The following is a 48,208-nucleotide window of genomic DNA, read 5'->3' as shown; positions in this document are numbered from 1 at the left end:
GCCAAAGGGTTCAATGGAGGGAAGAACAACCGCACCGATGAGTGCCGCCACATCCTGTGTGGCGGGACCGTCCCCGTCGCCGGGGTCAAGAACCGGCTTGCTCATAACACAAATTATACGTGTTCTGTTATTGTTTTCGGATATATATCCGAAGATTTATTCTAATTATTTTTTCTGACTTGCTTGTCCCTGATTCCCGTCGCACGGCCCCTGGACACGACCCCGGGGAGTGAACGCCGGACACCGCCGGGACGCGGCCCGGGGAGTGAACGCGGGGGCCGCACCCACGGTTGGTGCGCGAGCGTTCAGCGAAACCACCCCTACGCTGATACGGCGTCCGGCATTTCACCGCCAACGGTGATATGGCGTTCTGGAATAACGCGCCAAAGGTGATACGGCGTCGGTGCAGGGGCTTGGCGGACCCAACCACTCGTGGCTCAGGCGGCTGCCGTTAAGCGCAGGGTCAGGATTTGGAACGGACGCAGGGCCACGCCGATGCGTCCGTCCGCGAAGGTGAGCGATCCGGCGTCGTACGGCTGCTCAAGGAGGTTGTTCTCCACCACGGCAGCAACCGGAAAAGACGCCGAAAGCGTCACCGAGGCCCGGGCTCCGAGCGGCTCGTACAGGCGGACAATCACGTCGCCGCTGCGGTCATCGGCCAGCTTCACGGCCTCGATCAGTGCAGCGGAGGAATCCGTGCTGACGAGGGGTTCGACGGCTGCGCCATCAGCCCTCGTGCCTCGCCACGGCAGATTCAGCGCGTACCCGGCTTCCACGGCGTCCTGCACCTCGGCGCCCACGACGAGCCCGTAAGTGAAGAAATGCCGGCCCTGGTCCGTCTCCGGGTCGGGGAAACGCGGGCCGCGCAGCAGCGACAGCCGCACCGTGGTGAAGCTTGAGCCGTTGCTCCCGGGGTGGCGGGAAACGTCGTGCCCGTAGGTGGAATCGTTGACGACCGCTGCGCCGAATCCGGGCTCGCCCACATGCACCCAGCGGTGCGCGCACACCTCAAATCGGGCGTTGTCCCACGAGGTGTTCTCATGCGTGGCGCGTTGGATATGGCCGTACTGCGTCTCGAAACGCGCGTGGTCGGCATGCAGGTCGAGCGGGAAGGCGGCCTTGAGCAGTGTCTCCTGCTCGTGCCAGTCAACGTCGTTGTAGATGATGATGGTCTTCGAATCCGGGGCGATGCGTACGCGTTGGGATATATGCGAATTGCGGAATGATCGCTCGATGGTGATCTCCGCCTGGCTGTCCAGCAGCGTGGCCTCGAGCGAATCGAGCTCGCGGATGTCCGTAACGGTGTTCTTGTAAAACTCGTCAATGTCCCACGCGTCCCACATGTTGGGGAAGTCGGCGTGCAGCTGCAGCACGTTGGCGCCCTGCCCGGCCGGCACCAGCTCGCGGTTCGCGGCTACGTCCACGATCGAGCTGATCACGCCGTCCGCGCCGAAGCGGACGCTGATGAGCCCGTTATGCACGACGACGTCTGCACCGTCCCGCTCCACCGTCACCTCCGATGTGGCCGGTTCCGGGACGCCCGCAGTCAGCGGGGCGATGCCGCGGCGGGGGTACGGGGAGGCGTTGAAGAGCGTGAGGTTCGCGAAGTCGACCTCCGAGGCTGGCCCAACGGGATCAACGAACGGCGCCAAGGCCTCCATTGCTTCGAAGATGAGCGCGTTGAGGTCGGCGGCAATTTCCGCATACCGTTCGGCGGCCTCGCGGTGCACCCAGGCAATGGAGGAACCGGGCAGGATGTCGTGGAACTGGTGAAGCAGCACCAGCTTCCAGATCCGGTCCAGCTCGTCGTACGGGTAGTCGAGGAGGCCGCGCGCTGCTGCCGTGGTGCTCCACAGCTCGGCCTCGCGCAGCAGGTGTTCGCTGCGGCGGTTGCCCTGCTTGGTCAGCGCCTGTGACGTATAAGTCCCGCGGTGCAGCTCCAAGTAAAGTTCGCCCTTCCACACGGGGGCGTTGGGGTATTCGGCTTCCGCGGCCGTGAAGAATTCAGTGGGCGAGGCAATGGTGACCTGCGCTGATCCTTCCAGGTTTTTGGTGCGGCGCGCCCGGGCCAACATTTCGCGCGTGGGCCCGCCGCCGCCGTCGCCCCAGCCAAACGGCACCAGCGAATGCGTCGCCGCGCCCTTGTCGCGGAAGTTGCTCACGGCGTGCGCCAGCTCCTGGCCGGACAGTTGCGAATTGTAGGTGTCCACAGGCGGGAAGTGCGTGAAAAGGCGGGTGCCGTCAATGCCTTCCCAGTTGAAGGTGTGGTGCGGGAACTTGTTGACGGTGTTCCAGGAGATCTTTTGCGTCAGGAACCACTTGGCGCCGGCCAGCTTCACAATCTGCGGGAGGGCGCCCGAGTAGCCAAAGGAGTCCGGGAGCCACACCTCCTGGCACTGCACGCCGAAGTTTTCGCGGAAGAACCTTTGGCCGTACGTGAACTGGCGGGCCATGGCCTCGGAACCAACCATGTTGGTGTCCGATTCGACCCACATGCCGCCCACCGGGATGAAGCGCCCTTCCGCCACGGCCTCCTTGACCTTGGCATACACCTCGGGGCGCTGCTCCTTGAGCCACTCATACTGCTGTGCGGAGGACATGGCGTACTTCAGCTCGGGATGGCTGGCCAGCAGATCCACCACATTGGAGGTGGTGCGGGCCACCTTCCGGACGGTCTCGCGCACGGGCCACAGCCAGGCCGAGTCAATGTGGGCGTGGCCGACGGCGCTGAGCTGGTGGGCGCTGGCGTGGGCCGGCCGGGCCAACACGTCTTCCAGCTCGGCCCTGGCCGCGGCGGCGGTGCCGGGCACATCCGTCAGGGACACGGCGTCGAGCGCACGTTCCAGGGCGTACAGGATGTCCCAGCGCCGCGGGTTCCCCAGGTCCAGTTCGGCCGCCAGCTGGTCCAGCACCTCCAGGTCCTGCACCAGTTCCCAGACGGAGGTGTTGAAAATGTTGATGTCCGCCCGGGCCATGGTGTAGCGCGGCTCCGGCCCGGCCGTGGATTTTTCGCCGAGCGGGCTCGGCACAAACGGGTTGTCCGTAAACACAAAGGGGTTGGCTGCCGCTTCGACGAAGAGGTCGATCTCCTCCCCGCCGCGTGCCTCCTCCACCACGGGAACCCAGGTGTTCAGGGGGTTCAGGGCCTTCACGGCCGTGCCGTCCGGGCGGTACACGAGCCCCTCGGCCTGAAATCCCGGCCACGACTGGCTGAAGCCCAAGTCCACCACCAGCTCCACCGTGTGGCCCGCAGCCTCCGGCGGGACCGTGCCCCTGACATGGATCCAGCTGGTTCCCCAGGCCGGGCCCCACGCCTGGCCGACGGCAAACGGCGTGTAGGAGGCACCGCCGTCGTGCTGGACGGTTTCCTGGTTGGTGCCCGGCCCGGCAAGCCCCAGCGCAACCGAAGGGGCAACGGGTTCGCCCGCGCCGCCCTCCACATGCCACGCCGCCAGCGCCAGCTGTGCCACGGGAGTGTGAATGGCGGGCTTGATCCGTTCCGCCAGGACCCGCTTGAGGCGGTTCTCGATCACGGCGTGCTTGTCATGCATGCGCGGGTTACCTTCCGGGAGCTGCTCAGGGGTTCACGGACTCTCAGTCTAGTGTCGGGGGCCTCAGCTGGTCCCGTACGCTCCCGCGCGCATTGGCAGGGGCGAGGCAGTTGTTCCCTAGAGTGGAACCATGAACTTTGCCACCGATGAATTCGCCGCCGTCCGCGAGCTGTTTGACACCATGGTCGACGCCGACCCCGCCTACAGCGCCCAGCTGGCCGTGTACCGCGACGGCGAGAAGGTGGTGGACCTGGTGGGCGGCCCGGAATCGTCCGCAGATTCCCTCACGGGCGTGTTCTCCTGCTCCAAGGGCGTGGCGGCGCTGGCCTTCAGCCTGCTGGTGCAGGATGGCCTTATCGACGTCGACGCCGCCGTGGCCGCGTACTGGCCCGAGTTTGGTGGTAACGGCAAGGGCGGCATCCTGGTCCGCGAGCTGCTTTCACACCAGGCCGGTCTCGTGGGCGTGCAGGGTGGCTTCGCCATGGAGGAGTACAACGATCTCCCCGCCGTCGCGGACCGGCTCGCGAACATGGCGCCGATGTGGCGTCCCGGCAGCGGCACCTTTGGCTACCACGCCCTGACCATGGGTGTTTTCCTGGAGGAGCTGTGCCGCCGGGTCACGGGCGAGCGCCTGCAGGACGTGTACAACCGGCGCATCCGCGAGCCCTATGCCGCGGACATGTTCCTGGGGCTGCCCGAATCTGAGGAGCCGCGCTTCCGTCCGGTCCTCTTTGCGGACGCTCCGGCGCCGGATTTCCTGGACCCCCACTCCATCGCGGGAGTTTCCGGCAATGTGCAGGCCGGCGACCTGCTGGGACTGCCCAACATCCGCAGCGTCCGCGCCGCCGGCAGTTGCAGCGGCGCCGGCGTGGGGTCGGCCGACGGCCTGGCCCGCGTCTATGCCGGTGCCATCACGGGCCTGGACGGGCTGCCCGCGTACCTGTCGCCGGAGACCATCGCCACCATGTCCCAGGAGCAGGTCTGGGGCCTGGACAGGGTCTTTTGCGACGCCAGCGCCTTCGCCATCACGTTCATGAAGTCCCACCCGCGCAAGGACTTTGGCAGTGCGCAGGCCTTTGGGCACGACGGCGCCAACGCGGCCCTGGGCTACGCCGACCCCCTCTACGGGGTTGGCTTTGGCTACGTGCCGGCATGGAGCGAGGAAGGCGGAACGGCCGGGCGGGCCATGCAGCTCAGCGCCGCGGTGCGCAGGGCGGTGCTCGCTTCGCGCTGAGGGAGGTGTCGTTTTCTCGAACTTTAACGACGGCGGAGGTCCGCCAGCGCGGATTCAACGGCCCGGTGGAAGGTGGGGTAGGCATAGATCATGGTCGCCAGCGTGGCCACCGGCACGCGGGCGTGGACGGCCAGGGCCAGCATGGACAGAACCTCCCCGCCCTTGGGTCCCACGGCGGCGGCGCCTACCAGGGTGCCGCTGTCCGCGTCCTCAACGACCTTGATGAGGCCCTCGGCTTCGTGGATCCAGCCGCGCGTGGATTCGGCCAGGTTCGTGGACCCGGTCCGAACGTTCAGCCCGGCATCGCGGGCCTGTTGTTCCGTCAGTCCGACGGCGCCAATCTCCGGATCGGTGAAGGTCACCCGTGGCACGGCGTGGGATTCGGTGGTTCCCCTGTCCGGCCGCTGGAAGTGCTGCCCCAGGATTCGCCCGGCCACAATGTTTGCGTGGTACATGGACATGTGGGTGAAGGCCCCGGCCCCGGCCGCGTCGCCAATCAGATAAAGGCCGTCCGCCAGTTGCAGGTGGCCGTCCACGGCGGGAGGGTTCCTGCCATCCCAGACGATGCCCGCGGCGTCCAGGGCCAGGGTGCCGAGCGTTGAGGAACGGCCGGCGGCGACCAAAAGCCTTTCCGCAGTCAACCGCGAAACCCGCTTGCCGCCGTCGGCCTCGGTGCCCGGGGAACTGGACAGCTCCACCGTGAAGCCGTCGCCGGAATGCGCCACGGACATGATGGACGTGTTGGTGAGTACGTCGATGCCCTCGCCGCGGAACACCCCGGCCAGCAGTTCGGACGCCTCCGGCTCCTCGCGCGGAACCAGGCGCGGTCCCCTCGCCACGACGGTGACGTGGGTGCCAAACCGGGCAAAGGCCTGTGCCAGTTCGGCGCCGATGGGACCGCCTCCCATCACGATGAGCGACGCCGGGGCGGCTTCCGCCTGCAGGGCCTCCCGGTTGGTCCACAGCGGTGTGCCCGCCAGGCCGGGGACGTCCGGCACTGCCGGGTTGGTGCCGGGATTGAGCACGACGGCGAGGCGCGCCGAGTAGCTGGCCTCACCGCCGTCGTTCCTTGCGACCGTGACCTGCCGCGGGCCGGTGAGCCGCCCGGTTCCCCGGACCAGCACCCCGCCCTTGTCGGTGAAGCGCTTGGCGGCAACGGCGTCGTCCCAGTTGTCGGTGGCCTCCTCGCGGATGCGCCGGGCCACCAGGGAAAAGTCAGGCACAACATCGGCTTGGCCGGCGAGCCCGGGCACGCGGCGCGCCTCGGCCAGCGCGTTCCCCGCCCGGATCATCATTTTGGACGGGATGCAGCCAAAATAGGGGCACTCCCCGCCCACCAGGCGCGATTCGACGCCCACCACACTGAGCCCGGCCGCAGCCAGCTCCCCGGCGACCGCCTCGCCGCCGGGGCCCATGCCGACCACGACGACATCGACCGTTTCGGTTGTTCCGGGCTCAGTCATGGCAACTCCCTACTTCGTGATTCCCTTGTCCTTCAGCCAGGCAGCTGCGGCGTCCTTCGGATCCATCTTCTGGGCGCCGCTGACCTCGGTGTTCAAGGCGATCAGGTCATCGGTGGTGAGCAGGCCGGAGACCTTGTTCAGGGCTGCCTTGGCCGCGTCGCTGACCTTGGCCGTCTTGACCAGCGGCACCACCTGCTGCGCCAGCCAGTTGTTCTTCGGGTCGGTCAGCACCACCAGCTTGTTTTCCGGGATGGCCGGCGACGTGGTGAAGATGTCCGCCACCTGGACGTCGTTGTTGAGCAGCGCCTTGACGGTCAACGGTCCTCCGCCGTCGCTGATGGGGGTGAACTTGGCCGGCACGCAGTTGTACTTCGCCTTCAGCCCGGGCAGGCCGTACGGCCGCGTCTTGAATTCCGGCGGGGCGCCCAGCGTGAGCGTGCTGCACACCTTGGCGAGATCGTCGAGGGTTTTCAGCTTGTACTTTGCGGCGGTTTCCGCGGTCACCACCATGGAGTCCTTGTCCTCGGCCTTGGCGGCGTCGAGGATTGACAGCCCGGAGGGGAGTGCGGCGGGCAAATCCTTGAGCACCTCTTCGGGCGTGGCGGCGGTCGTCTTGGGATCGAGGTAGCCCAACAGGTTCCCGGTGTAGTCCGGAACGATGTCGATGGAGCCGTCCTCCACGGCCTTGACGTAGACCTCACGGGCGCCAATGTTCAGTTTGGTGGTGGCCGTGACCCCGGCGGCGGTTAGCGCGCCGGCATAGATTTCGGCCACCGTGGCGCTTTCCGGGAAGTTGGCGGAGCCCACCACCACGGCTCCGGAGCCTGCCGAGCCGCCGGTGCTGGCCGTGTCGGTGGCGAGCGGACTGCCGCCACAGGCCGTGGCCGCCAACAGGACAGACAGTCCGGCTGCTGCACCCAATAGGGACCGGCGGGCGGTTCGGGAAAAGTTCGTCATGGTGTTCCTCCTGTGGTGCGGGCAGCGAATGGTTCACTGCCTGATGCCAATTGTTCACTGCCGGGGGCAATGTCTGCCGGAATGTGACGGGAAACTTGTAAACCTGGGGAGACGGCAAAGCGCTGCAACAACGCCAGCAGCCCGTCGATGACGATGGCCAGGACAGCAATGACGACGGCCCCGCCCAGCACCTGACCGTAGTCTTGCACGGCCAGCCCGTCAATGATGAACCGGCCCAGGCCGCCGAGGCTGATGAAGGCCACGACGGCGACCGTAGCCACCACCTGCAGCACGGCTGACCTGAATCCGCCCAGCATCACGGCCAGGCCGTTGGGCACCTCCACCCGGAGCAAGACCTGCCATTCGGTCATGCCCATGCTGCGGGCGGAGTCCACAATGCCCGGTTCGACGGCGGAGATCCCGGCATAGGTGCCCGTCAGGATGGGCGGCACGGCCAGCAGCACCAGCGCCCAAATGGCCGGCATGAGTGACAGCGTAGACGTGGCCATCAGCGCAAACAGGGTCATGATGCCCAGTGTTGGGAGTGCCCGGAGCAGCCCGGAGAGGGATACCACCACGACGCGTCCCTTGCCGGTGTGCCCCACGTAGAGTCCGACGGGCACGGCTATGACGAGGGAAATCAGCAGGACCAGGCCGGAATAACCCAGGTGCTCAATGATGCGCGCCGGGATGCCCGCGGCCCCCTGCCAGTTGGCCGGGTCCTTAAGCCATTGCAGCCCCTGGCCGAACGGGTTGGATGCGGAATAGTTGGTCGCGGCCAGGCTCATGCGGCCACCTCCGCCGTCGTGGTTGGACGTGTCCGCAGCCATGGAGTGAGCAAGCGCTGTAGCAGGACCAGCACTACGTCCATGAGCATGGCCAGCACCAGCGTGCCCACAATGCCCACGAGAATTTCGGTGGGGAAATTGCGCTGCAGCCCGTCAGTGAAGAAGAAGCCGAGGCTGGGGATTCCCAGCAGGGCGCCCACCGTCACCAGGGAGATGTTGCTGACGGAGATGACGCGCAGCCCGGCAAACAGCACGGGTACCGAGAGTGGCAGGTCAACGGCCAGAAAGCGCTGGAAGGGCTTGTAGCCCATGGCTGTGGCTGCCTGGCGGACACCGTCGTCGACTGAGTTCAGGGCGTCCAGGGTGGACCGGACCAACAGGGCCACGGCGTAGATGGTCAGCGCCACGACGATGTTGGCAAAGTCCAGAATTTTGGTGCCAAGGATGCCGGGCAGGATCACAAACAACGCCAGCGACGGGATCGTGTACAGCAGCGAGCCCACGGAGAGGATGAACGCGCCCAAACCTTTGTTCAGCCGGGCCAGCTGTGCCAGCGGAATGGCAATGATGACGCTGAGCACCAGGGGCACCACCGCCTGCACCAGGTGCGATCCGGTGAGTGAGAGGACCTGCGGCACGTTGGCCAGGAACCACTCCATCAGCGTTGGGTTTCAGGATTGTGTTGGGAAACCCTGGCGGCGTCGATGGCGGCCAGCACCTCGGGCGCCTTGACCACCCCGGCGACCCTGCCGCCGTCGTCCACGGCAACGCCCAGACCGGACGGCGAGGACAGCGCGGCATCCAGGGCATTGCGCAGGGAGTCGCCGGCATGGAACAGGGAGCCGCCGGGCAGCAGTGGTTCGCTGCTGCCCGGCGCCAGCCAGCCCAGCGGCCGGTTGCCGGCGTCAACGGCCAGCGCCCATCCGGCGGCGGTGGTGACACCGTCATCCAACGTCACGGACGGTGCGGGGTGGACGGGAACGCCCGTCCCGGCATGGAAGGAAAGATGGCGGAAGCCGCGGTCCCGGCCCACAAACGAGGCCACGAAGTCGTCCACCGGGGCGCGCAGGATCTCCTCCGGAGCCGCATACTGCGCCACGCGCCCTCCGGTGGCAAACACGGCCACCTTGTCCCCGAGCAACGTGGCCTCGTCAATGTCGTGCGTGACGAAGACGATGGTCTTTGCGAGGTCCCGCTGGAGCCGCAACAGCTCCTGCTGCAGCTCGGCGCGCACCACGGGGTCCACGGCGCTGAACGGTTCGTCCATGAGCAGCACGGGCGGATCTGCCGCGAGGGCACGGGCCACACCCACCCGCTGTTGCTGGCCGCCGGAGAGCTGGTTGGGGTATCGCTTGCCCATCGCCGAGGAGAGGCCCACCGTGTCCAGGAGCTCGGCGGCGCGGGCGCGGGCTTTTACGCGCGGCACCCGGTTCAGCCGCAGCACGGTGGTGACGTTGTCCATGACGGTGCGGTGCGGGAGCAGCCCGGCAGACTGCATGACGTACCCCATGGAACGGCGCAGCGCGGGGGCGGCAATCGTGCTGACATTGCGCCCGCCCACCGTGATGGTGCCGGATGTGGGCTCCACCATGCGGTTGATCATGCGCAGCGAAGTGGTCTTCCCGCAGCCGGAGGGTCCCACAAAGACGGTAATTTTTCCGGCGTCGATGCCCAGGTTCAGGTTTTCAACGGCGGGCTGCCCGCCCTGGTAGCTTTTCACCACGTTGTGGAATTCAATCATGGCGGTGCCAGCCTGGCCGTGGGACGGACTGGCGGGGACGGTGCTGGTGTCGGCGCTTGGTGAAACATCCGGCACGACCATTTGCGGGTCCTCACTGTTGGTGACATTAACCTGCTGTCCTCGATCATAGACAGGGTGATTTTGCCGAGTAAAGCAGCCTTTGGGCTGGTGGGAGCGAAAGCGGCGGATTCACGGGGCCGGTTTCGCTTAGCGCTTACCGGGGAGGGCGTGGCGGCATAGGCTGGCCCCATGGACACTCAAGACCAGGATTTCAGCACCGAGGGCAGCTACGTCACGGGCAGTGAATACACGCGGGACACGAATTACATTGAAACGCGGATCACCCGCGACGGCGCGGACGGCTACCCCGTGGAACCCGGACGCTACCGGTTGGTCGTGGCGCGGGCGTGCCCGTGGGCGCACCGGTCCACCATCGTGCGCCGGCTGCTGGGGTTGGAGGACGCCATTTCGATCGGGGTGTGCGGGCCCACGCACGACGCCCGCTCATGGACCTTTGACCTGGATCCGGGTGGTGTTGACCCGGTGCTGGGCATCGAACGGCTGCAGGACGCGTACTTCAAGCGGACGCCCAACTATCCGCGCGGCATCACCGTCCCCGCCGTCGTGGACGTGCCCTCCGGTGCCGTGGTGACGAACAACTTCCCGCAGATCACGCTGGACTTCTCCACGGAATGGGGTGTCTTTCACCGGGAGGGCGCACCGGCGTTGTACCCGGAGGCGCTCCGGGAGGAGATCGACACCGTCAACAAGAGGGTGTTCACGGAGGTCAACAACGGTGTTTACCGCTGCGGCTTTGCGGGCAGCCAGGAAGCCTACGACGCCGCGTACGACCGGCTCTTCACGGCGCTGGACTGGCTGGAGGGGCGTCTCGCCACGCAGCGCTACCTGGTGGGGGACACCATCACCGAGGCGGACGTCAGGCTGTTCACCACCCTGGTCCGCTTTGATGCCGTCTACCACGGGCACTTCAAGTGCAACCGGAACAAGCTCGTTGAGATGCCTGCCCTGTGGGCGTATGCGCGGGATCTCTATCAGACTCCCGGCTTTGGCGACACTGTGAACTTTGAACAGATCAAGAAGCACTACTACGTGGTCCACGAGGACCTGAACCCCACGCAGATCGTCCCCAAGGGGCCGGACACGTCCGGCTGGCTGACCCCGCATGGCCGCGAAGTGCTGGGCGGGCGCCCGTTTGGCGACGGAACAGCGCCCACGCGTGACGTGGACGCGTAGGGGCAGGTGGCTGGCCGCAACAGCCACCACGCGGCCCGTTGACGCGTAGCTGGTGCAGGCGGCGGCCCGACGTTTTTCCGTCCGGCTTTCCGGTCCTCGGCCGCGGGCGGCCTCCGGGCCTCCCTGACACCGGTCTACAAAAACACCGGCTCCGCCGCCTCGAGAGTACAGCTCTGGCGGGTTGGCGGGTCCTGAACTTGCCCAAAGTACAGCTCTGGCGACCTCCACGGGTGGAAGGTCGCCAGTGCTGTACTTTCGCCGGGCTGGATCGACGGCGCTAGACGGTGATCTTCAGTCCAGTGTTCCAGTTGAAGGTTTCGAACGCAGGGTTGGCTTGCAGCGTCATGATCAGGAACTGAAAGCCTTCCAGTTCGCGTGAACGCTTCAGCGGGCCGGCCGCGATGGGGCGCATGCCGCCGTCGGACACCAGTGACGCCACGGCGGCGGTTGCCTCCGCGTTGTCGCCGGCAAGGAAAGCATCCAGCGTCTGGCCGCCGATTTCACCGGCCACCAGGGTGGCGGCAAAGGTCGTGTTGAAGGCTTTCACCACGTTGGCGGGCGTCAGGGCAGCGATTTCCTCCGCGGCCGAAGAGCCCGGGGCGACCACAAGGGAGTCAAAGGTCTCGAAGTTGACGGGGTTGGTGATGTCGATGATGGTCTTGCCGGCCAGGGCGTCGCCGTAGGTGGACACCACTTCCCTGGCCGCGTCGAAGGGCAGGGCCATGACCACAATGCCGCCGGAGGGTGACTGCCCCAGCTTGCCGGAGGTGGTGTTGGCGCCAAGTTCGGCTGCCAGTGCGGCGGCCTTTGCCTCGTCGCGGTTGAGGATTTCCACGGGCCGTCCTGCTGCGACGGCGCGGGCGGCAATGCCGCGGGCCATATTGCCGGAGCCAATGATGGTGATGGTGCTCATGGTGTTCCTACTTTCCCAAAAAGGAGTTATTGGAGATTTTTACTTGAAGCTACAACTAAAGATAAGTCTGATTAGTTGAAGTGTCAAGCAAATCATTGAGCAGTCGGCCCGAACATGGAACCGTGGAATGATGTCTCCCATGAGTGAATTGCGGCCCCGCTGGTTGAGCGAAGAGGAGCGTGCCGCGTGGCTGGCATTGCTGTCCACCACAACACTGCTGCCGGGCGCGCTGGAGGGGCCGCTGCAGCAGGCGGCGAAGCTGTCCCTTTTTGACTACAACGTGCTGGCCATGCTGTCCGAGGCGTCGAGCCGCACGCTGCCCATGAGCGAACTCGCGGCGCGGACCAGCGCCTCCCTGTCCCGGCTCTCGCATGTGGTGAAGAAACTCCAGGGCCGCGGGCTGGTGGAGCGGGCCACGCATGCCGACGATGCCCGGGTCACCGCGGCCACCATCACGGCGGTGGGTGCAGAGCTGATCCGGGACCTGGCGCCGCTGCACGTGGAAACCGTCAGGGGACTGGTATTTGACCAGTTGGACCGGCGGGACGTGGCCGATCTGGCCCGCATTGGCCGCAAGATCGTGCGCGGCATGGATGCCGGGCACTGGATCCTGCGCACGCCTGCTCCGTGACGCTTCAAGTCCAATACGTCACAATTGTGTTCCCTATTGGCAAAAAATTCCACTAGGGTAGGTAAGGCTTGCTTAACTTGGGCGGGCGCATACCGGCTTACCGTAAGGAACAATTGTGGAGATTTCGCGTCGACAGGGCCTGAAGTTCGGACTCCTGGCAACCGTGGCGGCAGCCGGCATGACCCTGGCGGGGTGCTCCACCGGAGCGGTTGGCGCGGGCGGCACAACAGGCGCAGGCACGGACAACACCACCACGGACACCTTTCCGGTGACGGTCAAGCACAAGTTTGGCGAAACCGTCATCAAGTCCGCACCGCGGCGCCCGGCCACGGTGTCCTGGGTCAATGCCGACGTGGCCATTGCGCTGGGCGTGATTCCGGTAGGCATGCCCAAGGACGACTGGGGCGGCAACGCGCAGGGCTCCACCCCGTGGAAGGACGCCGCGCTGCAAAAGGCGGGCGCCGCCGTCGGCAGTGAAAAGGGCCCGGCGCAGTATTCGGAAGTGGACGGCGTGAACTTCACCGAGGTTGCCAAGACCAACCCGGACATCATCCTCGCCGCCTACTCGGGCCTGACGCAGGAGGATTACGACAAACTCAGCAAAATCGCCCCCGTCATCGCCTACCCGGAAGCCCCGTACGCGACCTCCTGGCAGGATTCCACCACCATGATCGGCGCCGCGCTCGGCAGGTCCCAGACCGCCAAGGACCTCATCGCCGCAACGGAGAAGACCATCACCGGGCAGGCCGAGAAGTACCCGCAAATCAAGGGCAAGACGTACATTTACGGCAATCTGGAACCCGACAAGAGCGACGGCGTGAACGTCTACCTCTCGGCCGACAACCGCCCCAAGTTCCTCACCAGCATCGGCATGGTGCTGGCCCCTGTGGTCGTCGAGGCCGAAAAGGGCAAGACCGGATTCTTCATCCCCTGGTCCGCCGAGAAGGCCAACCAGCTCGCCTCGCAGGTGTTTGTCAGCTGGGTCCCGGACGCCAAGACGAAGGACGCGATCGTGAAGGACCCCCTGCTGGGCCAGATCCCGGCCGTCAAGAAGGGCGCGTTCGTGGCGGACACCGACAACACACTTACCCTGGCGATCTCCGCCTCCTCCCCACTGAGCCTGCCCTGGGCGCTGGATGCGTTCCTGCCGGAGCTCGGCGCCGCAGCCAGCAAGGCCTAAGGACAGTTCCGCATGGGTGCACCCGCCCTGAAAATCCCAGTTGGAGGTACGACGCCGGCACCCGCCGGCGCGTCGCTCCCGCCTGCCGCCGGGGTGCTTGGCGCGCAAGGCGTCGGGGTGCCTGCCGCCGGGGTGCCTGCCGCCGGGGCGCCTGCCGCCGGGGTGCGTGGGGCCGGGGCGCCTGCCGCGATGGAAACCGCCGGAGGCGGCCCCCGTGCAAGCACCTCGATATCGGTCAGGCGCCGGGTCATCTGGCTCGTGGTGCTGGCCGCCGTGCTGGCGGCGGCCGCGCTCGCCTCGTTGGCGGTAGGCGCCCGCAACGTGCCGCTGCCCACCGTGCTGGACGCGCTGTTCCATTTTGATCCGGGCAACGGCGACCACGCCGTTGTCGCTTCCCGCGTGGTGCGCACCGTGGCCGGCCTGGTGGTGGGTGCCTCCCTGGGCCTGGCTGGCACGTCCATGCAGGGCGTTGCCCGCAACCCCCTGGCCGATCCCGGCATCCTCGGCGTGAATGCGGGTGCGTCGCTGGCCGTGGTGGCGGGCATCTTCTTCCTGGGCGTCTCCAGCGTCTCTTCATACCTCTGGTTTGCGTTTGCCGGAAGCGCCGTGGCCGCCGTCGTGGTGTATGCCGTGGCTAGTCTGGGCCGCAGCGGGGCAACCCCCGTGAAACTGGCGTTGGCAGGGGCCGCCATGGCAGCCGGCATGGGCTCGCTCATGAGCGCCATGCTCGTGACCAGCCAGGATTCGCTGGACCTGTTCCGCACGTGGCAGGTGGGTGCGCTCGCTGGAAAATCGTGGGACTCGGTCGATGCCGTGCTGCCGTTTGTCATCGTGGGCACCGTGATTTTGCTCGCCACCGGGAAGCTGCTGAACACCCTGGCCCTGGGCGACGACACCGCCCGCGGGCTTGGCCACCGCCCGGGCCTGGGCCGCGCGGTCTCCGCCGTGGGGATTGTGCTGCTGTGCGGCTCGGCCACCGCACTCGCCGGACCCATCGGCTTCATTGGGCTGGTGGTTCCGCACCTGCTGCGCGCGCTGGTGGGGCCCGACTACCGCTGGCTGCTGCCGATGTCACTGCTGGCTGCCCCCGCCATCCTGTTGCTGGCCGATGTCGCGGGCCGCGTCATCCTGCTCCCCGGCGAGGTTCCGGCCGGCATCCTCGCGGCCATGATGGGGGCGCCCGTGTTCATTGCCGTGGTGCGCCGTGGAAGGCAGGCTGAACTGTGAGCGTCCTTGAAAAGACCGAGGTGCCTGTCAACCCGGGCGGCGCCTGGGTGCGCGAGCAGCGCAGGGGGCCGCGCCGCCGTCGTGCCTGGATTACGGGTGCACTGGCCGCACTGGTTGCGGGGCTGCTGGCAGTGAACATCCTGCTGGGCAGCTACACCGTCACCATCCCCGACTTCCTGGGCATGCTGGGCGGTGAAACCATCCCCGGCGCCAGTTTCATCGTCATGGAAAACAAGCTTCCGCAGGCGGTGCTCGGCTTGCTGGCCGGGGCGTCGTTTGGCGTGGCCGGGGCCATCTTCCAATCCATGCTGCGCAACCCGCTGGCCAGCCCGGACATCATTGGCATCAGCTACGGGGCCAGTGCCACGGCCGTTGCGGCCATTGTGCTTTTTGGCGTCGGCGGGACAGGGGTGTCCGTGGCAGCCATGGCAGGTGCGCTCGCGGTGGCGCTGTTGATCACCTGGCTGGCGCGCGGTCGCGGCGGAACCGGGCTGATCCTCATTGGCATCGGGGCCGCTGCTTTTATGCAGGCCGCCGTCACCTTCCTGCTGTCCCGCGCCGATATCAGCAACGCCCAGGACATCCTGGTTTGGCTGACGGGTTCGCTGAACTCGGCCGACTGGAACAAGGTGGCCATTTTGGCAGTGGCCCTGGCGGTGCTGCTGCCGTTCGCCGGGCTTGGCGCCCGTGATCTGCGCGGGCTGGCGCTGGGCGAGGACACCGCCGCCGGGTTGGGCTTCAACGTGCCGCGGGCGCGCCTCCTGCTGACAGTGCTGGGCGTGTTGCTGGCAGCTCTGCCCACCGCGGCGGCCGGACCCATCTCCTTTGTCGCGTTTCTGTCGGGGCCCATCGCCAAGCGGCTCAACGCCGGGGCACCGTCGCTTCCGCTGGCCGCTTTGGTGGGTGCCGCCATTGTGCTGGCCGGCAATTTCGCGGCCGTCAATGCCATTCCCGGCACGTCCCTGCCCGTGGGCGTGGTGACCGGTGCGCTCGGTGCGCCGTTCCTGCTGTGGCTGCTTATTTCTTCCAATCGCACCAACCAAGGAGGCTGACATGGTCCCGGAATCCGGCGCCACCCGCCTGACCGCCAGCAACCTCACCCTCGGCTACGCCGGGGCGCCGGTCGTGGACGGGCTCTCGCTGGAGCTGCCCGCCGGCAAGGTGAGCGTCATTGTTGGCGCCAACGCCAGCGGGAAGTCCACGCTCCTGCGCGGAATGGCCAGGCTGTTGAAGCCCGGTGGGGGCGCGGTTCACCTGGACGGCGCGGACATCCACAAGGTGCCCACCCGTGCGCTGGCCCGCAAGCTCGGCATCCTTCCGCAGACGCCCACCGCACCGGACGGCATCACCGTGGCCGACTTGGTGGGCCGCGGGCGCAGCCCCCACCAGGGCTGGTTCCGGCAGTGGACCAGGCACGACGACGACGCGGTCGCCGCCGCCCTGGCCGTCACCGGAACGGTGGAGCTGGCGTCGCGGAACATTGACGAGCTCTCCGGCGGGCAGCGCCAGCGCGTGTGGATCGCCATGGCGCTGGCGCAGGAAACCGACGTGCTGTTGCTCGACGAGCCCACCACCTACCTGGACCTGGCGCACCAGGTGGAGGTGCTGGACGTGGTGTCCGAGCTCAATGCCCGGCGCGGAACCACGGTGGCCATTGTGCTGCACGACCTCAACCTGGCGGCACGGTATGCGGACCACCTGGTCGCGATGAAGGACGGCCGGATCGTGGCCGAGGGGGAGCCGGGCGTCGTGTTGACGTCGCTGCTGGTGCGAGAGGTGTTTGGGCTGGAGTCGGTGGTGGTCCCCGATCCGGTGACGGGCACCCCGCTGGTGGTGCCGCTGGGCCGGCGGGCGGAATTTTTGGGATCGCGTGCTTTGGAAGGAGTACAGGCATGAGTGCACTAGTGGGAATTGCCCCGGCGGAGGCGCCAGCCGTCGAGGATCCGGTCAAGCCGATGCGGACCTTTGAACTGGCCGTCGCCGAGGTGCAGCAGCTGACGCCGCACTTCCGGCGCATTACGTTCACCGGCCCTGACCTGGAGCTGTTTGGCACCGGCGTGGACGGGGAGACCCTGGATCTGCGGATCAAGGTTCTCATCCCGCCGGCCGGGCGTCGGCTTCCGGAACTGCGGGCCGTGCGCGGCTCGCTGCAGGACGACTGGTATCAAAACTGGCGCTCGCTGGACGAATCCGTGCGCGGCGCCATGCGGACCTACACGGTCCGGGCCCTGCGCCCGGCAGTGCCGGCGTCGCCTGGCGCCCTCGGCACTCCTGCCAGCCCGGGGCGTGCGGCGGAACTGGACATCGACTTTGTGTTGCACCCCGACGGCGGCTCGGGCCCCGCGGGCCAATGGGCCGGTGCGGCAACCCAGGGCGATTCCCTGACGGTGATCGGTCCCTGCGCCCGCTGGGGAGACTGCCTGGGCATCGAGTTTGCCCCCGGCAGCGCCGAACGGGTGCTGCTGGTGGGCGACGAAACCGCCGTGCCGGCCATCGCGGCCATCCTGGAGTCGCTGCCTGCCCACGTCTCCGGGCACGCAGTGCTGGAGGTGCCGGCGTCGTCCGACTTCCTGGACATTTCCACCCGGGCCAACGTCGAGGTTCGCTGGCACGCCCGGAACCAGGCCGCCCACGGCGAACTCATGGACGCGGACGTCCGGAACGTCATTCTGCCGGCGGCATGCCTGCGGGGCGAGGAACCCGAAGAGGTGGACATTGACGGCTCGCTTCTCTGGGAGACGCCCGTCGCCACTTCTGGACACGGGCTCTACGCGTGGATCGCGGGCGAAGCGGCTGCCATCCGCGGACTGCGCCGGTACCTGGTGCGCGACGTCGGCATGGACCGTAATGCGGTGGCCTTTATGGGCTACTGGCGGATGGGGCAGGTGCTTGCGGCCTAGGTGCCGGGCGACTACAGACACACGCCGGGCCGGGGAGCATAATGATTTCCATCGCAGCACAACCAATCCCCACAAGGAGCCCCGACATGTCCGTTCAACTCAACCCCTACCTGAACTTTCGCGACAACGCCAAGGATGCCATGGAGTTTTACCACTCCGTGTTTGGCGGCAAGCTGGATCTAAGCACCTTCGCCGAATTCCACGCTTCCGAGGACCCTGCCGAGGCTGACAAGATCATGCACGGCCAGTTGACCGGGGACAATGGCGTGGTGCTCATGGGCGCCGACGTCCCCCAATCCATGGAAATCACCGCCAACTCCACCGTCTCGCTCTCCGGCGACGACGACGCCGTCCTGACCGGCTATTGGAACAAGCTCTCCGACGGCGGCACCGTTGCCGAGCAACTGGCCAAGGCTCCCTGGGGCGACACCTTCGGCATGTGCACCGACAAGTTCGGCGTTCCGTGGCTTGTCAATATCTCCGGGACGCCCCAGCAGTAGCCCGCGGCGCTGCCAAATCCGCCCTGCGGGAGCGTGCGCATAACACGCGCATTTTCTCCCTATGTGCCAGCCTTGAGTGAGAGAGCGTCGGTGGAAAGTACCCCGTAAGTGACGGAGGCTCCGTAAAAACACCCCCGGTTCTGCGGGAGCGTCGGTATTTTCCGCGGAGGGGCCGGCCTGGGCCCGCCGAGCGGTTACGGCCGTTCGCCGAGCTGGCCCAGGATTCTGGCCAGCTCGGCGCGGTCAGCCTCGGACAGCTGCGCGAAGTATTCATTGGACTTGTCCCGGCGTTCCGCCGTGATGTCGGCAAAAAGCTGCCAGCCGGCCGCCGTGGCCACCACCAGCGTGGCGCGACGGTCGGTGGGGTCGGGGTTGCGCCGCACCAGATCCTTGGACTCCAGCTGGTCCACCACCTCGGTGGCCGAACGGGGCGCAATCCGCAGCCGCTCGGCGAGGTCCTTCAAGCGCATCGCCTCCGTGGCCGCTACCGACTCCGGCGCACCCGGATCCGCCGTGCAAGGATCCGCAGCCCCAGCGGGTTGACCAAACGGCCGCCGGCGCAGAAGCGTCATGAGCGCCCGCCACTGGTGCGGCGTCAGCTCCCAGGGCGCCAATTGCTCGGCCCACGTGCGCCGCAGGCCGCGAAAGGCGGAGTGGAACAACTCGCCCAAGTCTGCCGGGTGGTCTCCGATGGAAGTCATGGTGACAGTCTACCAACTTGACGGGTTACCACATAGTGAGGTAACCTCTGTATTGATTGGTGCGACTCCCGCACCCCGCACACCATCTGGAGGTGTAGCCAATGACGGAGAATATATCTTCCGCACGCGGAGGCCAAGAGCCCCGCTCCCCAAGAAACAACAGCCCAAAAATTTCAAACGGCGATGGCCGCGGCCCCGCCCGCGTCAACCCTGCTGACAAAACCCAACTTGAACGTCACCCTGTGAGCATTAAGCGCATCACTGCCTTGTTCGCCCCGCACAAGGTGACCATCTCCGTCGTCGTGCTGCTCATTACCGCCTCAAGCGTCATCAGCCTGGCCCAGCCGTTCCTGGTCCGCGGCATTATCGACTCGGCGCTGCCGGAGAAAAACGTCCCGCTGCTCGCGTGGCTGGCAGGCGCCATGATTGCCATTGCCGCCGCCACCGCCATCATCGGCGTGGTCCAGACGTGGATGACCACGGGCATGGGCCAAAGGATCATGCATGCGTTGCGCACCCGGCTGTTCACGCACCTGCAAAAACAGTCACTTGCGTTCTTCACCAAGACCCGCAGTGGCGAGGTCCAGTCCCGGCTGAACAATGACATCTCCGGCATGCAGTCGGTCATCACGTCCACCGCCACCGGCGTCGCGTCGAACCTGACCACGGCGGTTGGCACGGCCGTGGCCATGGTGGCACTGTCGCCCCGACTCTCCCTGTTGTCGCTAGTGGTCATCCCGCCCGCCGTCTGGTTCTCCCGCCGCGTGGCCCTGCTCCGGCGCGACATCACCTCCACCATGCAGGCCGAGCTCGCCACCATGAACACCTATGTGGAGGAGGGGCTGAGCGTCTCCGGCGTCCGGCTCGCCAAAACGCTGGGCACCACCGGCCGCGACGCCGCCCGCTACACCGACAGCTCCGAACGGCTGATCGGGCTGGAACTGCGCTCCCAGCTGGCCGGCCGCTGGCGCATGGCCACCATGGGCATCATCTTCTCCGCCATCCCGGCGCTGATCTACTTCGCCGGCGGACTGCCCGGCAGCACCATGAGCATCGGCACCATCGTGGCGTTCACGGCACTGCAGGCCTCCATCTTCCGACCCATCATGGGACTGCTGAACCTCGGCGTCCAGTGGGTCACGGCCATGGCGCTGTTCAGCCGCATCTTTGAATACCTGGACCTGGTCCCTGACATCACCGCGCCGGCCCGCCCCGTTCCCCTTGACCCGGCCACGGTCCGCGGCGAGGTCCGGTTTGAGGGCGTCCGTTTCGCGTACGACGGCGGCCCTGATGTTTTGCGTGGCATTGACCTTGCGCTGTTGCCTGGCACGGCTACGGCCGTGGTGGGCCCCACGGGCTCCGGGAAATCGACCCTGGGTGCGCTGGTGCCCCGGCTGCACGATGCCACCGGTGGCCGGGTGACCATCGATGGCGTGGACGTCAGGGACATTGCCCCCGACGTTCTGGCAAGGATTGTGGGCGTAGTTTCCCAGGAAACCTACCTGGTGCATGCCTCGATCCGCGAAAACCTGCAGCTCGCTGCCCCGGATGCTGGCGACGCCGAACTCTGGCGCGCCCTTGGCGCGGCCCGGATCGCCGACCTTGTGGCAGGGCTGCCCGAAGGCCTGGGCACGCTGGTTGGCGCACGCGGCCACCGTTTCTCAGGCGGCGAGCAGCAGCGTCTGGCCATTGCGCGGACCATCCTGCGCAACCCCAGGGTGCTGATTCTTGATGAGGCGACGTCGGCGCTGGACAACACCACCGAGGCGCAGGTCCAGGCGGCGCTGGACCACCTCGCCGTCGGGCGCACCACGCTGACCATCGCCCACCGGCTCTCCACCGTGGCGGACGCGGACCAGCTGGCCGTCCTGGCGGGCGGCACGCTGGTGGAGGTCGGCGTGCCCGCCCAGCTGCGGGACGCCGGGGGAGCGTACGCGGCACTCATCGCGGCCGGCGAGGAGCTGGAGCCGGCCGTGTAGGACCTCGAAATGGACCCAGGATGCCGATTTATCAGCCTCAAAAGTCCATTTCGACCTCCCCGCCAGCCCCGCCGGGCGGGCAGGTGCCGTCGCTGGACCATGGCGGCGGCATCGGGCCTCAGACATAGGATTAGCCTAGTTAAAGCATGTGTGGCAAGGAGAAAAGCATGGAATTTTCGGCACGGTACGTGGCATTGGGGGATTCGTTCACGGAGGGCCTGGGGGATGCGGACCCGGAACTGCCCAACCAGGTCCGGGGCTGGGCCGACCGCACCGCCGGGCAGCTTGCAGCGGCACGGCCGGGGGAGACCTTTGGCTACGCGAACCTTGCCATCCGCGGCAAGAAGATGAAGCAGATCCTGAGCGGACAGGTCGACGCGGCCGTGGCCATGAACCCCACACTGGTGACCATCTATGCCGGCATCAATGACATCCTGCGGCCCAAGGTGGACATTGACGCCATGCTCGCCAGCTACTCCGACGGCATTGCCAAGCTGACCGCCACCGGCGCGCGGGTGCTGGTATTTACCGGCTTTGACGCCAGCAGCTCCAAGGTCTTCGCCGGCATCCGCGGCCGCACCGCCGTGTACAACGAGCTGCTGCGCGAGGTGGCGGACACCCGCGGCGCCGAACTCGTCGACTACTGGCGCTTCCGTGAATACAACGACTGGCGCCTGTGGGGTGTCGACCGCATGCACATGTCCACCCCCGGGCACATCAACATGGCCAACCGGGTGCTGGAAACCCTGGGCGAAACAGCACGCATCCCCCTGCCGGAACTGCCGCCCATCCCAGTGCGGACCAGTGCGGAAACCTTCAAGGACAATGCGGCCTGGACCAGGGAATACGTGGGCCCGTGGATCGGACGGCGCCTGCGCGGGGTGTCCTCCGGTGACAGCCTGTCCGCCCGCTGGCCAGTGCTGCGCGCCCCGGTGGTCCAGGGCTGACACGCCGTGGCTGATACCTGGGCCGGCACGACGCCGGGACTCCTGCAGCTGCCTTCCGGCAGGATGGTGCGGGGCCGGGGTCTGCGACGGCCGCTCCCGGACGGGCAGCGGCCTGAATTCGGGTTGTATCTCACAGGCCGTCCGCCCCGCATTTCCGGCTGGCCGAGCCGTTGGCTGCGCTGGCCCGACTTTTGGCTGCCGCTGGACCGCGACGAAGCGGTTCAGGCAATCCACGAGGCATGGACACACTCCGCAGCCCGGCGTGTGGAGATCGCGTGCGGGGGAGGTGTGGGCCGCACCGGAACTGCGCTGGCCTGCCTGGCCGTCCTTGACGGGCTGTCCGGCCGCGACGCCGTCGACTACGTGCGCCGCAACTATTCACCGCGTGCCGTGGAAACACCATGGCAGCGCCGCTATGTCGGCAATTTCCGGCCCTGAGGATCACCGGACCCGGCCACGTGCAGGTGCCGGGAAACGGGCTGGGAGGCAAGTTCCGGCGTGGTGCTTCCCTCTTGCAAGGGTCCATGATATGGGCAATTAGTCTTATTCCCCCCACAACCTCTAGACTGGGTAGGCGCCAGGTGGCGCGGAGCGTGTGCAATTGCTCCGGTTTGCGGTGAATATCCTCCCGCGGGCCGGTAGTTAGGGGCTCAAGTTGCGCGCATTCGAAGTATTCGCTGGACCAGGTACGGTCCCTTTCATCTTGAAAAAGACGTAAGGGTCCACTGCTGTCCAAAGGCGGACGCCGCCCAAGCGCACGGTTTGCACCAGTGGACCGTTCCCATTCATTTATTAGGAGTGATCATGGCAGCACATTGCCAGGTGACCGGAGCCGAGCCGGGCTTTGGACATAGCATTTCGCACTCGCACCGCCGCAACAAGCGCCGGTTCGATCCGAATATCCAGAAGAAGCGCTACTGGGTACCGTCCTTGCGCCGCAACGTGACGTTGCAGCTGTCCGCAAAGGGCATCAAGACCATCGACGTGCGCGGTATTGACGCCGTTGTTGCACAGATCCTGGCTCGTGGGGTGAAGCTCTAATGGCAAAGGACAAGGACGTACGTCCCATCATCAAGCTGAAGAGCACCGCGGGTACCGGTTTCACGTACGTAACCCGTAAAAACCGTCGTAACACTCCGGACCGCCTGGTCCTGAAGAAGTACGATCCCAAGATCCGTCAGCACGTTGAATTCCGAGAGGAGCGCTAAGACTATGGCTAAGAAGTCCATGATCGCGAAGAACGAGCAGCGCAAGGTCATCGTCGAGCGTTACGCCGAAAAGCGTCTCGCCCTGAAGAAGGCCCTCGTTAACCCCGCCTCCACCGACGAAGAGCGCGAAGCGGCCCGCCTGGGCCTGCAGAAGCTCCCCCGCAACGCCTCGCCGGTGCGCGTCCGCAACCGCGACGCCATCGACGGCCGCCCGCGTGGAACGCTCCAGAAGTTCGGCATCTCCCGCATTCGCTTCCGCAAGATGGCGCACGCTGGCGAGCTGCCCGGCATCAAGAAGTCCAGCTGGTAATCACTGATTTTCAGCTCTAAAAGGGCGGTGACCTTCGGGTTGCCGTCCTTTTTGCTGCCGTTTTCAGGCGGGAAAGGGCTTGGGACGCGACCGCGGTGGACCCCGGCGTATCTTCTGCGGTATGTCGCGGGTTGGCCCCGGTTTCGGGCGAAACAAGGCCGCCGCCGCTCGGCTGAGAGCGAAAAACCCCGGGATTACGGGCAATTTGGCTCAAAAAACGACGAAAAACGCCCAAAATTGCCGGAAACCCGCGGAAGAAATGGTAAGTTCGCTAGCAGTGGTTGACACGCAACCGCGTGGAATTGAACATTCTTGACGTCCAGGAGGACAAACATGGCTAAGAATCGTAGCGAACTGGTAGCTGAAGTTGCTGCAAAGGCTGAGACCAGCCAGACCGCAGTGAACGGTGTTCTGGATGCACTCTTCTCGGTATTCGAGAGCTCCGTTGCAGCCGGCGAAAAGATCACCATCCCGGGCTGGCTCTCCATCGAGCGCACCGACCGTGCAGCTCGCACGGGCCGCAACCCGCAGACGGGCGAGACCATCCAGATCGCGGCAGGCCACAGTGTCAAGCTGTCCGCCGGCTCGAAGTTGAAGGCAGCTGTCTCCAACAAGAAGTAGTCTCCACATTCTTCGCCTGAAGGCGGCCGGCACGTGCCGGCCGCCTTCAGGGTTTTAAGGGGACAGTTCAATGGCACTGCCCATTGCTGGGAAATCCCCGATTCGCCCTATCCCGGCATGGTGAAAGACAATGGAAGGGTGCCACCCGTAGAATCTGCCCCCGCTGCCAGTCCCCGCCCGGACACCACCACGCCAAACCCCGGTTTGCGGGGCACCTTTGCCGGGGGCGTGCGCAGCCGCTGGTGGTGGCTGGGGCTCGCAGCCGCGGTGGCCGGCGTCGTGGGGGCACTGCTGTGGACCGGCGCCGCCGGCGTGCAGGACCTCGGCGATCCGGGCGCCATCACCCGATGGGGGCTGCCCGTGGCAACCACCGTCCACAACCTGGCGTTGGCCACGGTGATCGGGGCGCTGGTGTTCGCGACCGTCATCCTGCCCAAGGACGCCAAGGCCCGCCGCCCGCACACCGGCCAGCAAAAACTTGATTCGGCCAAGCCCGTGCACGTCGCGGAGCACCCCGCCTTCACCCGTGTCATGACACTGGCGGCAGTCGCCGCGGGAGTGTGGACGGTGGCGGCGATCACCGTGCTGGTGCTGACGTACTCGAGCATTTCCGGCCTGCCCCTGGCCGGCACCAGCGACTACACCAATCAGCTCGTGTTCTACATGACTGAGCTGCCCGTGGGCCAGGCATGGCTCGCCGTGGTGATTTGTGCCGCCGTGGTCACCACCATGGTGTTTGGCCTCCGGAACGTCAGCGCGCTGGCCGTGCCGCTCGTGCTGGCCCTGCTCTCCTTTGTGCCGCAGGCGCTGATCGGCCACTCCGCCTCCAGCGCCGACCACATAGGCGCCGTGAACTCGCTGTTCCTGCACATCACAGGCGTCTCGCTGTGGGTGGGCGGCATCATTGTGCTCGTGGTCGTTTCGGGCGTGCTGGGCAAAATCACCGCGCAAACCCTCCAGCGTTTCTCCGCACTGGCCATCTTCGCCTTTGCGGGCGTGGCCGGCTCCGGCATCATCAACGCCGCCATCCGCATCACCAACTTGCACGACCTCTTTTACTCCACCTATGGACAATTGATCCTCACCAAGTCCGCTGCCACCATCGTGCTCGGCGTGATTGGCTGGATGCACCGCAGCTGGATCGTCCCGCGGCTTGGCGAAGGCCAAAAAAGTACGACGGCGGCACGCACCCGACGCCTGCTGTGGCAGTTGGTCTTTGGTGAGCTGTTGATCATGGGCATCACCAGCGGGCTCGCCGTGGGCCTGAGCCGTTCGGCGCCGCCGCAGTCCCGGGAGCTGGTGCAGGCTGCCCTGACACCGGCCCAGATCCTCACCGACTACCCGCTGCCCCCGGAGCTGACCTTTGCCCGATGGTTTACGGAGTGGCGCATGGACTGGCTGTGGGTCGCCTTTGCCGCTGCTGCCGGCGCGGCGTATCTTTCCGGGATCATCAAGCTGCGCCGCCGCGGCGACAAATGGTCGGTGCTGCGCAGCGCTTCCTGGTTCACCGGACTGCTGGCATTGGTGTACATCACCTCCGGCGGCACCGCCGTCTACGGGCAGGTCCTTTTCAGCGCCCACATGGTGGAGCACATGTCGCTGATGGTCATCGCGCCGCTGTTCCTGGCCCTGGGCTCCCCGGTGTCGCTGGCGTTGCAGGCCCTGGCCCCGCGCCGGGACGGCAGCCGGGGCATCCGCGAATGGATCCTGGTGCTGGTTCACTCCAAGTTTTCGCAGCTGGTCACACACCCGCTGTTTGCCGCAGCCAACTTCGCCGGCAGCCTGATCATTTTTTACTACTCGCCGTTGTTCAACCTGGCCATGCGCTACCACGTGGGCCACGAGCTGATGATTGTGCACTTCACGCTGACCGGCTACATCTTCATCATGAGCATGATCGGTACCGACCCCCTCCCGCGCCGCTTCCCTTACCCGATGCGGCTGCTTCTGCTGCTGGCCACCATGGCTTTCCATGCGTTCTTCGGTGTCTCGCTGATGATGGCAACCAACCTGCTCTCCGGCGAATATTTTGGCAACATGGGCCGGCCCTGGGGTGATTCGGCCCTGGTTGATCAGCAAACCGCCGGCGGCATCGCCTGGGGCGTGGGGGAGATCCCCACCCTGGCCATCGCCATGGGCGTAGCCTACATGTGGGCCAAATCGGACGCCCGCGAGACGAAGCGTGGAGACCGGGCCGCCGCCCGGAATAACTATGCCGACCTGAACGCTTACAATGACATGTTTGCCCAGCTGGCCGCCCGAGATGCCAAGATCGACCCCGAACACAGCGGACCGGCACTTCCGCACCTCCACAATGGCAATCCGACGCCGGCAAACGCCGCCGGCAGCACGGCCGGCACCCCCTCTGCTTCACAATCAGGTTCACCGTCTGGACCACAAGGAGAAAAGCACTAGTGGAATCCACAACGAAGACCACCTCAGGCGTCCGCGTCCGGGCCTCCGAACTCGAAGGCCGCGGCTGGCTCAACACCGGCGGCGCCGAACTGAACCTGGAAAAGCTGCGCGGCAAGATTGTCATTCTCGACTTCTGGACGTTCTGCTGCATCAACTGCCTCCACGTGCTGGACGAGCTCCGGCCCCTGGAGCAGGAATACAAGGACGTGCTGGTCACCGTTGGGGTGCACTCGCCCAAGTTTGAGCACGAGGCGGACCCTGTGGCCCTGGCTGCTGCCGTGGAACGCTACGAAATCACCCACCCGGTGCTGGACGACCCTGAGCTGGTCACCTGGCAGGCCTACTCCGCCCGCGCGTGGCCCACCCTGGTGGTGGTGGACCCCGAGGGATACATCGTGGCCCACCTTTCCGGCGAGGGCCACGCAGCCGGCCTGGCCTCCTTCATCCCCGAACTTATCGCCGAACACGAGGCCAAGGGGACGCTGCACCGCGGGGACGGCCCGTACGTAGCCCCGGAACCCGTCTCCCGCGACCTCCGCTTCCCCGGCAAGGTGCTTCCGCTGGCCGACGGGAACTTCCTGGTCTCGGACACCGGCCACCACCGACTGGTGGAGACGGCTCCGGACCTGACCACCGTCATCCGCACCATCGGCACCGGAACCAAGGGCCACGCCGACGGTGCCCCCGCCGCGGCCGAATTCAATGAGCCGCAGGGCCTGGCCCTGCTCCCGCCCAAGCTGGCAGCGCTGGTCGGGTACGACGTCGTCGTCGCCGACTCCGTGAACCACCGCCTGCGCGGCATCACGCTGGCCACCGGGGAGGTGCGCACGGTTGCCGGCAACGGCGTGCAGCGCCTGCTCGAGGCGGGCCCCGCCCGCGTGGACGATGACGGCGCCTCGGCCTCCGCCACCAGCCTGGGTGCCGCTTCGCTCGAAATTGCGCTCTCCTCGCCGTGGGACGTGGCGTATTCCTCCGTGCTGGAGACCATGGTCATCGCCATGGCCGGCACGCACCAGATCTTTGGCTTCGACCCGGCCAGCGGCAGCGTCACCATTGTGGCCGGCAACGGGCTTGAGGGCCTGCTGGACGGTCCGGGCGACCAGGCCTGGTTTGCCCAGCCCTCCGGCGTGACCGAGGATGCCAACGGGAACATCTGGGTCGCCGACTCGGAAACGTCGGCGCTGCGCGTGGTGAAGTTTGGCGACGCCGGCGCTGACGGCAGGAAAACAGTGACGGTGAAAACCGCCATTGGCGAAGGCCTGTTCGACTTCGGCTTCCGCGACGGCGAAGCCGCCGCGGCCCGCCTGCAGCACCCGCTCGGCGTTGCCGTACTCCCGGACGGCTCCGTGGCCGTTGCGGACACCTACAACGGCGCCGTCCGCCGCTACGACCCCGCCACCGGGCAGGTCAGCACGCTGGCCCGCGGCCTGGCCGAGCCCAGCGACGTCCTGCTGGATGAATCCGGCGACGTTCCACTCCTCATAGTGGTTGAGGCCAACAAGCACCAGCTGATCCGCCTGCCTTTGCCCAAGAACGCCCTGCAGGTCGATGAGGGAGCTGTACAGACGCAGCGCCCCAGGACAGCTGTGGCGCCGGGCGAGCTGGCCGTGACCATCCGCTTCTCCGCACCGACCGGGCAGAAGCTGGACGACCGCTGGGGCGATCCCACGCAGTTGAAGGTTTCCTCGACACCGCCGGAACTGCTGGTCTCCGGCGGCGGCACATCCGTGGGCCTGACCCGAACGCTGGTGCTTTCCCCGGATGTCACCGAGGGAGTGCTGCACCTGACGGCCCGCGCCGCGGCTTGCGACGGACCTGAGGACGCCAATGGCGAAATCCCGGACCACGCAGCCTGCCACCTGTACCAACAGGACTGGGGCATCCCCGTGCTGCTGGCCGCCGACGGCGCCAGCGAGCTGACGCTGGACCTGCGCGGGATGGACTGACACCGGCCGCCTGAATCCATCAGGATGTGGCAGTTCTGGACGGGGCAGCCGTGCGTGCGGGGTCCTTGGGCCTCTGGCGGCTGTTGCCGGTCATCAGGTGTGTGGGAGGCCGTGGTGGTAGGTGTTGCGGATTTTGGTTCGGGTGGGGTCGATCTTGTAGCTGGGGGTGAACCAGGGCACTCCGTGGATGAGTTTGATGCTCCAGGCGCCGTCGTGGACCAGGTGGTGGTGCACTTCACAAAGCAACGCCGCATTTGAAATGTTGGTCTCGCCGCCGTCCGCCCAGGGGATGATGTGGTGGGCGTCGGTGGTCATGGCTGTCCTGGTGCAGTGGGGGAAGGAGCAGCCCTTGTCGCGGGCAATGAGGATTTTTCGTTGGGCTTTAGTGAATAGCCGCTGTGTGCGGCCGACGTTGAGGATGTCCTGTCCGTTGCCCAGGATCATGGTGGTGACGTCCGCGTCGCAGAGTTCTGTGCTGAAGAGGGCCAGGGGTTGGGGTCCGCTGTAGGGCAGGAAGGCGATGCCGCCGGGTTGGCCGCACTTGGTGCGGCGCTGGAGCTCGGTTTCGGTGGTGGAGATGAACAGCTGGGGTTTTAGCCCGCCGTTCATGGGGAGCTTGCCGGTGCGGGCGGCGAGCTTGATGCCTTCGATGGTGCCGTCGAGGAGCTTTTGGGCGCGGGTGCGCCGGTCTGCCACGACCGGGTTGGTGCAGGCGGGGTCGATCGGGTCCAGTCCGGGAAGTTCCTCGTCGGAGCCGGGCTCCGGCACCTGGATCCCGTTGACCCGGTGTGGCCACGGCGCCGGAGTTTCCCTGCCGCACGGGTCCTGCGAACTGTCGGCGCCGGATGGATCTTGCCCGCTGTCGGTGGAGGATGGTTCCCGGGCCCAGCCCGGTGCCGGTCCCTGTCCGGGCGGCGGCCACCAGTCAGCATTGCCTGGACCGTCGCCGCCCTGGCCTGCCACGCCCTGGCCTGCCACGCCCTGGCCTGCCACGCCCTGGCCTGCCACGCCCTGGCCTGCCACGCCCTGGCCTGCCACGCCCTGGCCTGCCACGCCCTGGCCTGCCACGCCCTGGCCTGCCACGCCCTGGCCTGCCACCGACTGGGTTTCCCAGTGCGAGTCGCGCGAGTCCGGTCCGCCAAGGCTGTCCTCGCCGTCAGCGTCTCGAACGTGGCCCGTGATGAGCAGGCCGTCGAGGTCCGTGAGCCCGGGAATTGGATCTTCCCCGCCCCGGGCGGCTTCCGTGGCTTCAGCGGTGTCTGAAGCAGCGGTGTCTGAGGCAGCGGTGCCGGATGCCGCGTTGTCTCCGCTGTCGGATGCGGTGGTTTCCGGCGTGGTGTTTTCCGGGGCTGGGTCGGGATTGAGGTTGGTGTGTTGGCGCGGGTTGGCTGCGGAGGCGATGCCGGCCATCCAGGTTTCGTATTGGGGCACTGTGGCCCAGCCCTCGAAGTGGACCAGGCCGCGGCGGGGCTGGCGGAAAGTGATGCCCTGCTTCGCCAGCAGTTCCCCTTCCGTGGGTTGTTGTCCATCCGGGTCCAGGGTGTTGACCGTGCGCAGGCCGACCCGGGCCAGGGAGTCCGGATCCATGGTGCGGGCGTAGCCGGTCAGGGATTCCTCGACCTCGCAGGCTGTGTCGCCGGTGATCCGGCCGGCGTCGGCCAGGTGGCGGGCCTCCTCGGTGTACCGTGAGGCAGTCAGGGCTTGGTCGGCGGTCAATTGCCCGGAAAAGAAGGCTGCGGCCGTGGTTGGCTGTTCCGGGGCGGTAGTGACTAGAGTCAGCGGGTTCGTGACGGGCAGGAACTTCGAGGCCAGGCGCAGGCGACGCCCGGCCTCGCCCCGACCCAACTTCAGGCTGATGGCCAGCAGCTCCGAGGGGTACTTGATCCCGTGGTACCGGCTGGCCCGCACCCGCCCGGCCAGGTCTCCTGCCGCCTGGACCTGCAGGGCAGCCAGGAAGCAGCCCAGTTGTTCCAGGTCCTGCGCCCAGGTCACAGCCTGCGCATCGCTGAGGGCGTCCATATCCACGCCGATGGGGACACCAACACCCGGACCGGCAGGACCCGGACCGGCAGGACCAGTGTCGGCCGGAGTTCCGGAGTTGGTCTTGCTCGGATCGGCTCCATCCGAGGCTGCCGCGGCCCCGGATGCCGGTCCGGCACCCGGGGCCCTCGAACCGGAAGCAGCGGCGGTAGCGGACCGGGTCAAGGACTCGGCAAGGGCGAGCAACCGGCGGACATGCCAACCGGTGCCCCTGACTTCCCGTGTGGAACCGGGGTGTTCCGGTGTCCGTGCCGTTGCTTCCATATCCCCAACATTACGGGATGCCACTGACAAAATTTGATGATCATACGAACATGTGTACACATTAATATGTGCGACCCCCTGTGGAGGGAACAATGGCAAAATGGCCGGCAAGGGGTCGGTATTCTTATGTCCCGACAGGCCCCGATCACCTGCACCCGCCCCGGATCCCCGCGGGCGATGCCATCGGGCCCGGTCACAGGGGAGGGCTCTCCGCAGCGCTTGCGGGAGCGCGGCAGCAGGGCCTTAGTAGCTGACCACCGGGGTCACTCCTACCGTGGTTCCGTCGATGGACAGCTTGGCCGTGAAGCCGAAGTCCTCGGCGTGCTTGACGGGGGCGACGGTCCCGGTGAACAGGTTCTGCTCCTGATACTGCACCTGGGCCTTGACCGTCAGCGGTGCCATGATCCATTTGCCGCCGTACGGTGTGATGCTCACATCCGGGTACTCCAGGATGCTCCACTTCACCGCGGAAACAACACGGTTGTCTGTGGCCGCGCTCATGGGGCAGTTGGCGGGCATCAGCACGGCCTGTTTGGCGCAGGCGTCCAGATATTTGTGGACGGTGGCGCCCACCTGGGCCAGAAGATCGGTGGTAGGTCCTGTGGCAAGTGCGACGGCGGGAATGGACTCAAGCGGGCCGCTCACGCTGCGCTGGACCGGTGGTGCGGCAAAAAGCGGGGACCGGTACTCGGCCTCGTAGCTGCCAGGGTAAAACACCGCGAAGGAGTTTTTGCCTTCCGGCATGTTGGCGTCCACGCCGTTCACGGAGGCCTGGTTGGCGTTCACCACGGAGACGTTCAGGACCGGCAGGGTGGTGGGCGCAATGCTCCAGCTGTCAAAGAACAGCCAGTGCTTGGGGCCCGGGGCCAGTGTGAAGTCGGAGGACAGCGCCTTGCCGGCAATGGAGTAGCTGACGGTGACTTTTTGCCTGTTGCCGGCGGCATCAACGGGCTCGCCAATCTTGACGTCCTTCACATCCTGTTGGGACTTGGCCAGGCCGGCCCCGTCCAGCACCGCGGCGTTGGCGGACGGGACCCTTCCGTGGAGCAGACCCAGCGCCTTGGCACCGTTGCCGTCGCGGAGCGCATCCAGGTAGTTTTGGACCGTTCGCGCCGGCCCGAAGGAGTTGTTGTTGACCACCGTGATGGTGACGATGGCGGCGGCGATGGCCAGCATCAGGATCAGCAGCCACGCGGCGGCAATCTTGATGAGTTTGGCCCCGTTCTTCACGCCGTCCACTGTACCGTCTTGCAGGCCACGGGCTGGAATCCACCGCGGCACGGCCGGCGGTTTGTGACCTTTCCAGCGCGTTAGCGCCGCCGGCGCGGCGCCGTGCCAAACATGTCGCGCATCAGGTTCCGCCCCAACTGTGACCCCATGGAGCGGATCATGGACTTCATGCCGCCGCCCAAGGCACCGCCCAGGGCGCCCATGACCTCGGCACCCATGCCGCCGCCGTCGTTCTTGGGGGCGGGAAGCCTAGCCGGAGGCGGAGGCGGAGGGGGAAGCGGCGTCCCCACGGCGGGGCCGGTGGCGGGCGCCGCCGCCTGTGTCTGCAATTTCTCATAGGCGGACACCGGGTCCACGGCTGTCCCGTAAGTGGGCAGCAGGGCCGAGGCGGCGACTACCGCCTTGACGGCGTCGTCGGCGCTTGGCCCCATGACGGAGCCGGGCGCGCGCATCCGGGTCAGGGCGACCGGGGTGGGCGCGCCGTTTTCATTCATGACGGTGACGACCGCTTCTCCAATGCCGGCGGAGGTGAGCACCTCCTCCAGATCGTAGTCGCTGACGGGGAAGGTGGAGACAGTGGCCTTGAGGGCCTTGGCGTCGTCCGGGGTGAACGCGCGCAGGGCGTGCTGGACGCGGTTGGCAAGCTGCGCGAGGACGTCGCCGGGGACGTCCTTGGGTGTCTGGGTGACGAAGAAGATGCCGACGCCCTTGGATCGAATCAGGCGCACCGTCTGGGTGATGGCATTCAGGAACGCCTTGCTGGCACCGGTGAACAACAGGTGGGCCTCGTCGAAGAAGAACACCAGCTTGGGCTTGTCGGCGTCGCCCACTTCCGGAAGGTCGCGGAACAGGTCCGCCAGCAGCCACATGAGGAAGGTGGAGAACAACAGCGGCTTGTCCTGCACGCTGGGCAGCTCCAGGCACGTGATGACGCCTCGGCCGTCCGGGGCGGTGCGCAGCAGTTCGGCGGTGTCGAATTCCGGCATGCCGAAGAAGTTGCTCATGCCCTGGGTGTCCAGGGTGATGAGGTTGCGCAGGATGACGCCGGCCGTCGCCTTGGACAGCCCGCCCAGCTCCGCCAGGTCCGCCTTGCCTTCGTCCGAGGTGAGGAACTGGATGACGGCGCGCAGGTCCTTCAAGTCGTACAGTTCCAGGCCCTTGGTGTCCGCGTAGTGGAACACCAGCTGGAGGCTGGATTCCTGGGTTTCGTTCAGGCCCAGGACCCTGGAGAGCAGGATGGGGCCAAAGCTGGTGATGGTGGCGCGGACGGGGACACCGTTGCCTGCGCCGCCCAGGGCAAGGAATTCCACGGGGAACGCCTTGGATTCCCACTGCTGGCCCAAGGCCTGGGTGCGGGCAGTCAATTTCTCGCTCCCCTGTGCCGCAGTTGCCAGGCCGGTGAGGTCGCCCTTGATGTCCGCCATGAAAACCGGGACGCCGGCCGTGGAGAGTTGTTCGGCGATCATGTGGAGCGTGACAGTCTTGCCCGTACCGGTTGCCCCGGCCACCAGGCCGTGCCGGTTCATCATGGCCAGCGGCAGGCTGACCTGCGCCTCGGGGTGGACCTGACCGTCGATGAGGGCCGCGCCAAGCGCAATGGAGGAACCGCTAAACGTGTATCCGGCCTGGAGTGATGCAAGCTGCTCTGCCGGGGTTTTGGTAGCCATAGGCAAAAGCGTACCCTCCGTCACATTGGCTGCGCAGCAACTGATCCATAGCCGGTGGCCGGGCTCTCCCCGGTGGTCGATCCGCTCGAGGCCCGGATGAAGGAGCTGCGCGCTTAATAGAGCCCGACTTTCGCTATGCGCAGCGCCGGCTCCTGGCATTGCGCAGGTGGCCAACAGGCGCACGGATCAGTGGCTTGCCCTGCGCATAAAGAACCTTCACTTCCGCAATGTGCAGTCTGGGCTTCCGACACTGCGCATAATGAAACTCCCCTTCGGCTATGCGCGGCGCCGAGCGTCGTGTAGTTGCTTTGCAACTCCTGCAATAAACACGGCCACACCAAGGGCGATGAAGGCCGTCGCCAAAATCCAGTTGCGGCTTGGCAAAGACACACATCCCAATGCGGCAATGACGATGCCGACGTCTGTAACGCAGATCCGGGGTTTGGGACTGTGCCTTGACTTGAAAATTCCCATCAATTCGAGGATGGCCATGTTTTTAAACCCGGAACGTAAGTTGCGCGAGCACTTCATGACTATGCTTCTCCGAACTCGATAGTCTGCAATCTGGGTATTTGCAGGCTCGCTCAGTGAATCATGGCGGGACGGGCAGGGACGATCGCCAAACCATTTGTGACAACCACCGGGCCGCCGGCGTTAGCCGAGGAGTATGGCCACGGCAAACATGGCCGGGATCGCCAGCACCGTCGTGGCCAGCACGGTGTCCTTGGCCACGGTGAGGCCGACCTGGTAGCGCTGGGCGGTTACATACACGTTTTGTGCGGTGGGCAGCGCCGCCGCCACCACAACGGCAAAGAGGGCGGCCCCGGACATGCCCAGGACAAGGTGCCCCAGCACATACGCCACCAGGGGATGCAGCACCAGCTTGAAGCCCGTGGCCAATAGGGTGTCTCTCCGCCACCCGTCGGTGGCCGAGAGTGGCTTGCTGGTGCCCAACGACATGCCAAAGGCGATGAGGATGGCGGGGATCGCGGCGCCGCCAATCAGGTGTATGGGTTCGGCCACCAAGTCAGGCAGCTTCCATCCAGTGGCCGCCAGCAGCAGGCCAACCAGGGTCCCGAGAATCATGGGGTTTCGGAAGATCTGCAGGAAGACGCGTCCCGGGGTCGCCCGGTGCCCGCTGGTGGTGGCGTCCAGCACCAGCAAAAAGCAGGGCGTGTAAAACGCCAGCTGGAAGATCAGCACGGGCGCAATCAAGGCCGCGTCGCCCAGCACGTAGGCGGCGATCGGGATCCCCAAATTGGCGGCATTGACAATGGAAGACGACATCGCCGAGAGCAGCGCCTCGCTCAGGGACCGCTTGAGCCAATACTTGGAGATCAGCAGGAAAATCAGGCCGGTGAACACGGCGCTGGCGGCGGCAACGAGCAGCGGTTCCGAGAACACTTCCTTCAGGCTCGCCTTGGACAGTGTCTCCAGCAGCAGCGCCGGGCTGGCCACGAAGAAGGAAAGCCGGCTCAGGACCTGGGCGGCGTTGTCTCCGAGCACGTTGCGGCGGCCCACAAACCAACCCACCAGGATAATGAGCCAAACGACCGAAAACCCCTCGACGATGGCTAACACGGCAGGGGGTGGCAGGGGGTGGACACGTTCAGCACGTCCTAAGCTTAAGCTGAGAAAGCGTATTCCTCCCGTACCGCCCACGCCACAAGGAGTCATCATGAGCATCCTTCCCATTGAAACCGTCGCGGTTACAGGCGCCCATGGCAAGGCCGGCCGCGCCGCCGTGGCGGAGTTCCTGGCCCACGGCTACAAGGTCCTCGCCTGCGACATCGCCGGGCCGGTGGGCCGCAATTCGGACTTGGGTACCCCCACCATGCGCGTTGACCTGACGGACTACGGGCAGGCACTGCAGGCACTCACCGGGGCCGACGCCGTCGTGCACATGGCCAACATTCCGGAGCCGGGCATGTTCCCGCCGGCGGAGACCCTTAACCGCAACACGGCCATGAACCACAATGTCTTCCTGGCCGCGCAGGCGCTGGGGCTGGCGCGCGTGGTGTGGGCATCGAGCGAGACCACCCTGGGCCTGCCGTTCGCGGACGACGGCGGGACCTTGCGTTATGCGCCCGTCGACGAGGCCCATTTCCCCCACCCCTCGTCAACATACGCGCTGTCCAAGGTGCTGGGGGAGACTGCCGCAGCCCAGTTTTCGGCCTGGTCGGGCATCCCGTTCGTGGGGTTGAGGCTGACGAACATCTTCACGGAGGCCGAATACGCCAGGGTGCCCGGATTCGGGGCGGACCCCATGTCCCGGGCCTGGAACCTGTGGGGCTATGTGGACGCCCGCGACGTCGGTGCCGCCTGCCGGAACGCCGTCGAAGCCGACAGCACGGGCAGCGAAAACCTGATCATCGCTGCGGCGGACACGGTCATCGACCGGCCATCCGCGGAGCTGCTGGATGAATTCTTCCCCGGGCTGGAGCGGCGCAGGGACGTGTCGGGGCATGAGACGCTGCTGTCCATCGACGCAGCACGCAGGGTCATTGGCTATGCGCCGGCGCATTCGTGGCGGGACAGCGCCAGATAGCGATGCCTCACCGCGCAGTCAGGGGCGGGACAGTGTGGGCCGCGGCCGGCCCGGACAGCGAAAAACCTACGAGCGAAAGAGGCTATTGTGCAAACGCCGGGCGCAGCAGGCCCTCGGTGACGGCCTCGGCCGGGTCGGTGCCCAGGTGCACGATCTTGTTGTCAGCGTCCACATGGACCACGTTCGGCACATAGCCGCGCGCCTCGGCGTCGCTCATTTGGGCGTAAGTGATCAGGATGACCAGGTCATCCACGTTGACCAAGTGTGCGGCGGCACCGTTGATGCCGATCACGCCTGAGCCGCGGTCGCCCGCGATGGTGTACGTCTCAAGCCGGGCGCCGTTGGTGATGTCCACAATGGCGACGAGTTCGCCGGGCAGGATGTCCGCAGCGTCCAGCAGATCCGCGTCGACGGTGACGGAGCCGACGTAGTTCAGATCGGCGTGAGTCACGGTGGCACGGTGAATCTTGGACTTAAACATTGTTCGCATCATAACGGCACCAGTCTACCGTGCCGGACCGAGGGCGGATTGTGAGTTCGCTTGCGGCGCTGGCGGCGGATGTCCGTCCTTGGTCCTACGCTAGAAGCGGTGTAAGAGCTAGTGCAGCGGTCTAACCTGGTAGCCTGGAGTGAAGCGAAAAGTATGAGGAGTCTAGGGTGATACCCGTTATTGATGTCTTTGCAGGGCCAGGCGGTTTGAACGAGGGTTTTTCCAGCGTTCGAGACGACTCAGGAGCGCGGGTCTTCCAGACTGTTGCCTCCATCGAGATGGAGGCTTCCGCCGTAGAGACTTTGCGTCTCCGAAGCGCAATTCGGATTCTCCGTGAACACGAAACTCCAAGAACAGTTGCATTTAAGAGATTTCTTCGTAAAGAAATGACATTTTCTGAAGTCAATGAGGACTCTGACTTCAAATTAGCCTATAAAAAGGCTATTGAAGAAGTCCATCAGTTTGAGCTCTCCGAGTCTAGCCGCGCCGAATCCGACCTGATAATCAAAAAAGCGCTAGGACATGAATCCAATAATTGGGTTCTAATTGGTGGGCCCCCTTGCCAAGCGTACTCACTGGCTGGCAGGTCACGTCGTACGCACGACGTCACATTTGAAGATGATCACAAGCACTTTTTATACAAAGAATATTTGCACATCATCGAAACGCACAAACCGACGATATTCGTTATGGAAAATGTTAAGGGCCTACTTTCGTCAGTGAATCGTGGGACAAAAATTTTTGATCTAATCCGACGTGATTTAGCCGCGCACAAAGATGGACTCAAATACGACTTATACTCGATGGTAAAAGAGGGAACCGATGAGGACCTTGATTCCACAGATTTCCTCATTCGCTCGGAAGAGTATGGAGTGCCACAGAAGCGGCATCGCCTTATCGTCGTCGGAGTGCGCCGGGATAGTGGAATCGCACGACCTAGCATTTTGAAGCGCAGCAATAGGGTGACGGTTGCAGACGCCATTGGGGTACTGCCAAAAGTGCGTTCAACTATTTCCCGTCGAAATACTGGCGATCTCACGGACTGGACGAGAATCAGAAATTTGGTTGGTCCGTATGTTCGAGGTTCGTCGTTCAACCCGCCCAAATCGAACCAGATGGGCGCAATTTCAACGGCTAAGACAAAGCGCATACCAGTTGAGGATCTAAGCGAAAGCGTCGAGGCATATCAGGGATTTGTCCGTCCTGACATGATCGCCGGTCTTCCCACGTGGAACCATGAGGCCAGGGCGCACATGGCGCAGGATCTTCTTCGATATGGTGTGCTGAGCTTGATTGCGAAGGAAAACGGAGGTCCCAGCCCTAAGGTTCGAGACTTGGACCGTGAGCTATGGCCGAATCACAGGAACATTGACGCGGATGTTGTTCCGTTTGCTGACAGGTTCAGGGTGCAAGTTAACGACCTGCCGTCGACGACGATTGTCTCCCATATTGCCAAAGATGGTCACTACTACATTCATCCCGATCCGGATCAGATGAGAAGCCTGACGGTTCGCGAAGCGGCTAGGCTGCAGACTTTCCCTGATGACTATATTTTCCTCGGCAATCGAACCCAGCAGTTCACCCAAGTTGGAAACGCCGTTCCGCCGCTGTTGGCAAAGCAGATTGGTGAGAAGATCGCGAAAGTCATGAATCCCGGAGTGTAGTCAACATGGCCGATTCTGCCTCGTTGAAGACTTCGTCTACGAAATGGGTCAGCTGACTCTCTTGCATGATGAATACAGATAGAACAGCCATCCGACGCGTAAAGCGCTTACTGGCGTCCCTCAGGACACGTGTAGCCCTGATCTTGCTCGGTGAGGTCAAATAGCGGGTGCCGACGGCTTTCGCGAACGATGGATATGCGTAGAGGGACGGGCGTTCAAGTATCTGCACTGTTTCGTCTTCGCTCAGTTGACTTGCCAGCTCTGGGCCCAATATATATCCTCTCCACCAAATTCGTCCAAACATATTTCTGTTCAACATATAGAGGCGTTCTTCATTTATGGACCACCTATTCTTCTCCGTGTCGAAGTATCCAAATCGCCACAAAGTGATATCTGCCAAAAGTCTGAGATTGAAAAAGTGCCACACGTTCATATTTGAAGCTTCCGCGGGACTCATTGCAACTTCTTCTTGAAATATCTTGAGCAATTCTCCCTCGAACGTGACCTTCAGGCGAGAAGAAATTTGATTTGGATATCCATAACTTTTGGCGATTTCAACTATTTTCTGTCGCAAAAAGTGTAATTCGGAATTTTCGCTTCGAATTTCGGCGAAAGGATAAAATTCTGCACCGACAATTGTGATGTTATCGCAGATTTTTTGAATTTGAACTAATGGTAGTTCCCTGATCGCCGTCCAGTCCTGCACAGCTTGGGCTAAAGTTATTCGCGGGTAACAGAAAAAGACTGGAGTCATAGTCTCGCTCCGTTAACCAGTGCTTGAAGTTTGGCTTCCACGCGTCCAGGGTCGTCTTGGTGTTCCGCCTGCACTGATTGCAAAGATGGCCCGACGAGTTTAATCACACCTGTGAGCAGTTCACCCAATGAACCGTCTGGGTAGGTATAAGTCGTGTCCAAATCGGGATGACGAAGTGCCTCGGACAGGAGCTGACGAACGAAGTCGATCTGGAGGAATTGCAACCAGATTAGGCTGATTGTTGTGTCCGACTGTTCAATTAACGGCTCCATTTCAGGGTTGTCTGTGTTGAGCCACAGCCACAGTGCTGAATTCGCCGATTCTTCCAAGTCTCGCGTTAAGAACCGCAGCCACCACAAAGAAGACTCAGGATGTTGGATTCCGTGATCCGCAAAAGACACGGGTAATAGTGGCAGCTGCCCTGCGTTACCTTCCAAGACGAGTTTTGATGACGTCCGAAAGACGGTTTGACCAATTTTGCTAGGTGCGAATCCGTCGATGTGGAACTTGGAGGGCGACGCAACTGTCAGGAGTAGCTCGAGATCTAGCTGTCCGCTGATACTGCCAGGCGGCAGAGTAAGCGAGATCTCTTGACGTCCGTCGACGAGACGGATGGGTTGACTTGGGATGGCAACGGGGGATGGTTTGCATTTGGCGACGACGAGCCAGGCAAACTGCAAATCATTCGCGACCTCCAATGCTCGCCTCGCTTCATCCATATCCACGATGACTGTGCATGAAACTCCAACCGTGGAGAAATAGTTCCACTCTGGGAGGGCGCCGTCCACTGACCGAGTTACTTGGCCGTCGAGGGAGAATTCCCACTCCACATCGCGAACAATCCGCTCATCCAATACTAAGTGCCCGAGGCTGACATACTTCATGGAGCCACAACTTCCAGTGAGGCCGTGGAGCTAACAGCAGTATCCGCGGGCTGCGTAAAGATTGCCAGGTAGCTCGCTTCCGTTGGGGTCTCAACTATCAGGGTCTCAACCAGCTCATCGTCGCCGTCAACGATCCAACCGACGAACTCCGGCCGGGCTGCCATCAGCGGTCCATCGTTTGATTCAACGCCGCCGGTGCCGAGGACGATGTGGGCATGTGCAGTGACGGAGAATTTCTCCTTTGGTTTTCCCCCGCTAATTACAAACGGAAATCCTACGCGATTGTTACCACCAAATTTGAACAATTTGGCCGGTCCAGACGGTCGTATTGTTGTACGACGCGAACTTATCGACGAGCCAGGACTTGGCAAACCTGAGCCGGCTTGCGGTTCTATCGAACGTGCACCTTGACCTTTAATCCCAGTAATTAGGCCGCCTAGGGCGGATGAAATTCTCGTTGCACCGGCGACCCGTTGGCTGGCCGTTGCGGCTGTTGAGTCGGAGTACAGGCTCTTGAATACGGCATCGATACTGAGCATGGCACTGCGTACATAGTTCCTACGACCATCCTTCTCGGCTTTCATGACGACCCAGTCGTCATGGGCGACAGGCTCAGAGGATGCGAAGAACTTGTCGACGCTGTCATCGGCGACGAAGACAGAGTAGACGGAGAAATCACCGGCGGGGGCCGTGACCGGTAGATACTTGACGACCATTCTCGGCTTCCGAAGCAAAGCGACTGTGTTTTCCAGCGATCGGACGTCGCCTAGCTGGTGCAGGGCCTGTCGCAAGACCAGAGCTCCGAGGTGTTTCTGGGGCCGCTGAGAGTCAATAGGTTTCAGTATTGTCTGCGCCGATTGTGGGTCAATACCGGTCTCGTTACTTCGCATCATGTCGACATAGCCTTGAGCGAAATGACGGATCATCGGGTCTTCGAGCGGGCGAATCGGCGCAAGTGCTGCTCCGTCAAAAGTAAATGAAAATTCTACGTTCGGACCCGATCCGACGTCCATTGCATGAGGCCAAGCCCATTTGAGCGCTGCGTCTCGAATAGCGTTGATCCTGTCTTGGATATGAGCATCCCCCCTATCACCGTCGAAGCGTTTTGGATCAATAATCATGATGCAGGTCCCCGACTCGTCGGGTTCAGGTACGGGCATTCCAACGGTCTCAGCGATGAGCCGGGCGTCTGTTCCGGTGGCAGGATCGACAATCTCGTCCTCTGCGATAATGCCCCACCAATTTCGTCCAGTGTATTTTAGGTTGTTGTCGTCATAGTCTTCATCCCCGCCCGAAACTCCGATGAGGCGGTTCTCTATGGCACCGTCCACCAAGGCTTGGGAGTAGACGAGGCACATTCCGACATCGCTCGACTCGTAAAGTACGCCCTTGCCGAGACCATAAGTGCCTCCTTCGAGCCCCTTGCTCTGACTGCGACCAAAATTACGGACAAAGTCTACGAAATCGCGTTTTTCATTCATTTTAGAGGCAAAATTCGCGCGGATTGGACCTCCCAAGCCTCGAGTTCCATAGTCGGAAATGGTCAACACTCGCAGGCGACCGTTTGCTAATTTCCCTGGTAACTTGAGTGATGCGCCTTGGGGCGGAAGCTCACCAAAAACTTCGTTTACAAGGACGGAAGACTTCTCTTCCGGCAGTAAGGTTTCTGCAATGCAGAACCGGATGTGCTCGCCAAGACGGGCATCCCAACTATTTTGAAGAGATTCCCGGAGTAGCACGCTCCACAAATCAAGCGATGTCTTTCCCATGGCGTTTTGAATCGATTTTGCATCGCCGCTCCCAGTGGCCTCCCACTGATGGCGGTACAGGCTTAGACGGATGGACACTATTCACCGGTCATTTCGAGGTCTTCCAGCGGAACCAAGGTCTCCTCCAGCTGTCCCAAGTCAACTGAATATTGCAAAGAAGATATCTTCTCCAAGAAACGGCCATAAGTGAGAGTCTCATGGGTGATTCGTGGGAATTCTGAATCAACTAGGACGGTCTTAGTGGCAAGGACTGAAAATGTATAGGCAGAATAATGGCCAACTTCGGTCTCGTGATATCCGACCTCTGCCAGTCTTCGTAGGAGTTCCAACCTGTCAATGCCTGAATCGTAAAGTCGCTGCAAAAGTTCAGGGACAGAATCTGCTCCAAGGATGCGCTCGATCTGATGGGCAACGACGTAAAGGGGGAGGTCGTTAGTCGCTTCCAACTGACGCACACCGTGGAATGCCACAATTAAGTTGTTGTGGTTTGCGGTCGTTTTGACCTCAAAAGAAGCGTTGCTGAGCTCAAAGTCGTGACGGTTCCCCTGAGGGCCTGTCCAAGCTGCCAAGCATCCGGCACCGTGGTGAAAGGACAACTGTTCCAAAAACAAAAGCTCACCGTATAGTCCTGCGAGCTGTGCTTCACTGAGGAGTGGTTGCTTTGTATCCTTCAGCATCTCCCGCCAGCGATCAACGACCATTCGCGTGACGGTATTCGCGTCTTCGGGGTGCTCCGCCACCGAACTCAATACGTCGTCGACGAGGTGTCCAAATTGTGTGAGTAGTCGTTCGGACTTACATTCAAGCGCCAAGAAGAGCGTTTCGACGCCCTTCACCATTAAATTCCTGTATCTAAAGGTGATGGACTTGTTGTGCCAGTCCATATTTGTATTTGTGTCTCTTGAGACCGGTATCAGAAGCGTTGGAAATCCGTTTCCGTCGATCGCGTGTGCAACGGCACCGTCACTGGTTACGATGTCGGTTGGGCGAACGGTCAACTTGGAAGCTGCAGGTAGCTGACTTTGCAAGTAAGCAAATATCGAGTAAGACGATTCTTGGGGGGTGCTCATTTGGCTTGAGCCTCCTCTTGGAGTGCGTTCTTTTCGTCTTGGTCGTCGGCGGCGTCGATTTCATCCTCAACATCCTCAAGGTAGTCCGTGTCGACATTGGCAGTCACGTAGTCGACGGTGTCGGATTCATCCCGTGCTTCAGGGAAGATCAGGCTGATTCCAATGAGATGTTCTTCAGCGTCAAGAGCAATTCGTTCAACATTCCGCCGAGCCGCTGAGGCCTCTAGTGGAACTTGAAGTCCTTCGGCCACTCTTGGGGCCTTGGCATTCGGGCGTGAATCCTTATTAATCGGATAGATGACCAAGAGTCCGACTTTGTCGAGCCCCCGCATTTTTCGTGCTGTCCGGAGGTGGTGGTCGCGGACCTTGCTTTCGTTCGGCAAGCCAAACGATTCTGCCACGATTTTTTTATCAATGTCCAAGTCAGCAAACCGATCCCAAGTAGAGGAGATGGCTTTCAGATTTGCAGTGCCGGGGGTCGCGGGCGACAGCTTGCTTCGTTGAAGCAGCTTAAGCGGCTCGTCCATCCCTAGCGTCAAGTCCGAAACATCCCCATTCTTGCGTTCCATGAAAACGACGTTCCACTTCGTCAGATAGCCCTTCTTGTTCTGGCCTTGGATATACTTGCAGATTGGTTCTGGGTCAATCGTTCGTGCATTCTTGTGGACCTTGTACTCATGCAGGAACTGAAGGATTGAATCAGAATCGACGCCCTCAAATCCGCGAGTCTGGGCGTTTGGGAATTCGTGTTCGTTATGTCCTGCACGCTTTGCGTCGGCAACAAGGCGTTCTGTGGCGACAATATTCCCAGCAAGCCAACTTTGGTCTTCATTATGGAATAGAATTGTTTGGACTTTGGTGCCTGAGTAACTGACCCGTGCCTTGACGGCACTCCGCATTTTTGCAGCGGATGTGATCGCCATTTGCGGATGGGTCCGAATGCGGACGGGCAGTTGTGCCGGGGTTTTTCGCTCTTTGGCGTAAACGTCGATTTCTTCGCGGATTTCAGTCTCGACCGTGGACAAAGCGAAGAACCAATCTCGCAACTCGGCCGTCATCCAAATACGGACGAGATCCTCGTACCCTTTCCGGTATCCGAACCATCGTCCCATTTGCAGCAGTGTGTCGTAGGCCGAAGACGCGCGAACAAAGTAGCTTGAAATTAGCCCTTCCAGCGTCAGCCCACGAGAAAGCGTGTTTCCGCCAACGACGATCGCCGTCTGCGGTTCATTTTTGGGATAACTTAGTCTCTCCTCGGACAGATAATTGTCTACGACGACCTTAGCCTTCGCCAAGGTCCCGTCTAGGCCGTCGATGACCGTGTCCGTTTCAATGCGCATATTCTCGAATGCCCCTGCGTCTACTTTTGCGGTCTCGGTTTCCCAAAGAGTCCTCAGCTCGTGCAGTAGAGCCGGTTCCCCAACGGCGTAGGCGCCTCGGATCTGATGTAGTTCAGACTCAATGGCATCCCTGGTTTCCATGTGTGCCAAGGCGCGCATCGACGTATGGACCAACATTGATGAGTGGCGAATTTCATTAGAACGAATGCGCCGGGCGGTGGTGGCAAGCAAAAACCATAGAATCGATGTCCTGAGAGAGCTCGGAATCTCCGCTGTCCAGGAAATGAAGTCTTCTTTCTTTGTGGGGGGCCGAACAACGGCCGCATCATCCGTCGAGACTATTCGAACGATGTCTAGGCCATCGTCAGGTGTGATGCCCTCTTCGGCTTCGAGGGACCCGAAGATGCGCTCGGGCCCGAAGTATGCGTCGGGCCGCGGAAGACTCACAATGAAATTGCGTGGGTAGAGGTCTGACTCATCTTTGGGATCAATTAGAAGGTTTGCGAACGGGGTTGCGGTGTAGGCGATGTATGCGGACTTGGGATGCGACAGAAGTTCTCGAATCAGTTTGTTGATCGTGGACTGCCGGCGCGCACCGACGTCGATGGACGCTTGGTCCGCTTCGTCATCAATGACTAAGATTGGGCATTTTGCCAAGGTGGTCGCCGAAGCACTTTTCAGCCACTTATTGAGGCGTCGGAGTCTCGCAGGGTTCTTCTTTACGACGGCGAGCAGCCGCATTTCGTCTTGGTTTAGCAGCGCGTTCGCAGTGGTGACTTCGCAGAAGTCATTCTTCTGAGTCGTGAGGGGATGGATTTTGGATCGGTTTGGGAATGCCAGGTAGTCATCGAGCCGCTCTTGAGTCTGACGACGCAGGTTGTCTGTCGTTCCAGAGAGGATGATGATCATGCGGTAACCGAGGTCGGCAGCCTTGGCTATCACGGACATGAAATTCGTGGTCTTCCCGCTTTGGACATATCCTAGGACTAGCCCTCGGGTATCGATAAGCTGTTTGCCAGGAAAGTCTCCAAGTGAAATGACGCGTGAAGAAGACTTGTCGACATCGACTACCCCGTCGGCAATTTCCGAACTTAGCCGATTGTACAACGGGGGCCAGAAGACATCGGATTCCTTGGGCCCTCCGTACCAACTCTCCATGTCGAATGGGCTCATTGTGCTGCCGCCTTCTTCGTCGTCCCACTCCTCAACGAGATGGCAGCGTTTTTCGTAGGTGTGCCGTCCCTCAGCCAACATTTCTGGGGGGACTCTGAAGAAACCCGTCGACAACGACTGAGCGGCAGCTGCGATACTCATCCCGCCACGTACAAGGCCTTCAATATGATCGGCGACTTCGCCGACGTTCTTCTGGTGCTCAATCTGTTCCGGAGTTAGCGGTTCTGTCGATAATTTGGGCACGAACGGGACTTCCGATCTGTGAAAAAGGGCTGAACGATTTACCTATCTTCAGATACTACCCAGCCACTACGACATTCCATTGGTGTTCGGTTCCAGTCGCTGACATACGAAACATTTGCGTCCTGAATTCGACTTGTGAGCTCGCTTACCGCCGGCTCAGGGGGGTGAGTTTGCGGCCCATGATGGCCCGTGTCAGCGCATCCACCACCTCGGTGTTGGCGAGCGGGTTGCGGATCAGCGTGAAGTCCACGTCGCCCACGGGCGGCAGGTCAAAGCGTTTGGTGATGATTTTCAGGTCGTCGGGAACCAGCGACGTCGGCATGACCGCAATGCCGATGCCCGCGCGCAGTGCCGCCAGCACCCCGCTGATTTGTTTAGTCGAACAGGTGATCCGCCAGGTCCGGCCAGCCTCCTCCAGTGCGTCAAGGGCCAGCTTGCGGCTCAGGCTTGGCGCCGGGTAGATGATCACGGGCACCGGTGAGCGCGGCTCCAGGACCGTTTCCTCCAGCCCCACCCAGGCAAAGGTGTCCTGCTTGACCACCTCACCTTCCTGGGTGCCGGACACCCACTTCACAAACACCAGGTCCAGCTGCCCGGCCTTCAGGCGGCGGTGCAATTGGTCGCTTTGGCTCACGGTGAGCTCCAGGTTGATCTGCGGATACAGCTGGCGGAATTCACGCAGGATGCGGGGGAGCCCGGTGATGGCGAGGTCGTCAGCAGTGCCAAAACGCAACCGCCCGCGCATTGCCGCGCCTGAAAAATATCGGCTGGCGGCGTCGTTCGCCGCCAGGATCGTGCGGGCAAAACCGGCCATGGCGTCGCCGTTGTCAGTCAGGCGCACATCCCGGGTGTCCCGTGCCACCAGCACGCGCCCGGCTGCCTGTTCCAGTTTGCGCACATGCTGGCTGACCGTGGGCTGGCTGACGCCCAGGCGCTCGGCCGCCCGGGTAAAATTTCGGGTCTCCGCCACGGCGAGGAAACTCTTAAGCTGCGCCGGGTCAAAAGTGGGCGTGTCATGCATGCGGTGCGCCACCTAACTATTACGGAATGCAATGGTAATTATATTCACCATACTCTTTCGGCATGGAGTCGCCGTCCGTAGGCTTGAAGGGATCCAAATTTCCCCGCCACTTCCAGCCGATGGACCTTCGCTTTGACGCCCCCTCCAGCAACCCAAAATGCTGCCCTGACCGCACCCATCAACATCGTCGCCACGCGCCCGCCGTGGAACCAAACCTTCTCCTCGCTCAAGATCCGCAACTACCGCATCTTTGCCTCCGCCAACCTCGTCGCCGTCATTGCCGTGTGGATGCAGCGCGTCGCCCAAGACTGGATGGTATTGGAACTCTCCGGCTCCGTTACGGCCGTCGGCATCACCGTTTTCATGCAGTTCATCCCGTCCCTGGTGCTCATGCCGCTCGGCGGGATTCTGGCCGACCGATACTCCAAGCGCCTGATCCTGATGATCAGCCAGGGCTCCGCCGGCCTCCTGGCCACCACCATGGCCGTGCTGGCGCTGACCGGGAACCTGGAAGTGTGGCACATTTACGTCATCGCATTCGTGCTCGGGCTGGTGGTGGTGGCCGACCAGCCCGCCCGCCAGGTTTTTGTCAACGAACTCGTCGGACCCCGCCAGCTGCGCAACGCCATCAGCCTGAACTCCTCCATCTTCCAAATGGGCGGCATGATCGGCCCGGCCGTCAGCGGCATCCTGATCACCGCGGTGGGCGGTGGCTGGGCCTTCGCCGCCAACGCGGTGGCGTGCAGCGTCACTGTCGGCTCGCTGGTCTTCATCCGCCCGGAGGAGCTGGTGAAAATGGCCCCGGCGAAGCGGTCCAAGGGACAGCTCATGGAAGGTGTGCGTTACGCCCTGAGCAAGCCCACCATCTTCTGGCCCGCCGTCATGGCAGGGTTCTTTGCCGTCTTTGGCCTCAGCTTGGCCGTTCTGATGGCGGCCTACGCGAACAACGTGTTCGACGCCGGTGCCGGGGGCTATGGCCTGCTCAACACGCTCGTTGCGCTCGGGGCCCTGGCCGGTGCGCTGGCCTCGACCAGGATTGCCGTCCTGCGGCTGCGTACCGTGATATCCGCGGCCGGCGCCTATGGAATAGTGCTCATGTTCGCCTCCCTGTCACCGAACATGGTCACCTTTGGTGCCGTCATGGTGGTGGCGGGGTTTGCTTCCCTGCTGTTCTTGACCAATTCCAATCAGCTGGTCCAAATGTCCACCAATGTGCTGATCCGCGGCCGTGTCATGAGCTTGTACATCATGGTGCTCATCGGCGGGCAGGCCCTGGGCGGTCCGCTAATGGGGTGGCTGGCCGAGCATGTGGGCGTGCAATGGGCCATGCTGGTTGCCGGAGGCATGCCGGCCCTGGCGGCTGCCACGATTGGCATCACGCTGGCCAGGCGGGGGCAGCTCAGACTTCGAGTCAACCTTCGCAGCTTGAGGCAGCCCCTGTTCATCGTGCCCCGGGCAATCCAGTAGGCACGCACCCCTTTTCGCGAGCATTTTAGAGTCTCGGCGCGCCCCCCGGGGAATCATGTCAAGATGCCCGCGTGGTTTTCTTCGTGGAATCATTTGATAATGCCCGCAGGGATGGTTG

The 48,208-nt window shown here is 63.5% G+C and carries 41 protein-coding genes; 21 read left to right on the top strand and 20 right to left on the bottom strand.

From position 1 onward, the window contains the following. Window positions 1-437: 437 nt before the first annotated feature. Window positions 438-3,551 (bottom strand): alpha-mannosidase, encoded by a 3,114-nt coding sequence (locus tag CVV68_RS18785; RefSeq protein ID WP_110502527.1) that lies wholly within the window; start codon window positions 3,549-3,551, stop codon window positions 438-440. A 130-nt stretch (window positions 3,552-3,681) separates the two neighbouring features. On the opposite strand from CVV68_RS18785, the gene CVV68_RS18780 reads away from it, so the two are divergent. Then, on the top strand, window positions 3,682-4,785 hold the full coding sequence (locus CVV68_RS18780) for a serine hydrolase domain-containing protein (protein WP_110502526.1): 1,104 nt from the start codon (window positions 3,682-3,684) through the stop codon (window positions 4,783-4,785). A 23-nt stretch (window positions 4,786-4,808) separates the two neighbouring features. Here the strand turns inward: CVV68_RS18780 and CVV68_RS18775 are convergent, their stop codons facing one another. From CVV68_RS18775 to CVV68_RS18755, 5 genes are read right to left on the bottom strand one after another with little or no spacing between them, the layout of a single operon-like run. After that, window positions 4,809-6,248, bottom strand: coding sequence for a dihydrolipoyl dehydrogenase family protein (locus tag CVV68_RS18775; RefSeq protein WP_110502525.1), 1,440 nt, complete (start codon window positions 6,246-6,248; stop codon window positions 4,809-4,811). A 9-nt stretch (window positions 6,249-6,257) separates the two neighbouring features. Continuing rightward, complete coding sequence (locus CVV68_RS18770) at window positions 6,258-7,205, bottom strand: ABC transporter substrate-binding protein (RefSeq protein WP_110502524.1); 948 nt, start codon at window positions 7,203-7,205, stop codon at window positions 6,258-6,260. Beyond that, window positions 7,202-7,993 (bottom strand): ABC transporter permease, encoded by a 792-nt coding sequence (locus tag CVV68_RS18765; protein ID WP_110502534.1) that lies wholly within the window; start codon window positions 7,991-7,993, stop codon window positions 7,202-7,204. The genes CVV68_RS18770 and CVV68_RS18765 overlap by 4 nt, the downstream gene beginning before the upstream one ends. Next, complete coding sequence (locus CVV68_RS18760) at window positions 7,990-8,652, bottom strand: ABC transporter permease (protein WP_110502523.1); 663 nt, start codon at window positions 8,650-8,652, stop codon at window positions 7,990-7,992. Before CVV68_RS18760 ends, CVV68_RS18765 begins: the two co-directional genes overlap by 4 nt. Next, a complete protein-coding gene (locus CVV68_RS18755) occupies window positions 8,652-9,734 on the bottom strand; it encodes an ABC transporter ATP-binding protein (RefSeq protein WP_110502533.1) in 1,083 nt (360 codons plus the stop codon). Before CVV68_RS18755 ends, CVV68_RS18760 begins: the two co-directional genes overlap by 1 nt. 249 nt (window positions 9,735-9,983) lie before the next feature. On the opposite strand from CVV68_RS18755, the gene CVV68_RS18750 reads away from it, so the two are divergent. Continuing rightward, window positions 9,984-10,988 (top strand): glutathione S-transferase family protein, encoded by a 1,005-nt coding sequence (locus CVV68_RS18750; protein WP_110502522.1) that lies wholly within the window; start codon window positions 9,984-9,986, stop codon window positions 10,986-10,988. A 277-nt stretch (window positions 10,989-11,265) separates the two neighbouring features. On the opposite strand, the gene CVV68_RS18745 is transcribed toward CVV68_RS18750, so the two are convergent. Then, a complete protein-coding gene (locus CVV68_RS18745) occupies window positions 11,266-11,901 on the bottom strand; it encodes an NADPH-dependent F420 reductase (RefSeq protein ID WP_110502521.1) in 636 nt (211 codons plus the stop codon). A 130-nt stretch (window positions 11,902-12,031) separates the two neighbouring features. Between CVV68_RS18745 and CVV68_RS18740 the strand changes: the two genes are divergently transcribed. From CVV68_RS18740 to CVV68_RS18710, 7 genes are all read left to right on the top strand, one after another. Beyond that, the gene (locus CVV68_RS18740; protein WP_438502657.1) at window positions 12,032-12,532 is read left to right on the top strand and encodes a MarR family winged helix-turn-helix transcriptional regulator; all 501 of its coding nucleotides are present in this window, start codon (window positions 12,032-12,034) and stop codon (window positions 12,530-12,532) included. Window positions 12,533-12,710: 178 nt separating this feature from the next. Further along, window positions 12,711-13,712, top strand: a complete 1,002-nt coding sequence (locus tag CVV68_RS18735; protein WP_110502532.1) for an ABC transporter substrate-binding protein — start codon at window positions 12,711-12,713, stop codon at window positions 13,710-13,712. A gap of 189 nt (window positions 13,713-13,901) precedes the next feature. Beyond that, window positions 13,902-14,939, top strand: a complete 1,038-nt coding sequence (locus CVV68_RS18730) for a FecCD family ABC transporter permease (protein WP_110502531.1) — start codon at window positions 13,902-13,904, stop codon at window positions 14,937-14,939. Continuing rightward, window positions 14,936-15,991: a FecCD family ABC transporter permease gene (locus tag CVV68_RS18725; RefSeq protein WP_438502656.1), complete on the top strand. Its 1,056-nt coding sequence runs from the start codon at window positions 14,936-14,938 to the stop codon at window positions 15,989-15,991. The genes CVV68_RS18730 and CVV68_RS18725 overlap by 4 nt, the downstream gene beginning before the upstream one ends. 1 nt (window position 15,992) lies before the next feature. Continuing rightward, entirely contained in the window at window positions 15,993-16,835 is an 843-nt protein-coding gene (locus CVV68_RS18720; RefSeq protein WP_110502519.1) for an ABC transporter ATP-binding protein, read from the top strand. Further along, window positions 16,832-17,839, top strand: coding sequence for a siderophore-interacting protein (locus CVV68_RS18715; RefSeq protein ID WP_110502518.1), 1,008 nt, complete (start codon window positions 16,832-16,834; stop codon window positions 17,837-17,839). Before CVV68_RS18720 ends, CVV68_RS18715 begins: the two co-directional genes overlap by 4 nt. Window positions 17,840-17,925: 86 nt before the next feature. Further along, window positions 17,926-18,339, top strand: a complete 414-nt coding sequence (locus tag CVV68_RS18710) for a VOC family protein (protein WP_110502517.1) — start codon at window positions 17,926-17,928, stop codon at window positions 18,337-18,339. 194 nt (window positions 18,340-18,533) lie between these two features. On the opposite strand, the gene CVV68_RS18705 is transcribed toward CVV68_RS18710, so the two are convergent. Beyond that, window positions 18,534-19,040 (bottom strand): MarR family winged helix-turn-helix transcriptional regulator, encoded by a 507-nt coding sequence (locus CVV68_RS18705; RefSeq protein WP_110502516.1) that lies wholly within the window; start codon window positions 19,038-19,040, stop codon window positions 18,534-18,536. 101 nt (window positions 19,041-19,141) lie between these two features. On the opposite strand from CVV68_RS18705, the gene CVV68_RS18700 reads away from it, so the two are divergent. The 9 genes from CVV68_RS18700 (at window position 19,142) to CVV68_RS18660 (ending at window position 28,466) form a co-directional block, all read left to right on the top strand. After that, window positions 19,142-21,019 carry an ABC transporter ATP-binding protein gene (locus CVV68_RS18700; RefSeq protein ID WP_110502515.1) on the top strand — a complete coding sequence of 626 codons (1,878 nt, stop codon included), beginning with the start codon at window positions 19,142-19,144 and terminating at the stop codon, window positions 21,017-21,019. 167 nt (window positions 21,020-21,186) lie between these two features. Further along, on the top strand, window positions 21,187-21,966 hold the full coding sequence (locus CVV68_RS18695) for an SGNH/GDSL hydrolase family protein (protein WP_110502514.1): 780 nt from the start codon (window positions 21,187-21,189) through the stop codon (window positions 21,964-21,966). 6 nt (window positions 21,967-21,972) lie between these two features. Beyond that, a complete protein-coding gene (locus CVV68_RS18690; RefSeq protein ID WP_245933649.1) occupies window positions 21,973-22,404 on the top strand; it encodes a protein-tyrosine phosphatase family protein in 432 nt (143 codons plus the stop codon). 366 nt (window positions 22,405-22,770) lie between these two features. Beyond that, window positions 22,771-23,007 carry a 50S ribosomal protein L28 gene (gene rpmB / locus CVV68_RS18685; RefSeq protein WP_110502513.1) on the top strand — a complete coding sequence of 79 codons (237 nt, stop codon included), beginning with the start codon at window positions 22,771-22,773 and terminating at the stop codon, window positions 23,005-23,007. Then, on the top strand, window positions 23,007-23,174 hold the full coding sequence (gene rpmG / locus CVV68_RS18680; RefSeq protein ID WP_044574616.1) for a 50S ribosomal protein L33: 168 nt from the start codon (window positions 23,007-23,009) through the stop codon (window positions 23,172-23,174). Before rpmB ends, rpmG begins: the two co-directional genes overlap by 1 nt. A 4-nt stretch (window positions 23,175-23,178) precedes the next feature. Then, window positions 23,179-23,484 (top strand): 30S ribosomal protein S14, encoded by a 306-nt coding sequence (gene rpsN, locus CVV68_RS18675; RefSeq protein WP_110502512.1) that lies wholly within the window; start codon window positions 23,179-23,181, stop codon window positions 23,482-23,484. Window positions 23,485-23,817: 333 nt separating this feature from the next. Further along, on the top strand, window positions 23,818-24,105 hold the full coding sequence (locus tag CVV68_RS18670; protein ID WP_110502511.1) for an HU family DNA-binding protein: 288 nt from the start codon (window positions 23,818-23,820) through the stop codon (window positions 24,103-24,105). Window positions 24,106-24,222: 117 nt separating this feature from the next. After that, the gene (locus CVV68_RS18665; RefSeq protein ID WP_110502510.1) at window positions 24,223-26,520 is read left to right on the top strand and encodes a bifunctional copper resistance protein CopD/cytochrome c oxidase assembly protein; all 2,298 of its coding nucleotides are present in this window, start codon (window positions 24,223-24,225) and stop codon (window positions 26,518-26,520) included. Next, window positions 26,520-28,466, top strand: coding sequence for an NHL domain-containing thioredoxin family protein (locus CVV68_RS18660; RefSeq protein WP_110502509.1), 1,947 nt, complete (start codon window positions 26,520-26,522; stop codon window positions 28,464-28,466). The genes CVV68_RS18665 and CVV68_RS18660 overlap by 1 nt, the downstream gene beginning before the upstream one ends. A 93-nt stretch (window positions 28,467-28,559) precedes the next feature. Here CVV68_RS18660 and CVV68_RS24685 read toward each other — a convergent pair whose 3' ends face one another. From CVV68_RS24685 to CVV68_RS18635, 5 genes are all read right to left on the bottom strand, one after another. Beyond that, window positions 28,560-30,770 (bottom strand): HNH endonuclease signature motif containing protein, encoded by a 2,211-nt coding sequence (locus CVV68_RS24685; protein WP_110502508.1) that lies wholly within the window; start codon window positions 30,768-30,770, stop codon window positions 28,560-28,562. 243 nt (window positions 30,771-31,013) lie between these two features. After that, window positions 31,014-32,000, bottom strand: a complete 987-nt coding sequence (locus tag CVV68_RS18650) for a hypothetical protein (protein WP_146238961.1) — start codon at window positions 31,998-32,000, stop codon at window positions 31,014-31,016. 80 nt (window positions 32,001-32,080) lie between these two features. Continuing rightward, window positions 32,081-33,667 carry a helicase HerA-like domain-containing protein gene (locus CVV68_RS18645; RefSeq protein WP_110502506.1) on the bottom strand — a complete coding sequence of 529 codons (1,587 nt, stop codon included), beginning with the start codon at window positions 33,665-33,667 and terminating at the stop codon, window positions 32,081-32,083. Between the two features lie 276 nt (window positions 33,668-33,943). Continuing rightward, window positions 33,944-34,159 (bottom strand): hypothetical protein, encoded by a 216-nt coding sequence (locus CVV68_RS23270; protein WP_146238960.1) that lies wholly within the window; start codon window positions 34,157-34,159, stop codon window positions 33,944-33,946. A 162-nt stretch (window positions 34,160-34,321) separates the two neighbouring features. Beyond that, on the bottom strand, window positions 34,322-35,248 hold the full coding sequence (locus tag CVV68_RS18635) for an AEC family transporter (protein ID WP_110502504.1): 927 nt from the start codon (window positions 35,246-35,248) through the stop codon (window positions 34,322-34,324). A gap of 97 nt (window positions 35,249-35,345) precedes the next feature. On the opposite strand from CVV68_RS18635, the gene CVV68_RS18630 reads away from it, so the two are divergent. Then, window positions 35,346-36,215 (top strand): NAD-dependent epimerase/dehydratase family protein, encoded by an 870-nt coding sequence (locus tag CVV68_RS18630; protein ID WP_245933647.1) that lies wholly within the window; start codon window positions 35,346-35,348, stop codon window positions 36,213-36,215. Between the two features lie 82 nt (window positions 36,216-36,297). Here the strand turns inward: CVV68_RS18630 and panD are convergent, their stop codons facing one another. Continuing rightward, the gene (gene panD / locus CVV68_RS18625) at window positions 36,298-36,708 is read right to left on the bottom strand and encodes an aspartate 1-decarboxylase (RefSeq protein ID WP_110502503.1); all 411 of its coding nucleotides are present in this window, start codon (window positions 36,706-36,708) and stop codon (window positions 36,298-36,300) included. A gap of 164 nt (window positions 36,709-36,872) precedes the next feature. Here panD and CVV68_RS18620 point away from each other — a divergent pair, with 164 nt between their 5' ends. Beyond that, complete coding sequence (locus CVV68_RS18620; RefSeq protein ID WP_110502502.1) at window positions 36,873-38,369, top strand: DNA cytosine methyltransferase; 1,497 nt, start codon at window positions 36,873-36,875, stop codon at window positions 38,367-38,369. Here the strand turns inward: CVV68_RS18620 and CVV68_RS23265 are convergent. The 6 genes from CVV68_RS23265 to CVV68_RS18590 form a co-directional block, all read right to left on the bottom strand. Further along, entirely contained in the window at window positions 38,350-39,123 is a 774-nt protein-coding gene (locus CVV68_RS23265; RefSeq protein ID WP_146238959.1) for a DUF6339 family protein, read from the bottom strand. The genes CVV68_RS18620 and CVV68_RS23265 overlap by 20 nt on opposite strands. Then, window positions 39,120-40,007: a hypothetical protein gene (locus CVV68_RS18610; protein WP_110502500.1), complete on the bottom strand. Its 888-nt coding sequence runs from the start codon at window positions 40,005-40,007 to the stop codon at window positions 39,120-39,122. The genes CVV68_RS23265 and CVV68_RS18610 overlap by 4 nt, the downstream gene beginning before the upstream one ends. Beyond that, window positions 40,004-41,854, bottom strand: a complete 1,851-nt coding sequence (locus tag CVV68_RS18605; RefSeq protein WP_146238958.1) for a hypothetical protein — start codon at window positions 41,852-41,854, stop codon at window positions 40,004-40,006. Before CVV68_RS18605 ends, CVV68_RS18610 begins: the two co-directional genes overlap by 4 nt. Beyond that, on the bottom strand, window positions 41,854-42,846 hold the full coding sequence (locus tag CVV68_RS18600; RefSeq protein WP_110502498.1) for a PD-(D/E)XK motif protein: 993 nt from the start codon (window positions 42,844-42,846) through the stop codon (window positions 41,854-41,856). The genes CVV68_RS18605 and CVV68_RS18600 overlap by 1 nt, the downstream gene beginning before the upstream one ends. After that, window positions 42,843-45,602 (bottom strand): Z1 domain-containing protein, encoded by a 2,760-nt coding sequence (locus tag CVV68_RS18595; RefSeq protein ID WP_146238957.1) that lies wholly within the window; start codon window positions 45,600-45,602, stop codon window positions 42,843-42,845. The genes CVV68_RS18600 and CVV68_RS18595 overlap by 4 nt, the downstream gene beginning before the upstream one ends. A 145-nt stretch (window positions 45,603-45,747) precedes the next feature. Next, complete coding sequence (locus CVV68_RS18590; RefSeq protein ID WP_110502496.1) at window positions 45,748-46,623, bottom strand: LysR substrate-binding domain-containing protein; 876 nt, start codon at window positions 46,621-46,623, stop codon at window positions 45,748-45,750. Window positions 46,624-46,755: 132 nt separating this feature from the next. On the opposite strand from CVV68_RS18590, the gene CVV68_RS18585 reads away from it, so the two are divergent. Then, on the top strand, window positions 46,756-48,090 hold the full coding sequence (locus CVV68_RS18585; RefSeq protein ID WP_110502495.1) for an MFS transporter: 1,335 nt from the start codon (window positions 46,756-46,758) through the stop codon (window positions 48,088-48,090). The last annotated feature ends 118 nt before the right edge of the window (window positions 48,091-48,208 follow it).

The organism is Arthrobacter livingstonensis, assembly GCF_003219815.1.
Taxonomy (GTDB): domain Bacteria; phylum Actinomycetota; class Actinomycetes; order Actinomycetales; family Micrococcaceae; genus Specibacter; species Specibacter livingstonensis.
This window is presented reverse-complemented; position numbering and strand designations above follow the sequence as displayed.

Coding starts and splice junctions, on each gene's coding strand:
- CVV68_RS24685 (WP_110502508.1), bottom strand. CDS start 30,770: ATGGAAGCAACGGCACGGACACCGGAACACCCCGGTTCCACACGGGAA.
- CVV68_RS18710 (WP_110502517.1), top strand. CDS start 17,926: ATGTCCGTTCAACTCAACCCCTACCTGAACTTTCGCGACAACGCCAAG.
- CVV68_RS18780 (WP_110502526.1), top strand. CDS start 3,682: ATGAACTTTGCCACCGATGAATTCGCCGCCGTCCGCGAGCTGTTTGAC.
- CVV68_RS18695 (WP_110502514.1), top strand. CDS start 21,187: ATGGAATTTTCGGCACGGTACGTGGCATTGGGGGATTCGTTCACGGAG.
- CVV68_RS18720 (WP_110502519.1), top strand. CDS start 15,993: ATGGTCCCGGAATCCGGCGCCACCCGCCTGACCGCCAGCAACCTCACC.
- CVV68_RS18770 (WP_110502524.1), bottom strand. CDS start 7,205: ATGACGAACTTTTCCCGAACCGCCCGCCGGTCCCTATTGGGTGCAGCA.
- CVV68_RS18775 (WP_110502525.1), bottom strand. CDS start 6,248: ATGACTGAGCCCGGAACAACCGAAACGGTCGATGTCGTCGTGGTCGGC.
- CVV68_RS18765 (WP_110502534.1), bottom strand. CDS start 7,993: ATGAGCCTGGCCGCGACCAACTATTCCGCATCCAACCCGTTCGGCCAG.
- CVV68_RS18610 (WP_110502500.1), bottom strand. CDS start 40,007: ATGAAGTATGTCAGCCTCGGGCACTTAGTATTGGATGAGCGGATTGTT.
- CVV68_RS23265 (WP_146238959.1), bottom strand. CDS start 39,123: ATGACTCCAGTCTTTTTCTGTTACCCGCGAATAACTTTAGCCCAAGCT.
- CVV68_RS18750 (WP_110502522.1), top strand. CDS start 9,984: ATGGACACTCAAGACCAGGATTTCAGCACCGAGGGCAGCTACGTCACG.
- CVV68_RS18745 (WP_110502521.1), bottom strand. CDS start 11,901: ATGAGCACCATCACCATCATTGGCTCCGGCAATATGGCCCGCGGCATT.
- CVV68_RS18735 (WP_110502532.1), top strand. CDS start 12,711: ATGACCCTGGCGGGGTGCTCCACCGGAGCGGTTGGCGCGGGCGGCACA.
- CVV68_RS18670 (WP_110502511.1), top strand. CDS start 23,818: ATGGCTAAGAATCGTAGCGAACTGGTAGCTGAAGTTGCTGCAAAGGCT.
- CVV68_RS18700 (WP_110502515.1), top strand. CDS start 19,142: ATGACGGAGAATATATCTTCCGCACGCGGAGGCCAAGAGCCCCGCTCC.
- CVV68_RS23270 (WP_146238960.1), bottom strand. CDS start 34,159: ATGGCCATCCTCGAATTGATGGGAATTTTCAAGTCAAGGCACAGTCCC.
- CVV68_RS18730 (WP_110502531.1), top strand. CDS start 13,902: ATGGAAACCGCCGGAGGCGGCCCCCGTGCAAGCACCTCGATATCGGTC.
- CVV68_RS18785 (WP_110502527.1), bottom strand. CDS start 3,551: ATGCATGACAAGCACGCCGTGATCGAGAACCGCCTCAAGCGGGTCCTG.
- CVV68_RS18755 (WP_110502533.1), bottom strand. CDS start 9,734: ATGATTGAATTCCACAACGTGGTGAAAAGCTACCAGGGCGGGCAGCCC.
- CVV68_RS18590 (WP_110502496.1), bottom strand. CDS start 46,623: ATGCATGACACGCCCACTTTTGACCCGGCGCAGCTTAAGAGTTTCCTC.
- rpmG (WP_044574616.1), top strand. CDS start 23,007: ATGGCAAAGGACAAGGACGTACGTCCCATCATCAAGCTGAAGAGCACC.
- rpsN (WP_110502512.1), top strand. CDS start 23,179: ATGGCTAAGAAGTCCATGATCGCGAAGAACGAGCAGCGCAAGGTCATC.
- CVV68_RS18665 (WP_110502510.1), top strand. CDS start 24,223: ATGGTGAAAGACAATGGAAGGGTGCCACCCGTAGAATCTGCCCCCGCT.
- CVV68_RS18645 (WP_110502506.1), bottom strand. CDS start 33,667: ATGGCTACCAAAACCCCGGCAGAGCAGCTTGCATCACTCCAGGCCGGA.
- CVV68_RS18760 (WP_110502523.1), bottom strand. CDS start 8,652: ATGGAGTGGTTCCTGGCCAACGTGCCGCAGGTCCTCTCACTCACCGGA.
- CVV68_RS18630 (WP_245933647.1), top strand. CDS start 35,346: ATGAGCATCCTTCCCATTGAAACCGTCGCGGTTACAGGCGCCCATGGC.
- CVV68_RS18715 (WP_110502518.1), top strand. CDS start 16,832: ATGAGTGCACTAGTGGGAATTGCCCCGGCGGAGGCGCCAGCCGTCGAG.
- panD (WP_110502503.1), bottom strand. CDS start 36,708: ATGATGCGAACAATGTTTAAGTCCAAGATTCACCGTGCCACCGTGACT.
- CVV68_RS18705 (WP_110502516.1), bottom strand. CDS start 19,040: ATGACTTCCATCGGAGACCACCCGGCAGACTTGGGCGAGTTGTTCCAC.
- CVV68_RS18600 (WP_110502498.1), bottom strand. CDS start 42,846: ATGAGCACCCCCCAAGAATCGTCTTACTCGATATTTGCTTACTTGCAA.
- CVV68_RS18740 (WP_438502657.1), top strand. CDS start 12,032: ATGTCTCCCATGAGTGAATTGCGGCCCCGCTGGTTGAGCGAAGAGGAG.
- rpmB (WP_110502513.1), top strand. CDS start 22,771: ATGGCAGCACATTGCCAGGTGACCGGAGCCGAGCCGGGCTTTGGACAT.